Genomic DNA, 53,921 nt, shown 5'->3' on the forward strand with positions numbered 1-53,921 from the left:
GAGTAGCTGGCACAGTGTCGCCCCACTCCCGACCGAGTCACGAGTCAAACAAGTAGTCGCTGTGGCGGGCGAGCCGGGTGGCTACATCCCCATGTCGGCAGCCGGCTCTGGGACCGGAAGCGCGTTCGGAGACACACCGAGCAGTTCCGCCGCGTGGTCGAGCGCCATGTCGAAGCCGTAGTATCGCTCCAGTTCGTCGCCGTCCGCGGTCGGTCGGACCTTCAGCATCGCGTACCCCTCGATGTTCTGTGCGACCGCGGCGCTCCCGCCGTCGCTCTCGAATGTCAGCAGCCGTTCCTCGTCGGTCTCTCGATAGGTGGCCGTGATACCGTCCGCTGACGCCTCGACGGGGAGTTCGGAGTCGGTCATCGGCGGCTCTAGGGAGCGGGGGTATGCGAACCTGGCGGTCCGCTCGGAACCGCAAACGCGAAACCGGACGGCTGTGACGGGACACATATGGCGAAGTGGCTTCAGAGCGGCCGTCGGCGCGATATGTGCGTCCTGCTGGCCGCCGCCGAGGACGGGGAACTCTCCGGCCAGCGGCTGAAGACGCGGCTCGAACGCCGCTACGACACGCGAATCGAACCGAAGAGCTTCTACGGCGCGCTCGACGCGCTGGAATCGGCCGGGTTCGTTACCCACCGCGAGAACGGCATCGCTGACAAGTACTCACTGACCGACGCCGGTGAGCGGCGGCTTCGAGACCAGTTCGAATGGGTGCGCGAGGCGCTTGGTGAGGACGGTTGACGGCGCTGCTTGCCAGCCTCTGCTGGATTTCGTTGCGCCGCCGTTGATGGGGTACCCTTTTTGTGACCGCTCCCACAGAACACAGGTATGTCCCTGTCCCGCTCGCTCCTCCTGGCAGGCCTGGACGCCCTCCCGTTCGCGGCGCTCGCCAGCGTCGCAACGTACGTCTTCGCACGCACAGCTGTTCAGCCGTCGGAAATTGTCGGGATGCTCGCCGGGACCGTCGGCGTGGCGGTACTCCTCGCGCTCGGAACAATCAGTGCGAACCGCTACCGTGCGGACGGAAAGCCGTTTTACTTCACGCGTGCGGTGGTCGTCGAAGGACTCCTCTCGATTCCCTAATCGAGAAGCTCGCTGGCAATGGTATTGCGGAGGACCTCGCTGGTGCCCTCGTAAATCTCGTTGAGTTTCGCGTCGCGGTAGAACCGCTCGGCCGGGAAGTCCTTCGTGTAGCCGTAGCCGCCGTGGACCTGAATGCCCTCGTTCGCCACTTCACGGGACACCTCTGAGGCGTACAGTTTGGCCTGGGCGGCCTCTTTGACGAACGACTCGCCGGCCATCTTCTTGTCGGCCGCCTGATGCATCAGCAGGCGGGCGGCCTGCGTTTTCGTGTCCATGTCGGCGAGCTTGTGCTGGATGGCCTGGAAGTCGCTGATGGGCTGGTCGAACTGCTCGCGGTCCTGCGCGTACTGCAGCGCCTCGTCCAGTGCGGCCTGGGCGATGCCGACGCCGCGGGCAGCGATAGTGATGCGGCCGCCGTTGAGCGTCTTGAGCGCGTGGACGAACCCGCGGCCTTCCTCGCCGAGCATACGGTCGGCGGGGATGCGCATATCGTCGAACCGCAGTTCGGCGGTCGGACAGCCCTTGTCGCCGAGTTTGTGCTCGGTCCCTTCGACGATGAAGCCGTCGTCCTCCTCGGGGCGGACGATGAACGAGGAGATACCCTTGTTGCCGGCCTCGGGGTCGGTCTTCGCGAACAGGACGACAGTGTCGGCGACGGAGCCGTTGGAGATCCAGAGCTTCCCGCCGTTGACCAGATAGGCGTCGCCGCCGTCGACCGGTTCGGCAGTGGTATCCATCGCCGGCACGTCACTGCCCGCGCCTGCTTCGGAGAGGGCGAACGCGCCGATCTCCTCGCCTTCGGCCAGCGGCGTGAGGTAGGTCTCTTTCTGAGCCTCGTTGCCGAACTCGTAGATCATGTTGCAGGCCAGCGAGATGTGGGCGGCGACGATTGTGCCGAGCCCGCCGCTTCCCCGCGAAATCTCTTCGAGGGCCATCGCGTAGCTGTGGTAGTCCAGTTCGGCCCCGCCGTACTCCTCCGGAATCGGCATGCCCATCAGGCCCAGATCAGCCATCTCGTCGACGAGGTCCCACGGGAACTCGTCGGTTTCGTCGATCTCCGCCGCCCGCGGCTTGACCTCGTCGTCGACGAACTCCGAGACCATTTCCTGTATCTGGCGTTGTTCCTGTGTGGGGCTAAAGTCCATGACAGATTCTAACGCGGGTTGGGTCTTTACTGTTGGCCAACGCGCGGCCCGTTGCCGGGTATGGTACTCGGCTCGCTACTATCTGTGCTCGCCACCGCAGATCTATCAGTCGTAGTCGTAGAAGCCCCGCCCGGACTTTTTGCCGAGGTCGCCGGCCGCGACTTTGCGTTTGAGCAGGTATGCGGGCTTGTAGCGGTCGCCCAGTTCTTCATACAGCGTTTCGGAGGCGTCGAGGACCACGTCGAGGCCAATGTGGTCGGCCAGTTCGAGCGGCCCCATGGGGACGTTCGTTCCGAGAGTTAGCCCGCGGTCGATGTCGGCCTTATCCGCGACGCCCTCGTCGTACGCCCGGATGCCCTCGTTTATCCAGGGCATCAGCACCCGGTTCACGACGAACCCGGGCTTGTCGTCGGCCTCCCAGGTCTCCTTGCCGATGTCGTGTGCGAACTCGCGGCCCAGCGTCACCGTCTCGTCGCTCGTTTTCTCACCGACGACGAGTTCGACGCCTTTCATGATCGGTACAGGGTTCATGAAGTGCAGTCCGAGGACCTGTTCTGGCCGTTCGGTGACGCTAGCGATGGTCGTAATCGAGAGCGTGCTCGTGTTGCTGGCTAGCACCGTGTCCGGCCCGCAGACGGCGTCGAGCTCCTCGAACACGGACTGCTTGATGTCCATGTTTTCTGTTACGGCCTCGACGACGAGGTCGGCATCCGCGAGGTCCTCCATCTCTGTGGTTCCGGTGATGCGGGCTGTTGCCGCTTCTGCTTCCTGTTCTGTCACTGTGTCGCGCGCAACGAGCGTCTCGAAGCTCGACTGGATCTCCTCGAACCCGGCGGCAACCAGTTCGTCTGTTACATCGCGCATGACGACGTCGTAGCCGGCCGTCGCTGTGACCTGTGCGATACCGTTACCCATCGTTCCGGCTCCGACGACGCCGACGGTGTCGACTGTTTCGAGATGCATACCCGCGCCTTCGTCCGGCGGTCGTGTAAGTCTGCCGACGGTATCGGATCGGCATGGCGGCCCCAATCCGACCGAGTCAACCTGTCACAGGCTTAGCGGCAAGCACTGCCCCGCGGCTGAATATTCACTCGAAATGTAGTGAATGTCAGCAAAAAGATACTTATGGTGTGCCGGGGAACGTACTGGTGATGAGAGACCCTGCGGGCAGCAGGCTCGGAGAAAAATTCGACTGGTCACCGGATGGCCAGTCCCTGCCCCTAATCTGACAAATGAGTAAGTCACTCGACATTTCGACCACCGAAGCCGAGCAGACAGTCACGGCAGTCATCGAGACCATCGCCGCGACGACACCGGACGTCCGCCGCGCCATCGCCGACCACCGTGGCCAGAGCAACTCGGTCAACCCCACCGGCGACGACCAGCTCGCGGCTGATCTGCGCGCCGACGAACTGTTCGAGGAGCGGGTGCTTGACATCGACGGTGTCGCCTCCTACGCCAGCGAGGAACGCGCGGACGTGAAAACGACAGACGGTCGCCTCCACGTCGCCATGGACCCGCTCGACGGGTCGAGCAACCTCGAACCCAACAGCGGGATGGGGACGATTTTCGGCGTCTACAGCGAACAGCCGCCGACGGTCGGCACCAATCTACTCGCCGCCGGGTTCGTCATCTACGGCCCCATCACCTCGATGGTCGTCGCCCGGGACGGCAGCGTCCGCGAGTACATCCTCGAAGACGGCGACAAGCGGGTCGTCGACGACGACGTGACGGTTCCGGAGGACCCCACAGTGTTCGGGTTCGGCGGCGGGGTCGACTCCTGGACAGACGAGTTCGAATCCTACGCCGAGGACGTCCGTCACGAACTGAAACTCCGATACGGCGGAGCGATGGTCGCGGACATCAATCAGGTGCTCACATACGGCGGTATCTTCTCGTACCCCGCACTGGAGTCACGCCCCGAAGGAAAGCTCCGGGTCCAGTTCGAGGGACAGCCGATGGCCTACATCCTTGAGTCGGCCGGCGGTCGGTCCTCCGACGGCGACCAGTCGCTGCTCGAAATCGAGCCCGACAAGCTACACGAGCGGACGCCGCTGTATCTCGGGAACGACGACCTGATCGACCGGCTCGAAGCGACTATCGACTGACGGCTCGGATATTGTTTCAGTAACCGAGATATATCGCCAGCGCTTTGAGAACGCCGTACAGCCCGACAGCGACGCCCAGGAGCCCGCCAAGAACGGTGCCGACGATGCCGTCGGGCCACAGCGAGAGCGGGTTCGGAATCCCGATGGACGGCAACGCGGGAATCGGCAGGCCACCGCTGCCGCCTGTCACGTTCCCGATGCGTTGCCCGTCGACCATTAGCTCACCAGTCTTGTTTGCGGGTACCGAGCGAGCAAACTCCGTCGTTCGTGTCTCACCGGCAGGGACCGTGACCGTCCGCGTCGTCAGTATCGAGGTGTTGAGCGCGACGATCACGTTGTGGTCCCCGCTCGCAGTTCCCCGGTTTTCAAGCTCGACGGCGATGACGGTTCGCTCGCCGGGGCCGAGTTCCGATGGAACTGCCGTGGCGTTCGTGACCACGATATCCGGCTGTCCGGGTTCTTCTGTCTGTGTCTCGGTCGTCTCGGGTTCGGCCGTCGACGTTTCCGAGTCGGTTGTCGCCGCCTCCGCATCCATGTCTGTCGCTGCTGTCTGTTCGACTCCGACGACGAACGTCGAGAAGCCCGGAGAGTCAGCCCGGTAGACGATGTGTGACTCGCTCCGGCCGGCGATGTCGGTCGCTAACGGCGTCCACCCGTCGTCTTTCCGGAACAGCGTCACAGCATCGGGTTCCGCGTCGACCGCCGCCAGCGCGTCACGGTCAACAGTAAACGTGAACGTCGCGTCCTCGGCCGGAACGGAGCCGTGGTCGATATCGAACCGGCTGACGCCGGTGTGCCCGGTGGCAGTCGTAAACGCTGGCGTGGGCTGGCGGGAGCGGACGGTGAGTGTGGCGGATTCGTTACGCGGGAACGACGCGGCAAGCCGCTCCAGCGTTCCGTTCTCACTGGTGACGAGTGGCCCCTCCGAGGGCCGAATCTGCTGTGTCTGGCCGGATCCGTTCACCGAGACGTTCGCCACGGTCGCGTTCGGCTGCCGCACAGTCACGTTCCCGGCGGTTCCATTGCCCGTCACAGACACGACTCTGGTCACAATTTCCGTGTTCCCGAGCGGATCGGCGGCGGTCACTGTGACTTCGTGACTGCCGGGCGAGGCGAAGGCCACGGTGATGTTCTCGCCGGTCAGGATCGTATCGCTCCCCACCTGCCACCGGACCGACTCGACGCCCTGATCGTCTGTCGTCCCCGCCGCGGAGAAAGTCACCGACTCGCCGACCGTCGCGTTCTCCGGCCCGGCAACGGTGACGTTCGGTGCGGAATCGTCATAGAGGAACGTCCGCTGTCGGCCAAAGGAGTTCTCGTTACCGTTCTCGTCGGTCACCGACATCAGCAGCAGCGAGTACTCACCCTCCTCCGGGAACGTGTACTTTCGTGTGTACGTGATCGTGTTACCGGTGCGTTCGGTGAATCCCGAGATGTTGAGTGTGTCTAGCGATGGGCCGCCGACGGAGATTCGAAGCTGCTGTATCGGTTCGTGAATCCCAACAGAGATGCGGGCGGTGGAGCTATTGACGCGGCGTACCTCGAACGACTGGTACTTCGGCACGACGGCGTCCATCCCGGTGACGGTGACCGACTCGTGGGGAAGTTCGTTCCCCGCTTCGTCGGTGATACTGGCGGTGTCACGGAGGCTGACGGTGACGTTGTCTGTGTCGACTTTTCTCTCTAGCAGCAGGGAGACGCGCACCCCGGTCCTGTTTTCGCCGGAGGCGTTGATCGATGCGACCGAGACGTTCTCCACTCGACCCGCGGTTAGCTCGAAATCCGCTGCCTGAATCGTACTCGTGTCCACCGACCCACCGTCGTCGTACAGGGACACCTCGATAGTCGTCGCGTTGCCCCGCGTCGCATTGCCCCACTCCGGCGACTCGGTGTCTTCGGCCGCGACCGTGCCAGAAGCGACTGCAATGAGCAGCGGGAACAAAAGGAATACCGCGAGAAGCAGGAGCCACCGGCGACGACGCCTGGCCGACGGCGGCGTCTCTCGGGGGTGGCCGGTGGCACTCATGGTACATGAGTAGTCCGGCACCCGATATCAATGGTGCGCCACCATTACGAGAGGTGATAATCGCACGCGGGGTAACTACTGTGATCCCCGGGTCCGTTGGGTGTGGTATGAAAGTGCATATCGCGGCCGAGGCCACGCGCGACGAGGCGTCGGCCATCGCGGCCGCCGTCGCCGAACACACCGGCCGAACTGTGGAAGTGTACGTCGGCGACGATGAAACCCCGACGTTAGTCCGCGAGGTGACCGATGAAGATGGGGCCGAAGATACAGCCGTGGACGGCGATTCGGCGGACGCTGCACCGACGGAACGAGAGAAACGCCTCCGTGAAGAGATCGCCGACATCGAACGTGGCGGGCCGCAGAAGTACCGCGACCGCCTCACCGAGCAGGGGAAGCTGTTCGTCCGCGACCGACTCGAACTCTGGTTCGGCGACGATGGCCTGGACTTCGAGGACGGCCGGTTCGCGAACTTCGACTCGTGGCATCCCAGCAGTCCCGACGTGGACGACGAGGACGACCGGCTGCCGGCTGACGGACTCATCACCGGCGCGGGGACCTTCGAGGGCAGACAGGTACACGTCGCCGCCAACGACTTCACCGTCAAGGCGGGATCAATCGCTCGCCACGGCGTCGAGAAGTTCCTCCGACTGCAAGAGCGCGGGCTGAAGAGCGGACAGCCGTTACTGTATCTGGTCGATTCCTCGGGCGGCCGTATCGACCAGCAACGAGGCTTCTTCGCCAACCGCGAAGGGATCGGGAAGTTCTACTACAACCACTCGCTGCTATCTGGCGCGGTTCCACAGATATGCGTCCTATACGGCCCGTGTATCGCTGGCGCGGCCTACACACCGGTGTTCGCCGACTTCACCGTCATGGTCCGTGGCATGAGCGCACTGGCAATCGCATCCCCCCGAATGGTCGAGATGGTCACTGGCGAGGACATCGACCTCGAAACGCTCGGCGGGCCGGACCTGCACGCCCGTCACTCCGGCAGCGCGGATCTGGTCGCCGACGACGAGGACCACGCCCGCGAGCTCGTGGCGCAACTCATCACGTATCTGCCCGATAACGCTGACGAGAAACCGCCACGGACCGACGGGACCGCGCCGGCAGTTGACCCTGCGGGCCTCGACTCGGTCATCCCCGCAGAACCGAACAAAGGCTACGATATGCACCGAGTTATCGAACACATCGTCGACGCCGACTCCTTCTTCGAACTGCAGTCGGAGTACGGGGCCGAAATTCTGACTGGATTCGCCAGAGTCGACGGCCGGCCCGTCGGTATCGTCGCCAACCAGCCGAGCCAGCGGGCCGGCGCAATATTCCCTGATTCGGCCCGCAAAGCGGCCGGCTTCGTCTGGACCTGTGACGCCTACAACATCCCACTGCTGTACCTCTGTGACACGCCGGGGTTCATGGCAGGCTCCTCGGTCGAAAAGGAGGGCATACTGGAAGCCGGGAAGCGGATGATCTACGCTACCTCGCAGGCCACCGTTCCGAAACAGTGCGTCGTCGTCCGGAAGGCCTACGGCGCGGGCATCTACGCCATGTCAGGCCCCGCCTACGACCCCGAAGCGACCCTCGCGCTCCCGGGCAGCGAAATCGCGATCATGGGGCCAGAAGCCGCGATAAACGCGGTGTACGCGAACAAACTGGACGCAATCGACGACCCGGAAGAGCGGGCCGAGCGCGAGCAGGAGCTACGCGAGGCGTACCGCGAAGGCATCGACGTCCACCGGATGGCGAGCGAAGTCGTCATCGACGAGATCGTTCCGCCGGGTGACCTCCGAGACGAAACCGTTGCCCGGTTTGACCTATACGAGGACGTCGAAAAGGACCGACCAGAGAAGAAACACGGGACGATTCTCTGACTGTATTCGTGGCGGCCCATACACCCGTGTTTCTCGGGAGTAGACAGCCCCTACCCCTTCCGTTTCAGTAGTAAACACTGTGTATTTAATACACTGGGTGAAAACAGGATAACAGACCACGTGGGGGCGTGGTTGCGGAGGGTGACGTGTTCACAACGGACCGAACGGTCCCGATAGGGATCATCGACAGGTGGTGTAGCGCCCTGCTTGACGAACTAGCGGCCGTCGAGCGAGAGCTATGGCTGGTAGTCGCCGTGACGCTCATCGTCGACGTGTGGCTGACACACGTCGGCCTCCAGCACGGCCTCCACGAGGGAAACCCCGTGATGCGGGCCGCGATAGAGACGTTCGGGATCGCCGTTCTCGGAGCGACGAAAGTCGGCGTTCTCGGGCTTGCAGGGCTGACCCGCCAGCTGCTGAACGAGCAGCGCGGCGTCGTCGTGCCGCTCGGGCTAGCGCTCCCGTGGGTGGCGGCCGTCGTGATAAACGCGGTCCTCTTGATTAGCCTGTAGCCGTCTCGGGGTTTCCGTCCTCCGATTTCAGTCGTCTGCACGCTGGACAAAGGCCGTCCGCTCGAACGTACAGACGAGCGTGTCGCCCTTGCTGCAGCGTCGACCTGCATCGTAGCGATACCACGACTTCGTCGCCGGTCAGTCGCTTGTACAGGACCGCCGTTTCCGCACGGATCGTATCGCCATGGACGACCGTGCTCAATCGCCAGCAATCCATGTGGCCGACTAGTGCCGTTGTGGGTATCGCTCGTCTAGAGAATCCCATGGACGGCGGTACTCTTTTGCCCACAGTCTGAGACATTCCGCGTATGTCTCCAGAGGTAAACCCGTTTGAGAGTTTACAGGAGCAGATCGACGACGCGTCGGACTATCTCGAATATTCGACCGACGTGCTCGAACGGCTGAAACACCCCGAGCGAGTGCTGGAGACGAACCTCTCCGTGGAGATGGACGACGGCTCCGTCGAGGTGTTTCGAGCCTATCGCTCACAGTTCAACGGCGACCGAGGGCCGTACAAGGGCGGAATTCGCTATCACCCGCAGGTCACACGCGACGAGGTCAAGGCGCTGTCAGGCTGGATGGTGTACAAATGCGCCGCCGTTAACATCCCCTACGGCGGCGGGAAAGGCGGTATCGAGATCGACCCGCGCCAGTACTCGGCCGACGAGATAGAGCGGATAACGCGGTCGTTCGCGAAGGAACTCCGTCCGATCATCGGCGAGGACCGGGACATCCCCGCGCCTGACGTCAACACCGGACAGCGCGAGATGAACTGGATCAAAGACACCTACGAGACGCTGGAGAACACGACAGAACCCGGCGTCATCACCGGAAAAGCTCCGGAGTCGGGCGGCAGTGCGGGCCGCGTCGAAGCGACCGGTCGCTCCGTGATGCTCACCGCACGCGAGGCGTTCGACTATCTCGGCAAGGACATCGAGGGCGCAACCGTGGCCGTGCAGGGGTACGGGAACGCCGGTTCCGTCGCGGCGAAACTCATCGAGGACCTGGGCGCGAACATCGTCGCAGTGTCCGACTCCTCCGGTGCCGTCTACAACCCTGACGGGCTCGACGCCCGCGACGCGAAGGCGTTCAAAAGCGAGACCGGGTCACTAACCGACTACGAGGGCGCGACGGAAGAGCTGACGAACGAGGAGCTGTTGACGATGGACGTGGATCTGCTCGTTCCGGCGGCGCTCGAAAACGCCATCGACGGCGACCTCGCACGCGACGTACAGGCCGACATCGTCGTGGAGGCGGCAAACGGCCCGCTGACACCGAACGCGGACGACGTATTCACGGAGCGCGACGTGGCCGTGTTCCCTGATATCCTCGCCAACGCCGGCGGCGTCACGGTGTCGTACTTCGAATGGGTCCAGAACCGCCAGCGGTTCTACTGGTCCGAAGAGCGGGTCAACGACGAACTGGAGACCATCATTACGAACGCGTTTGACGACCTCGTCGAGACCTACGAGGAGACCGGCGCGCCGAACTTCCGGACGGCGATGTACGTCGTCGCCATCCAGCGCGTCGTCGCTGCCGCAGAGGAAGGCGGTATCTGGCCCTGACTCCGTCCCGGCATCGGTCGTGGCTATCGCGGGTGTTTTGCCAGCGCTTCCCCTACTGTGTGTATGGACATTTACGAGCGGCAGGTTCGCGTCGAAGCCCCGCTGTCAGAAGTCTGGAAGTTCCACGCGACGGGCGATGGGCTGGTCGCGCTGACTCCCGACTGGATGAACATCCGCATCGAGGCGGAGCGGGGACCGGATGGCGAGCCGAATCCCGAGGAACTGACCGCCGGGTCGGTTGTCGAATCCTCAATCAAGCCGTTCGGCGTGCCGCCGCGCCAGCGCTGGGTCTCGAATATCGTTGCGCGGGAGGAGGGCGAGGACGAAGCGATGTTCCGCGACGTGATGGAGGAAGGGCCGTTCCCCCACTGGGAACACACGCATACGTTCAAAGCGCTGAGCGACAGGGAGACGCTCGTCCACGACCACGTCGAGTTCGAACTGCCTGGCGGACCGCTGGGCCAGGCGCTCGGCCCCTTCGGCTGTCTCGGGATGGAGCCGATGTTTCGGTATCGCCATCAGCAGACGAAGGAACTGCTCGAAGGGTAACTCGGCCTGCCCGCGGGCGGCACGGCCCCGACTATGGTCTCCGGTGTTTCTTTATTCCCGTGTCGGATACTGCCACGGGATGAGTAGACGTGTCGTCGCGGTAACTACCGGTGTCGTGCTATCTCCGCGCTACAATGGAGCGAAATGGGCGTGACCGAGCCGCGAATCGACCCGCGAATCGCGCTGGCTGTCGCCGTGCTCGCAGTCAGTACGAGCGCGATTCTCGTCCGCTGGAGCGCGGCCGCGGCGTCGGTCGCGGCGTTCTACCGCGTTCTGCTGACGACCATACTGCTGGCCCCGCTGGCACTGGGCCGGCATCGGTCAGCCTTCGGGCGACTCTCCCGGCGAGACGTACTGGCGGCTGCGGCGACTGGCGTCGCGCTCGCGGTTCACTTCGCCGCGTGGTTCGAGAGCCTGGCGTGGACGAGCGTCGCGGCGTCAGTCACGCTGGTCCAGTGCCAGCCGCTGTTCGTTGCTGTCGGCGCGTGGGCGCTGCTGGACGAGCGCGTCACGCGCGGCACGACGGCGGGCATCCTCGTCGCTATCGGTGGCATCGTCGTGATGTCCGTCGGCGAACTGCTCGGCGGCGGAACCATCGGCCCGCGTCCGCTGTACGGCAACGCGCTGGCGCTGGTCGGCGGTGTCATGGCCGCCGGCTACGTGCTCGCCGGGCGCTCGCTCCGCCAGCGGTTCCCCCTTATCCCCTACGTGACCGTGGTCTACGGCGTCGCCGCGATATGCCTCCTCGGCTTCGTCGTCGCGTCAGGCCACCCCGTGACAGGCTACCCGCCACAGGAATGGGCGCTGTTTTTCGCGATGGCCGTCGGTCCCGGCGTGTTCGGCCACACCGTCCTCAACTGGGCACTGGCACACGTCGAATCCAGTATGGTTAGCGTCTCGCTGCTCGGCGAACCGGTCGGGAGCGCGCTGCTTGCGTTGCTGTTGCTCGCAGAGATACCCGGTCCATCGACCGTCGTCGGCGGGGCCGTCGTACTCGTCGGCATCGGCGTTGTTGCTAGAAGCCGAGCGCTCGGAGCGACGCCGGCGGACTGAGGCCGTTCCGGGCCGGCCTATGTGCGCTTTTCCACGGCCCCGCGGATTTCGGCGGCGGCGAAGTCGTGGTCCGGACGGATGTTGACGAAATCCAGGAACTCCTCCGCGGCCAACAGCTCCGCCGTCTCGTAGTGCATCGCCGCGGCCGAGACGGCGGCCGGCGCGCCGATGAGCGGCTCCAACGCGCCCAGCGCGCAGGCAAGGTCGTAGGCGCGAGCGTCGCTGATCGCTTCCTCGCGCACGCTCGTGGCGTCGATGAAGTACAGGTCGTCGTGGGCCACGAGCACGTTCTCACACCGGAAATCGCCGTGTGCCAGGCCGTCCTCGTGCATCCGGTGGAGGAAGTCAAACACGGTCGGGCTGTGACACTCGACGGTTTCGGGCGAGAGGTGGTCCAGCGGCTCGAAGTCGGGGATGTATTCCAGCACGAGTACCCCCATCCCGTCGTATTCGAAGGCCTCGATTGGCTCGGGAGCGTTGACGCCGATCTCCCGCATCCGCCGGGTCGCCGCCAGTTCGTGTTCTGCCATCTCGTAGGGCGTCCCGAAATGCTCGAAAAAACCCTCGGTCCCTGACGAGAACGCGCCGATGTTTCGGCCGGCGGTCAACAGTGTATGAACCAGCGAGTTCTGCCCCGTGATGACTTTCACGAACCACTGATCATTGACGACCAGCGGAGTCGAGAGCCAGTTGTCTGCCTCCAGAAACGCCACATGGGCCGCGGGCTCGTCGTACCGCTCCATTACCGCTCGCACCACGCCTTCGAGTTGCTCCCAGGGGACCGTCCCGCGGAGGAGTCGCCGGAACGCCATTCCACCTGAGAAAAGCCGTGGACGGGCAAATGGCTTGTGTCTGCCCCCGTGTGCTATTTAATAACACAGGACATAGATTCGGTATGGAGTTCGACGTTCCCGGCGAACACCGGATGATACGGGATTCGGTCCGCGAGTTCTGCGAGAACGAGATTCAGCCGATAGCCCAGGAGATAGAGGACGAGCACCGGTTTCCGGCGGAAATATTCGAGGAACTGGGCGAGCTTGATGTCATGGGTGTGCCGATCAGCGAGGAGTGGGGTGGTCTGGGCGGCGATACGTTGATGTACGCGCTCGTCGCCGAGGAACTCGGGCGCGTTTCCGGGAGCATCGGGCTCTCGTACGTGGCCCATACCTCGCTCGGAAGCAAGCCCATAGAGTTGTTTGGCACAGATGCACAGAAAGAGCGCTGGCTCACACCGCTCGCTTCCGGCGAACACCTCGGCGGCTGGGCGCTGACTGAACCGGGCAGCGGGAGCGACGCCAGCGACATGGACACGACGGCCGAGCGGGACGGCGACGAGTACGTCATCAACGGCACCAAGCAGTTCATCACGAACGCCTCCGTCGCCGGGTCGGTGCTAGTCAAAGCCGTCACCGATCCTGAGTCCGGCTACGACGGCATCTCGACGTTCATCGTCGGTCCCGATGACGACGGCTGGGTGGTGACGACCGAATGGGACAAAATGGGGCTGAACGCTTCACCGACCTGCGAACTCCAGTTCGACGACTGTCGGATTCCCGCGGACCGACTGCTCGGCGACGAAGGCGACGGCTGGGAGCAGACGCTGAAGACGCTCAACGGCGGCCGCATCTCTATTGCTGCGCTCTCGACGGGGCTCGCACAGGGGGCCTTCGAGGCCGCGAAGTCCTACGCCACCGAACGCGAGCAGTTCGACCGCCCCATCTCGAAGTTCGACGCCGTCCGGGACAAGATCGTCGAGATGGACCGCAAAATCGAGCGCGCCCGCCTGCTGACCCACAAGGCGGCGACGATGTACGACCAGGGAGAGGACGTGACGCGCATGTCGTCGCTGGCGAAACTCGACGCCAGCGAAATCTGCCGGGAGGTCGCCGAGGACGCCGTTCAGGTGCTTGGCGGCTACGGGTACACGACTGATTTCGCGCCACAGCGGTTCTACCGCGACGCGAAGCTCATGGAAATCGGCGAGGGGACGAGTGAGATACAGCGGATGGTGCTCGGCCGGGAACTGGGCCTGTAACCATCGTGAGGCGCTTACACGTCGGAGGGGGCCTCCGGGACAATCGTAACGGGCACGTTGGCGGCGTCGATGACAGCGACCGCCGCGTCGCCCTCCCGGATTCTGCCGGCCAGGCCCTTCGGCTCGTGGCCCATGACGATGTGCCGAACGTCCACGTCGGCTGCGAGTTCCAGTAGTTCGTTGCCGATCCGCGTGCCCGAACGCATCGCGGACCGACCGACGTGTTCGATAGCGACCGTCGCCACGATGGTGGCGTCGCGGAACCGGTCGCGCATCTCGTCCCGGAGTTGCATGGCCGTGCCGTCGGCGGTGTCCTCGTCGACGAGGTGGACGACGTACAGTTCCTCGTCGAGCCCGTCAGCGAGTCGAACTGCCGTATCGATGACCGCCGGAGAGACCGAATCGTTGGCGATAGCCACGAGAATGGTCATACAGGACACAGGGCCTTCGCGTCCTAATCACTTTCTGCCAGGCTAACAGGCCCGCTCACTCAGTCGCCTTCAGATTGTGGACCGCGTCGACGTACTCGACGACCTCGGCAGTGGGCTGGATGGCAGAGAGAATCGCGTCGGCGTCCTTGTACGCCATCGGCGCTTCGTCGCGGACACCTTTGATGACGGACTCCGAGTAGACGCCGTCCATCGCTGCGGCGAACTCGTCCATGTCGACCTCGCTGTGGGCCTGCCGGCGACTCATCACGCGACCCGCGCCGTGTGGCGCTGTCTGGTGGTACTCGTCGTTGCCCTTCCCCCGGGCGATAATCGACCCCTCGGCCATGTTGAACGGGACCAGCAGGCGCTGTCCATCGCGGGCCGGGGTCGCCCCCTTGCGGATGGTCAGGTCGCGGAAGTCGATGTAGTTGTGAATCGACTGGAAGCGGTCGACGGGGTCGATTCCCAGCGCGTCACAGACGGCGTCGCTCATCAGTTCGCGGTTCCAGCGGGCGTACTGCTGAGCGAACAGCATGTCGACGAGGTAGCCGTGGGCCTCGCGGCCTTCGAGCCAGTCTAAGTCCGTGTTGCGGTCCTCGTCGTCGCTGCTGTGGATGGCGTCCTGGACCTGTCCCAGTGCGTCGAAGGCGTTCTCGATTTCCTTGCCGTCGAGTTCGCGGCGGAGTCGGTCCTTCCGGATGTAGGACTCGCCCATGCCGCCGGTGACCCAGGCGTAGAGGTCACGAGATTCGACCGTATCGGGGTCGAACTTCAGATACTCGACGTACTCCTCTGGAATCTGCTCACGTATCTCTCCGATTGTTCGGCGGTCCGTCGCTGTCGACTGCCAGTATTCGGCGACGGATTTGCCGAGATAGCGGGAGCCGCTGTGGATGACCAGCCAGTAGTCGCCCGACTCGCGTGCCCGGCCGAACTCGACGAAATGGTTCCCGCCGCCCAGCGTCCCCGCGCTTTTGATTATGTACCCCATTCCCTGGCGCTGGTCTGCCAGCACGCGGTCACAGAGCGACTCGAAGTACTCCTCGTCGTAGCCGTCGAAGTCGAACTCGACTGGGTCGATGTGCTCGCCGAACCGCTCGGCGTAGGCCGCGTCGAACTGCTCGAAGACGCGGTTGGCCCGCTCGAACGGGAACTCCTCGACGAAGTGAACCGCGTCGTCGTAGTCGTGAACCGACCGCCCCATCGGGACCGCCTCGCGGACGCGCCGCTCGCGCTCGGTGTCTTCCAGCGGAAGCTCCGGCCCGAGGTTCGTCGCGGCCATCCCGCAGCCGACGTCGACGCCGACGATGTTCGGGACGACGCGCTCGCCCAGCGGCATCGTGAAGCCGATGGGTGCGCCGGCCCCCCAGTGCGTGTCCGGCATGATTCGAACCGGCTCGGTGAACGCGGGGTGGTCGATGAGCGTCTCGATTTGCTCCCGACACCCCGCCTCGACGAGCGACTCGTCGTCGACCATCACCCGCGCCGTGGTGTGTTCGCCCGTCAGTTCGAGTACCATTGGTACCGTAGCGTAGTCGCATGGAGGGTTTGAACCTCACGGTGGCCCGTGAGCGGTTGTCTTCCCGTCGGAGGAAATAAAAACCCGCAACCGAACAGGTGTCGAAACGCTAAACGGCTGATACATCCCTTCTCAGGGGCTGAGATAGGTTTTCACTCGGTGGGAACGCCCGCTCCCTTATATATCATAGCGGCGCGGAACTCTATATGTGAGGTGACACAGATGTCCTATCAAGCGGCGAACCCCCTGGCAGACGACTTCGAGCTCGAGCTCGGCGGGGCCTGGACCGCGTACTGGCTGGCGTTCCTGCGTGTCGTAACCGGCTGGTGGTTCTTCCACGCAGGCGTAACGAAGCTCATCGAGAACGGGCTGGCCTACACCTACGGGCCAACGTACCTCAAGCAGATGACTGGCACGGCACTCGGCCCGCTCCCCGTGCTGATGGGCGAATACCTTGGCTGGCTCATCCAGGCAATGGTCCCGCTGGGCGAGACGCTCATCGGGCTGGGACTGATGGTCGGCGCGCTAGTCAGGCTCGCCTCCGTCTTCGGGGTCTTCTTCATGGCCCTGTTCTGGATCGGCAACGCGGAGTTCGGCCACGGGCTGGTCAACAGCGACTTCATGGGCATGCTGCTGTTCATGACGATGATCGTGCTGGCTACCGGTCGCTACTACGGCCTCGACGCGATCATCGAGAAGACCAAACTGGTCAAACGACACCCGAAACTGAGGTACCTGCTCGGCTAAGGAGGTGACCACCAATGCAACAACACACCACCGTCATCGACAAAGCGGCGATGGCACTCAGCGGCGGACTGATGCTGCTGGGCGTCGTCGTCCTCGGCATCGTGGAGATACTGGCGGGTAAGCCCTACAGCGCGGCACCGCTGACGAACGACGCGGGCGAGATCATCGCCACCCCGATGGTCGACCCAACGCTTCGGACCGGGCTGGTCCTGGCCGGCCTCCTGGTCCTGGCCCTGTACGCGCTCTACAGGCTCGTCGCCCCAATGAAGAATCAGACGGCCACGGCACAGCAGGAAATCACGGCAGACTGAGCGGTTCTCGTTTTCGCTGTTTTGACTCGGTGTGTCGATACTGTTTACAGAAGTGATAGTGGGTGCCGCACCACCCCACCGATTCCCCACTAACAACGTATTTACTGTGGCTATATTAATCAAGTGGGGTAGTTTCTAATTCTGATAGAGCCCACCACAACGCTCATTTCTGTGGTAGTATTGATATCTATATGCCTTCGCTGGTGGTTCACTACGCCTTCGTTGGGTTACTCGCCGCAACGCTGCTGGGTGCTGCATTCGACAAGCGGTCGCTCCTCCTGTCGATACTCGTCGTCACGTTTCCCGACATAGACGCGTTCCTCGGGCTCTACTGGCAAGCCGGCCACCGGGCCGCGACGACGAACCTCGTCATTCCGGCGGTACTGGCGCTCCTTATCGCGATGGACCTGTACGTGCGCGACGAATCGTATATCGAGGGCCGCTGGGGGGCCTACGGTGTTCGAGTCAGTTGGTTCTGTGTCGTGGTGTACGCGGTGGGTCACGTACTGCTGGACTTGATTACGGGCGGTGCGAACCTCTTCTGGCCGCTGTACGACCAGTTCTATCAGCTCAGCGGTCATCTGGAGCTGTCGAGCCAGCGCGGCATCGTCCAGACGTTCGTCGAACTGCCCGAGCCGTCCTCTCAGGCTTCCGGTGGCACCGGCACGGGCGGGAGCGGCGGGTCGACCACGCAGTCGATGGGCAACTCCACCGAGGTACAGATGAGTACCGGCATCGACCCGAATCCGGGACAACCGGAACCAGAAAACGTCGACCGCGTGTTCCCCATCGCCCGGAGCGGCTGGGAACTGGTCGTCCTCGTCGTTGGGACGCTCGCCACCACCGCTCGCCTCGTCATCGGCCACGACCTCCCGGAGGAGTAACGGCCGGTCGGTCGGCACTGCGGGGCGTTCGCTTTCGAGTCCTTCATATACGCCGTGGCCAACCGGGAAACCATGGGCTTCGAGGTACGCCGACGACTCAGTGTCGCCGACACGGTGACGTTGTTCAACGCCGTCGTCGGGTTCGTCGCCGGAGCCATCGCCTTCACCGACCCGCATCTGGCCGCTCGGCTCATTCTGCTGGCTGTTATCGCCGACGCTATCGACGGGATCGTCGCCCGGAACGGCGACAGTTCGGCGGTCGGCCCGCTGCTCGACTCTGTGACTGACGTGGTCTCCTTCGGCGCGACACCGAGCCTCTTTCTGTACGTGCTGTTGACAGACGCCTACGGCGGCATCGAGTCCGCCCACCCGGCCGTGTTCATCGGCCTCGCCCTGCTCGCCTCCGCGTACGTCGTGTGCTCTATCGTCCGGACCGCGTTCTACTCGACGTACTTCGATTCTCCCGACGAGCGGCCGGGTATGCCGAACACGCTCGGGAGTATCATCATCGCGACGGCGTATCTGAGCGGCGTCACGAACCCGCTCGTGCTGAGCGTCGGCGCGCTCGGCCTCTCGCTTGCGATGATTGCGCCCTTCGACTACCCCAAGCCAGGGCCGAAACACGCCATCCCGATGGGTGTCGTGCAGGCCGTCGCCGTCGTCGCACCAGCGGCGTTCTTCCGGGCTGGGCCGCGGGCGATGCTCGCCATCGCGCTGCTGTTTTTCGCGCTCGGGCCGTGGGTCTACTCCGGAGAGTAACCCCTCTCCAGCCGCTCAGGCCCGCTCAGACCGTGTCATCGATGAACTCCTCTAGGACGTCGTTGAACGTCTCGGCCTGTTCGACCATCGCGAGGTGTGCAGCGGCGGGAATAAACGACACCGCTCCGTCTTGGACCTCGCGGGCCAGTGTCTCGTGATACGCACGCGGGGTCAGTTTGTCGTGTTCGCCACAGACGGCCAGCACGGGCACGTCAATCTCGCCCAGTCGCTCGCGCACGTCGAAACCGTGACACGTCATGAAGTCGCGGCGGGTCACCGCCTGCCCGACCGCCGCCATCTGCTCGTGGGAGCGCGACACGGCCTCGTAGTCGGTGTCGTGGAACAGGCGGTCCCGTTCGTGCAGGAACTCGACGGCGCGGTCCCAGTCGTCCGCGAGCCACTCCTGTAATCCTTCGAACACCGGGAGTTCGGGGCCGGTCCCCAGCAACACTATCGCCTCGGGCGTCCAGTCCCGCTCCAGGGCGACCCACTGGGCGACGGCCCCGCCCAGCGAGTTCCCGACCAGCACCTCCGCGTCTGTCTCCCGCCCCACAGCGACCACGTCGTCCGCGTAGGCGTCGAGTGTCGTGGTCCCGGCGCCGGTGTCGATATCGTCCGAATCTCCGTGCCCTGACAGGTCCAGTGCGACGGCGGGATGGGTCGGTCCGGATGGCGCGTACTGGCGACCCCACACGCGGTGTGTCGCCCCGCTGCCGTGGACATACAGCGCCGTCGGCCCCGATGCCGCAGGCTGTGTCTGTCTGTACGCCGTGCCTCGCCCGTTGTGACTGACCCGTTCCATGCGACACCGTTCGGAAGCGGTGTGGATAAAAGGTTGGCGCGCCCAAATAGAGTGTGAACCGCATTCAAGCAATTCGCTCTATATTTCCGCCGTACAGCGTATTTCTGCGATAGGTTTATATACTTGTCACGCTTACTTTGAGTTAGCATGACTTCAGAACAGCAGTTGTTCGACGAGACGCCCCTCCGCCGATTCGAGTACGACGACAGCGTCGTGCTCGCGGCGGACGTGGGACCTGCCGCCGATGCGAGTGTCGATGTGGTCGACGGGACCGTCATCGTCGTCGCAGACGGCCACCAGTACGAACAAGACCTCCCCGCCGACGACGCACAAGCGTTTATCAACCACGGGGTTCTCACTATCGAAGTGTCAGACGGCGAGGGAGATAACTGATGAGACTTACAGTTAAACCACTCAAACAGAAAGACGCTGGCCGTGGCCTCGCAGCAATCGACCGCGCTGCGATGGACGAACTCGAACTCGAGAACGGCGACTACATCGTTCTCGAGGGGAAACAGGACAGCCGCGCTGTCGCCCGGGTCTGGCCCGGCTACCCCGAGGACGAGGGGAACGGCATCGTCCGCATTGACGGGCAGCTTCGCCAGGAGGCCAACGTCGGTATCGACGACCCCGTCAACATCGAGAAGGCCGACGTCAACCCCGCGACCTCGGTCACCGTCGCGCTGCCCCAGAACCTTCGGGTCCGGGGCAACGTCGGTCCGATGATCCGCAACAACCTCAGCGGCCAGGCCGTCACGCAGGGCCAGACGGTTCCGGTGAGCTTCGGCCTCGGACCGCTCTCCTCGATGTCCGGCCAGAAGATCCCGCTGAAGATCGCCGAGACCGAGCCCTCCGGCACGGTCGTCGTGACCGACTCCACGGACATCCAGGTCAGCGAGATGCCCGCCGAGCAGGTCCACAGCGGCGAGGGCGCACCTGAAGCGAGCGACACTCCCGACGTGACCTACGAGGACATCGGCGGGCTCGACCGCGAACTCGAACAGGTCCGCGAGATGATCGAGCTGCCGATGCGCCACCCCGAACTGTTCCAGCAGCTCGGCATCGAGCCGCCGAAGGGCGTCCTCCTGCACGGCCCGCCCGGCACGGGCAAGACGCTGATGGCCAAGGCCGTCGCCAACGAGATCGACGCGTACTTCACCACTATCTCCGGGCCGGAGATCATGTCGAAGTACTACGGCGAGAGCGAGGAGCAACTCCGTGAGGTCTTCGAAGAGGCCGAGGAGAACGCCCCCGCTATCGTCTTCATCGACGAGATCGACTCCATCGCCCCGAAGCGTGGCGAGACCCAGGGCGACGTGGAGCGCCGCGTCGTCGCCCAGCTGCTCAGCCTGATGGACGGGCTCGAAGAGCGCGGACAGGTCATCGTCATCGGCGCGACCAACCGCGTCGACGATATCGACCCCGCCTTGCGCCGTGGCGGCCGCTTCGACCGCGAGATCGAAATCGGCGTCCCGGACAAGAAGGGCCGCAAGGAGATCCTGCAGGTCCACACCCGCGGGATGCCCCTCTCCGAGGAGATCAACATCGAGAACTACGCCGAGAACACCCACGGCTTCGTCGGCGCTGACCTCGCGACCCTCACGAAAGAGAGCGCGATGAACGCCCTCCGGCGCATCCGCCCCGAACTCGACCTCGAATCCGACGAGATCGACGCCGAGGTGCTCGAACGCCTGGAGATCAGCGACAAAGACTTCCGCGAGGCGATGAAGGGCATCGAGCCCTCCGCGCTCCGGGAAGTGTTCGTCGAAGTCCCGGACGTCACCTGGGACTCCGTCGGTGGACTCGAAGACACCAAGGAACGGCTCCGGGAGACCATCCAGTGGCCTCTGGAGTACGAAGACGTGTTCGAGTCGATGGACCTCGAAGCCGCGAAGGGCGTACTGATGTACGGCCCGCCCGGCACCGGGAAGACGCTCTTGGCGAAGGCCGTCGCCAACGAGGCCCAGTCCAACTTCATCTCCGTGAAGGGGCCGGAACTCCTGAACAAGTTCGTGGGTGAGTCCGAGAAGGGCGTCCGCGAAGTGTTCAGCAAGGCCCGCGAGAACGCCCCGACCGTGGTGTTCTTCGACGAGATCGACTCCATCGCCGGCGAACGTGGCGGCGGCACGACCGACTCCGGCGTCGGCGAACGCGTCGTCTCCCAGCTCCTGACGGAACTGGACGGGATCGAGGACATGGAGAACGTCGTGGTCGTCGCGACCACGAACCGGCCGGACCTCATCGACGACGCGCTCCTGCGCCCCGGCCGACTCGACAGGCACGTCCATGTGCCCGTCCCGGACGAGGAAGCGCGCCGCGCCATCTTCCAAGTCCACACCCGCGACAAGCCGCTGGCCGACGGCGTCGACCTCGACGACCTGGCCAGCCGCACGGACGGCTACGTCGGCGCGGACATCGAAGCGGTCGCCCGCGAGGCGTCGATGGCCGCGACCCGGGAGTTCATCAACAGCGTGGACCCCGAGGACATCGGCGACAGTGTCAGCAACGTCCGCGTGACGATGGACCACTTCGAGCACGCGCTCTCCGAAGTCGGCCCCAGCGTCACCGAGGAGACCCGCGAGCGCTACGACGAAATCGAGCAGCGCTTCGACCGGGCCGAACCCGGCGTCACTGACGAGAGCACGGCCAGTCGCACCTTCCAGTAGCGACGGTCGGCACTCGATAGCGACGGTCGACACACCGACGCTGATTGTTACGTCTTACAGGCGATTTTCTCGCTGCGTTATTCGTCGTCAGCCCTGTCCAGCGTGATCTCGCGACACTCGTAGGCTTCCTTCGTCGCACCGGCCCCGCCGACAGTGACCGGTCCGGCATCGGTCTCGATAGTGAGTGACCGTTCGGCCGGGTTCGTGCTCGATGCGGGATAGACGACGCTCTGCCGGACGTTTATCACCGGTCCCGATATCGTCGTCTCCGTCCGGTCCGCAGTCGAGATGACCCGAGCGCGAGCAGTGATCGCCGTCCCCGCGCGCAACGCCAGCGCCGCCATGAGTACCGCGAACTGGAACGCGGAGAACGTTCGCGGGAACGCACACACGCTAGCGATGTAGTGTTCCGTCCCCATCAGCCAATGAGTGCCGAGAAACATCGCGAATTCGTCGTGAGCGAGGTTTTCGTTGTCGAACTCGGTCGCCTGATATTCTGCTATCGAGTCGGTCAGCAGTCCGGAATGCCCAGTGAGTCCGCGCTGGATATCTGCGGTCACGAGCAGTGGGGTAATACCGCTCTCGATTGTCCTGACCGCCGTTGCGATATCCTCGTATGCGGGCGTCGGTGCCGTCGCATCGCCGTGGACCAGTAACAATACCAGTACATCCCGCTCGATAGCGGCGCTGAGTTGCGGGACAAACTCCGGGAGGGACGATTTCGGGACCGCAACCGTGAGGCTCTCCTCGGCACTGTCGATAAGAGATTGTATCGCATCGATGACTGCCGACTGGGTCCGATGGATTTCCAGCCCCGGTTGTGCCATCATCAAAGGATACGGTGCCGTGTGTATAAATCGTCCCCTGAAATGAGCAATAGCGTCGCTGAGATGGTAGAGGTGTCAACAATGGAGTATTTCGTGGTGTAACTTCTTTATGCGTGTGTCTCCTCGGAAGGGTGATGAAGTCACAGCCCACCGTCCTGTTTGTCCGTAGTCCGAGCCAGGACAGGGCCGCGATTTCGATGCTCCGGGACAGTGATCTCACCGTCCACGAATTCGACGGTGTTCGCGATCTGGAGTGTGCGCTCGGCGACTACGACACGGACTGTGTCGTCACGAACTGCGAAGTGGAGAACCCGGACGGGACACAGTATCTCGGTGGGTTGACCCTTATTGATCGACTGCAACGAAATCACCCCGAACTCCCGGTCGTCCTCTTTGCCGAGGTGACAAACGGCGACATCGCCCGCGAGGCCTACAGCCGCGACGTGTTCGGCTACGTTCCGAGCACAGTGAGCGACGCTCACCAGCGGCTTCTGGCGCGGGTCGACGCCGCCGTCGCTTCCAGCCCGGCCCGTCAACGGGCGAACAAGCGAAAACAGCTCAACGAGGCCGTCCGGCTGGTCAATCAAGCGCTCGTCCGCTCACAGTCGCGGGTGGATATCGAACGCGACGTCTCGGCGGTTCTGGCGGGCACAGCCAGATACAGCGAAGCCTGTACGGTGACCTGTCAGCACGACAGGCCGGTCGTTCGAGCGCTGGGTTCACAGCGGGACCGCGTCTCCATCACCGTGCCGGAGCCGTTGTGCCGCGCCGAGTCGGAGGACCGACTGGTCGTTGCGGATATCGACCCAGCAACGTTCGCAAATGACACAGACGCACTGGAAACGGACTGCGCCCGAGTTCTCGCTGTCCCACTGGTGTACGATGGGACATCGTACGGCGTCCTCGGAGTGTACGCCGACCGCGTCGATATCTTCGACACGGAAGAACAGGACACGTTCCGGGAAGTCGGCCACAACATCGCGCTGGCTATCGACGCGAGCCAGACGAAAGACGCGCTCCAGCAGCGGACGACGGAACTGGAACGACAAAAAGAGCGACTCCGAGAGCTCGCACAGATAATCTCACACGAGCTCCGGAACCCGCTTCAGGCGGCGATGGGACGAGTCGAACTGCTAGCCGCGGAACACGCCGCCGAGGAGTTCGACGCCATCCAGCGCAGCCACACCCGCATGTCGTTTCTCATCGACGACCTCATGGAAATCGCCCGTCAGGGTGGCCGACAGTACACCGTCGAGCCGGTAACACTCTCAGACGTGATGGCGAACGCCTGGACGACGGTCGACACCGACGGGTCGACCATCGAAATCGACTGTACCGAGACGATACTGGCCGATAGTGGCCGACTGTGTCAGCTCGCGGAGAACTTCTTCCGGTTCGCGACGGAGCAGGGCAATACCGAGAAGATAACGATCACGGACACGGTCGACGGGTTCGCCCTCGAACACGACGGCACCCCGTTGGAGACGGGAAACGAGAAACCGTTTGAACTCTACTACGCCTCCAGTGACGAAGGGGTCGGGCTCCACCTCGCCGTGATCCGGGAAATCGCACACGGTCACGGGTGGGAAACCGCCCTCTCCAACGACTCGACGGGACGGGTCCGACTGGACGTAACCGACGTCGAGCGGCCGGCAGCGAAAACCACGTAGCGACCCCGCCTCGCCGTACGTGACTCGAAACCGTATTTTGCGTCCAGTCCGGAGTTGTGGTATGGATCTTCAGGCTCGGTATCGCGTGCCAGCACTCACTGGCCTGTTGACGGTCGTGTCGCTCGCGCTCGTGTTCGGGGCCGTTCTCGGGGCGATTCCACAGTCCGCTCTCCCGGCTGCACCCGCGAGCGTACTCGGGGCGATCCCCCACGCCAACGCCGTGGTCAGCGCCCTCGCTATCGGAACAATCGTCGGCGGTATCCGAGCGATCCGCCGCGGCGATGTCGCCCGACACCGGAAGCTGATGCTCTCCTCGTTCGGCCTGTTCGCTCTGTTTCTCGTCCTGTACCTCTACCGGATAACGCTTGAAGGGCCGACGGACTTCACCGGCCCGGCAGTCGTCGAGACGTACTTCTATCTCCCCTTCCTCGCTATCCACATCCTGCTTGCCATCATCGCCATCCCGGCGGTGTACTACGTCCTGCTGCTGGCCTACACGTACCCCGTCTCGGAACTGCCGTCGACGAACCACCCGCGGGCCGGAAAGCTGGCCGCGGGGCTGTGGCTGATCTCCTTCTCGATGGGGATCGCCGTCTACGCGATGCTGTATCTGGTCTGGTAACGTCATAGTGATTATTGCGAGTCAGTACCACATCGACCGCACGACAGCGTGCGGTCGGAGCGGCAACCAGTCGCAATACTCACTATCAGTCGCTCTCCGTTCGGAGCAACCCAAACCACAACATGTCACGCCACGCGCCGTCGAGATACCACTCTTCGCGGTGTGTCCCTTCCTTCGTGAATCCAAGCCGTTCGACCACCGCGACGGAGCGGTCGTTCCCGCCCACAATCTTTGCCGACCACTTCCGGAGCGCCCGCTGGTCGAAGCCGTACCGGACCAGTCTGCCCGCCGCCTCAGTGGCGTACCCCTCGCCCCAGGCGTCCGGGTCAAGCCAGTAGCCCAGTTCGGCTGTGCCCCGCTCCGGGTCGTGGTCAGTCATGGCGACGAGCCCGACCGGTTCGGTTCGGTCCTCGACCCGTCCGGGACTCCCGGCCGGGTCGACACAGACCAGCAGATGAACCGAGTCCTCATTGGAAAGTGTCTCCTCATAGAACGTCTCCAGTTGGTCGGCGGTTGAGGGTTTCGCGTACGTCCCCAGCCCCCAGACCTGTTCGTGGTGGAACACCTGCCGTATCCAGTCGAGGTCGTCGCGGTCTGGTGACCGGAGGGCTGTCCGCTCGGTTTCGAGAAACGCGGGACCAGGCATGGCTGGACGCTCACCCGGAGGCAGTAAAAACGTGATGCCTTTGTGGCCGCTCACAGCCGCCTTAGTCGTCAGCTGGGCGCGACTGCGTGCCGATGTCCGGGCGGGCCACGTCGCGGTCCGTCGCCTCGCCATCAATGTCGTAGGGGTATTCGCCGGTGACACAGCCGAGACAGAGGTCAGACCGGCTCTTGTCCAGCGTTTCCGCGATGGCGTCGATAGAGAGATACGACAGCGAGTCCGCCTCGATTTCCTCACGGATTTCCTCGACGGACTGGTTCCCGGCGATGAGTTCATCGCGGGAGGCCATGTCGATGCCCATGTAGCACGGGGCGACGATGGGCGGCGCGCCGATGCGGACGTGGACCTCCTCGGCACCGGCGTCTTTCAGCAACTGAATCAGTTGCGTCGAGGTGGTCCCGCGGACGATAGAGTCGTCGATGATGGTGACACTTTTCCCCTCGATGGTCGATTTGATGGGGTTGAGTTTCAACCGGACGGCCCGTTCGCGCTCGTCCTGAGTCGGCATGATGAACGTCCGGCCGACGTACCGGTTTTTCATCAGCCCCTCGGCGAACTCGATGTCCGAGCCGTCGTCCTGTGCGGCCTCGGCGTAGCCGGAGGCGAATGCACGCCCGGAGTCAGGCACCGGCAACACCACGTCTGATTCGACGCCGGACTCCTCCCAGAGTTTCCGGCCCAGTTCGCGCCGGACCTCGTAGACGAGGTTCTCGTCGATGGTCGAGTCCGGTCGCGCGAAGTAGACGTGCTCGAAGAAGCAGTGGGCCGTGTTCTCGGGCTCGACGAGCTGGTAGGTGTCGTAGCCGGTGCCGTCGGCGTGCAAGACGACGAGTTCGCCGGGCTTGACGTCCCGGATGAGTTCGCCGTCGAGCGTATCGATGGCGGCTGATTCGGAGGCGAGGACGTAGCCGTCCTCGAGTTCGCCGATACACAGCGGCCGGTTCCCCTGCGGGTCGCGCACGCCGAGCACCGTCTCGTCGTGCATAATCGTCAGCGAGTACGACCCGTGGATACGGTTCATCGTTCGCTTGACAGCCCGAACCAGGTCCTCCTCTAAGAGATTACGCGCGAGGTCGTGGGCGATGACCTCGGTGTCGCCGTCTGAAGTGAAGGCGTGGCCGAGGTCGGCCAGTTCGTCGCCGATCTCGTCGGCGTTGACGAGGTTCCCGTTGTGGGACAGCCCCAGCGACCCCGACTTGAACGAGACGGAGAACGGCTGGGCACAGCAGGCGTTGACGCTCCCGGCGGTCGGGTATCGGACGTGGCCGATACCGTTCGCGCCGTTGAGCGATTCCAGGTCACCGGGGTCGAAGGCGTCACCGACGAGGCCCATCTCGACGTGGCTGTACTGCTGGAACCCGTCGTGGGTGACGATACCGGCTGATTCCTGACCGCGGTGCTGGAGCGCGTACAAGGAGTAGTAAAGCGGTCGGGCGGCGTCACGGTCCTCCAAAGAGATGCCAACAACGCCGCACTTCTCGTGCATTTGTGTTGAGTGTGTTATTCGCCCGCTTTCGACTGCCACTCGTAGTCACGCCGCTTGGCCGACTTGCCGAAACCGCACGACGAGCAGACCTTCTTTTTCGTGTGATACGACTTTTCGCCACACCGTCGACACTTCGTGTGCGTCGTGGTGTTTTTCTTGCCCTGACTCGGAGTTCCTGCGCCAGTCATGGAGTAATTGAGACGACGTTATCGCCGCGTATAATCGTTGTGTCTTCATCCTCGACGACGAGGTTCATGTGTTGATCGTAGCCGGTGAGTTCTCCTTCAAAGAGTTCGCCACCTTTCAGCTGTACGGTGACTGTCTCACCGAGGGACGCTTCGAGTACATCCAGCGGTCGTCCACTCATGTACGGTTTGGATAGTGACGGGCGCTTAAACGTACCGTTTGTATGGTGGCACGCGCGAGGCTGGTCCGCTTCCCTACACGTCGACGCTAAAGGGCGCTCGGTCGGCCGCTCGGACGGCGAAGCCGGCCAGCAGGTCCGCTAGCGCGTCGAGGTCGTCGGGATCGATGACCTCGACCGGCGTGTGCATGTAGCGGTTCGGAAGTCCGACGTTGACCGACGGAATCCCACCCCGAGAAGTGTAGAAGGCGTCCGCGTCGGTTCCGGTCCTGCTGCCCGTCGCCTGCAACTGAATGTCGATGTCCTCCTCTTTGCCGGTCTCTCGGAGAGCGTCGACGGCGACCGGATGGTTCGCGCTCCCGCGAGCGACGACCGGCCCCTCACCGAGTTCGACGCCGGTGTCGGCTTTGCCCGGCGAACCCGGCGAGTCCGTCGCGTGGGTCACGTCAACGGCGATAGCGACATCCGGCGCGAGATCGAACCCGACCATCTTCGCCCCCTGGACGCCGACCTCCTCCTGCACCGTGGAGACGGCGTACACCGTCGCGTCCGCCCCGGCCTCCGCCGCGCGCCGAAGCCCCTCAGCGGCCGCCCAGATGCCGATACGGTTGTCCATTCCTCGGGCCGCGAGGCGGCCGTTCTCCAGTTCGCTCAGCGTCTGGACGAACGTCACCGGGTCGCCGCGGTCGACGAGTGATTCCACCTCGTCACCGTCCTCGGCCCCCACGTCGACGTGCTGTTCGGCGATCTCCGGCACGGAGTCGTCGTCCGAATCCCGGAGGTGAATCGCGGTCTGGCCCACGACGCCCGATACCGGCCCGTCGGCCGTGTGAATGGTGACGTGTTGCCCGCGCGAGACGGTCTTGTCCGAGCCGCCGATGCGGCCCAGTTTGACGAAGCCGTCGTCGGTGAGGTCCCGGACGATGAAGCCGATTTCGTCGCCGTGGCCCGCGAGCGCGACGGTCGTGTCGCCACCTTCGACCTTCGCGACGGCGTTGCCGTAGTCGTCCGTTCGGACCTCGTCGGCGAACTCGCTGACGTAGTCGAGCCACACCCGCTGGCTGTCGGCCTCGTACCCCGACGGGCCGGGCGTCGTCAGAAGCGATTCCAGGAACTCGCGTCGTCGTGTGTCCATACGCGGGATAATCGCCCCGTGGTCATGAAAACAGCGGACGGCACGCGGTCTGGGACCGTCCCACCGTGGCTCTGGTACCGCCACGGCTAAGAGTCACGGCGTCGAACTGTCAGTATGGCCGAATTCACTCTCCTCGAACTGCATCTGGACGGCGCTGAGTTCACTGCGAACGCCCCGTTCAGTGCTCCCGACGATGATGACGAGTCGGACAGCAAATCACGGTGGTCCCGGTCCCGGACGAGCGAGACGACCAACGAAACGGACGCTGAGGCTGACGGTGGCCGTAACGTCGGTCGCCTCGCGCTCGCGGTACTCGGTGCCGTCGGGCTCGTCGCGGTCGTCCTGCGTCTGTACCTCGGCGGGTCAGACGGGGACGACCGCGACGAAGCCCTGTAAGGGACAGCGTCCAACTCCACAGCAAGGCCACGAACCGAACGCCGGTGGTCGTTTTCACAGGGAGAAGGCCTATTTTCTCCGGCCACATTTCAGACGTATGGGAATATACCACAGCGTTCAGGCTGTCGCCGGTGCGACCGGTGACGGCCCCATCGACTGGAGTGCCGTCGCCGACGCCGCGAAGGGCGCGACGGACACGGGCGACCTCACCGTCGAGACGCCCGAACGCGACGGCTACGCCACCGACGTTCGGGACGCCAGAGATCGCGTCCGGGAGGTCGGCGAACTCGCCTTCGACCTGCCCGAAACCGTCGAGATCCAGAACCGCCACCACTGGATTGACGCCAACGTCGCCACGTTCAGCCGCGTGATGGAGCCGATTGAACAGCAGGCCGAGTACATCCCCGGCATCGCCCGCGTCGTCAACACCGGATCGATGGCCGTTGCGCTCTCGTTTCTGGGGAACAACGTCCTGGGTCAGTACGACCCCGTCCTGCTCGCGGACAACGACGCCCACGCGCTGTACTTCGTGCGCCCCAACATCCATCGGGTCGCCGACCAGTTGAACGTCGAGCGGGACCGCTTCCGCCGCTGGATCGCGTTCCACGAGGTCACCCACGCGGCGGAGTTCGGCGCGGCCCCGTGGCTGTCCGACCACCTCGAAACGGCGATGGAGGACGCCATCGACAACCTCACCGACGGCAACATCGACCGGACGACGCTGGGCGAACTCGACACCACGATGACCGCCGTCGAGGGGTACGCGGAACTGCTGATGGACCGCGCCTTCGACGACGAGTACGACGACCTGCGCCGGAAAGTCGACGAGCGCCGGCAGGGGCGTGGCCCCATCGCGTCGCTCATGCGCCGGCTGCTCGGCCTCGGGATGAAGCGCCAGCAGTACGAACGCGGGAAGGCGTTCTTCGACACGGTCGCCGACGCCCGCGGCGTCGCTGCGGCCGGGCGCGTCTGGGACTCGCCGGACACCCTCCCCACCGAAGACGAGATAGAGACGCCGACGCTGTGGATCGACCGCGTCGACCCCTGAAAGCGCTACAGCACACTGCGTGGCCGCACGGACCGCTTATTTCTCCGGTTCTTCCACAGGCGCTTCGATCTTCGCGACGTCGAGGAGGATTTCGCTGTTCGATTCGTCGACGGCGACAACCGTCCCGGCGACGACGAGCTTCGAGATTGGCGTCGGCCCGAGAATGACGGCCTGTCCCTCGCTGAAGTCCTGCACCGAGCTCTGGAGGTGGAACCGGGCACGGCACTTCTCCGGGTCGTGGACGTTCGTGAAGTTGATTTCCTCGACGGTGACGTCGACGCGCTCGTAGTCGTGGGCAACGACGACGCTCTCGGCCTCGTCTATCTGTTGGCGGTCGATTGCGTCGAAGGCCTCGGACGTCGGCTTGTACCCGCCCGTCGGGCCGGGAATGCCTTCGACGAGTCCCAGCGAGGTCAGACTCTGCATCTGGTTCCGTACCGTTCCGGGGTTCCGGTCGATCTCCTCCGCGATTGTCTCGCCGGTAACTGCCTCACCGGTCTGTTGATACCTGTTTACCAGCGTCGTAAGCATTGTTCGCTGGCTGTTGTTCAGATCGATGCTAACCATACCGGTGTGTATCGGGAGCGGCTACTTATCCCATTGGGTTCACTCATTTGAACGCCGGTCGAACTCACAGACGGACCTACTCCATGTATCCCAGTTGTTTCAGCCGGTCTTCGACGGCGTCGCCGTCGTCGCTTCCGAGGGCGTCCTCGATACTGAGTGGGGCACGCTCGCCGACAGCGGGGTCCTGGGGGAACACCGGGAGGACCTCGCCGCGCATGTCCGTCGGCACCGCACAGCCGTGGGCGGCCAGCACCGTCGGCGCGATGTCGAGAATGCTGATTCTGTCGAGTTCGCCCTGCGGCTCGAAGTCCGGCCCGCTGGCGGCGAAGATGCCGTAGGGCGTGTTCTCGGCCGCCCAGCGGTCGGGGCCGCTCTGGACGGTCCCGCCGCCGATGCCGTCGTTGACGTGGACGCCCGGGCGCTGGTCGACGACGACCTCCGGGCCGGCGTCGACGTAGGGGCCGTTGTACACGTCCTCGCCTCTGTAGACGTCCGTGAACAGCGGGCCGTGCTCGTCTTCTACCTCGCGGAGGTCGGCCATGAGCGACTCACGGACCGATTCTACGTCGAACCGGGGGTTGATGTACACCGGCCCCTGCCCGCTGGCGACGACCTTCGTCTGTTCCAGGTCGATGGCTTCGAGCTTTCGGTCCCGTTTGACGCCGTCGCGTTGCGGGACGAGTTGCTGGATGGACTCGGGGACGACGCGGGCAAGTGTGTCGACCAGTCCAGCCCGCTTTGCGACCGCGAGCAGGTTCTCGCGGTCGAGCCCAATTTGCGTGAGAAGCGCGTCGACGCTTGTGTCCCGAACTTGGTAGCCGTTCTCGGCCAGCCACTCGTTGATGTAGAACTCCGTCTGGGTCGCGTCACAGCCGTGGTCGGACATCAGGACGAGGTTCAGGTCCTCGCGGTCGTCGAGTCGGCCGACCCACTCGTCGACTATCTTCCACGCACGCAAGCTCGGCTCGTCGTCCCAGAAGAAGTGATGCAGGACGTTGAGATAGAACAGCGTGACGTGGACGAAATCGAGGTCCCGCTCGTCCATGAGCGTCGTCGCCACCTCGAAGCGCTTCTCTAGCAGGTCCAGAATGGCCTCGACTTCCGCGCCGCGCTCGTCGTTCGAGGACAGCAGCGGGTCCGGGTGGACGCTGTAATCGAACCGTGATTCGAGTTCGTCGGCCAGTTCCGGCGGCGAGGTGTAGCCGGAGCTGATCGACCGGTATTCGCCCTCGACGGCGTCCGGACCCCCGGCGACGACGAGGTCGTCGATGTCCCGCGGCGGGTACATCGTCGGCATGTTGACGACACCGGCCGACTGCCCCTCGTCGTTGAGGTAGTCCCACAGCTCGGCGGTGTCGTAGTCGCCGCCGTTCATCACGTTGATCTCGCCCGCGGCGAGGTCGACGTTCTCGAACCAGAAGACGCCGAACCCGCCCGGGTCTTTGCCCGAGGAGTAGCACTTCCAGTTCGGGAACGTCACCGGCGGCAGACAGCTCTGCGTCCCCGCCCAGGTGCCGGTGTCCCGCAGCGCGGCCAGATTCGGGAGCTCGCCGGCCTCGATCCACGGGTCGAGCAGTTCCCAGCTCGCTCCGTCGAGTCCGACGACGAGGGTCTTCGTCATGGTGAGACGGAGACAGGCGAGTCACTAGTCCCTTTCGCACCCCGTCCAAGGGGTTGGGAACCGACCGGTCGGCTGAAACGGACAACGCGTCACTTTTGAGCGCGCCGCCGGAAGGGCCGGTATGAGCAACCGGTCGGACATCGCACCGGACACCGTCTCGGTCGAGTTGACCGAGGACGGCGTCGTCGTGGAGTACCTCGACGGCCGCCAGGCGTTCTATCACGGCGTCCCAACGGCGGTCGAAGGGAGTATCCAGACTGCGCCGGGAAAAGACACACACGTCCTGATTACCGACGAGACGGAGACGTCGGGCATCCTCGTGTACGTCAACGACCTCCGGACCCACGACGATATTCTCGAAGAGACAGGCGTCGGACGGGTCATCCTCGACGACGGCGAGGAGGACGAACTGTTCCCGGGTGTTACGGTCCGAGACAATCAGATGCGGACGGAAGTAGACGTGGACTACGACGTAACGAACGGCCGCGTGTTCGTCTTCGAGGAGGACGAACTCGGCGAGCGGAGCTTCGAGATCGTCGAGGCGTGATGCCTGTGGTGCGGGTGGCGTGACTGCGAGGGCGAGGGCCGCTACTGGATGTAGGACGGGTCTTCGTCGTCACAGTTCTCCTCGTGCTGGCGCGCGTCGCTCTGGTCGTCGAACATCAGGCCACAGGTCTCGCACTTGTACCAAGTGACCTCGTCTCGCTCGGTTTGGACAACCATACCTGAAATTCCGACGGCCGACCGTATATTATTTTCCCGCAACACAACGGGAACCCTCAAGGGAGTCGGATTGCAAGAAGGCGGCATGAGCGGGTCCACTGACGCCGGTGTCGAACTCACCGTCGAGGGTGCGAACAAGCGCGACGCCGGGCGCGGTATCGCACGACTACCGGAGTCCGCACGGACCGAACTCGGGGTGTTGAGCGGGTCGCCCGTCATCATCGAAGGCGACGACAGAACCGTCGTGAAGGTCTGGCCCGCGGACGACGACGGCTCCTTCGTCCGCATCGATTCAGACACCAGAGCGAACGCCGGGGTCAACATCGGCGACACGGTTACAGTGACCAGCGGGTCGGTCTCCGAGGCCACTGAGATCGCCGTCCAGTCGGTCGAACCGATACCGGGCAGCGAGGACTACGAGAGCCTGGTCAGGAAGCGGCTGGTCGACCAGATAATCCAGGCCGACGAGCGGACCCACATCGAAGGGCTGGGCACGTTCCTCGTTCGCAAGACCTCTCCCTCGGGGCCGGTTCGCGTCACCGGCACGACGGCAGTGACTGTGCTGCCGGGCCTCGACGGTGGCAGCGATGCGGGCCAGTCGTCGTCCGGTGAGGCAACAACGGCGAACACACCGACCGCCGAGACGGAATCGGGGGTGAGCTACGAGGACATCGGCGGCCTCGACGAGGAACTGGATCGTATCCGTGAAATGATAGAGATGCCCCTCTCGGAGCCCGAGGAGTTCCGCCGTCTGGGTATCGACCCGCCCAGCGGCGTCCTCCTGCACGGCCCGCCCGGGACGGGGAAGACCCTCATCGCGCGAGCGGTGGCAAACGAGGTCGACGCCTACTTCGACACTATCTCCGGCCCCGAAATCGTCTCCAAGTACAAGGGCGAGAGCGAGGAGCGGCTCCGGGAGGCCTTCGAAAAAGCCGAAGCGAACGCGCCGGCTATCCTCTTCGTCGACGAAATCGACTCCATCGCCGGCTCCCGCGACGAGGACGCCGACATGGAGAACCGGGTCGTCGCCCAGTTGCTCACACTGATGGACGGCCTCGAAGACCGGGGCCGGGTCGTCGTCATCGGGGCGACGAACCGCGTCGACGCCATCGACCCGGCGCTGCGCCGGGGCGGACGCTTCGACCGCGAAATCGAGATCGGTGTGCCCGGCGAGCACGGTCGCCGCGAGATTATGGACGTCCACACGCGGGATATGCCGCTGCACGACGACGTGGACCTCGACCGCATCGCCGCACAGACCCACGGCTTCGTCGGGGCGGACCTCGCGTCGCTGACCACCGAGGCCGCAATGGCCGCGCTCCGGGCCGACCGCGACGACGGCGACGTCCACCAGGACGACTTCGAGACCGCGCTCGCCACCGTCGACCCCAGCGCGATGCGGGAGTACGTCGCCGAGTCGCCGACGGCGACCTTCGACGACGTGGGCGGGCTGTCCGAGGTCAAGCAGACGCTGACGGAGGCCATCGAGTGGCCGCTGTCGTACACTGAGCTGTTCACCGCGACCAACACCGACCCGCCGAGCGGCATCCTGCTGTACGGCCCGCCGGGGACAGGCAAGACGCTGCTGGCTCGGGCCGTCGCTGGCGAGAGCGACGTGAACTTCATCCACGTCGCCGGCCCCGAAATCATGGACCGCTACGTCGGCGAGAGCGAGGAGGCGGTCCGGGAACTGTTCGAGCGCGCCCGCCAGACCGCGCCGAGCATCATCTTCCTCGACGAGATCGACGCCATCGCCAGCCACCGCGGTCAGGGCAACGAAGTCACCGAGCGCGTCGTCTCCCAGCTACTCGCTGAACTCGACGGCATCACCGAGAACCCCAATCTGGTCGTACTGGCTGCGACTAACCGCCGGGACATGATCGACGATGCGCTCCTGCGACCGGGTCGCCTCGAACAGCACGTCGAGGTCCCGAACCCCGACCGTGAAGCCCGCGAGGAGATTCTCGCCGTCCACACCGACGGAAAGCCGCTCGCTGATGACACCGATATGAGGGACCTCGCCGAGGAGACCGACGGCTTCTCGGGTGCAGAACTGGAGGCCGTCGTCCGCGAAGCGTCGATGCTGGCCATCCGTGAGGTGGCGTCCGCCTACGGGCCGGAAGAGGCCACCGAGAACGCCGACGAAGTGGAGATCACGCCAGAACACTTCGGTGAAGCGCTGGAGCGGGAACGGACGCGGTAGCTCGCAGGATATCTTCGTCGCAGTAGCTGCTGAGTGGACGTTTTAGATCGATAGTATCCGAAAGACGAGGAGAGGCGAAAGGATCGACTCCGGGAGAGGAGTGAAAAGGCTGTCCGGACAGCCTTGGCGGACGAGCGACGCCGAGTGGCCGAGCAGCGAGACGGGCGTTAGCGCCGGCATCGACGTGAAAAGCGCCTTGCCGGCAGCTACTCGTAGCGAGTGCACACGCAAAAAAGGCCCGGTGTTCGGTTCCGGCTACGCGTCCCTGTCTGGCGACTCCATGTCCGATTCCTCAGTGGATTCCTGCTGTGGGGCGTCGCTTTCGCCTCCACCGGCACTGTCTTCTGTGGCGGGTTCCGACGCGCCACGTCGGCCCAGCAGCGGGACCGACCGACCGCGAAGGAGCCGTCGACCACCGACGACTGGGACGGCGAGGACGACGATCCACGGCGCGAGACTCGCAGCGGTCACGAGCAGCCCACGAGTGAACACGTACACGTCGGTCACTGACGAGAGGAACGCAGCGACAAGCGACCGCTCGTGGTACGGCACTTGCTGGGCCGACGGCTCGGGCGCTGGCTCGTGAATCTCGACGCGCAGCGTCGAGTAGGCGACCCGCTGTTCGAGCGAGCGCTTCTGTGCTTCGAGGCGTTCGATGTCGCTCTGGACCGACGAGAGTTCCTCTTCGATGCGGAGCAGTTCCGCCGTGCTGTTTGCCTGCTCGTAGAAGGTCCGCAGTCGGTCGCGGCGCTCCCGGAGGTTGGTTAGCCGCGCTTCGAGGTCGACCAGTTTGTCGGTCACGTCTTTCGTGGTCGTTTCCTCGGAGCGCACCGTCCCCTGCTCGCTCACCATCGACTGCGTCGGTTCGTACTCCTCGCTTGGCACTCTGACCACGATGTACCCGGTGTACCACGCCTCGCCGTCGCTGCGGTGGAGTTCGCGGTTGGAGTCGCTCACGTACCCGCCGGACGTGCGCGCCCGAGCAGCGATTGCGTCGGCTGTCGTGGAGTAGTTCTCCACTTCGACCACCATCCGACCGTTGCGGATGATGGCCCGGTCAGCCGCCGCGTCGCCGGCCTGAATATTCCCGCTATCCGCGGCGTTCGCCTCGGAGTCCGCTTCGACGGGTTGGCTCGACCCGCCGTCGCCGCTGGACATCTGTGCGCCGTCACCGCCGCCCTGTGCCTCGCCCGCATCGCCGCTCCCACCCATACCGGTACAACCGGCAAGGAGGAGGAGACCGACGACAGCGAGGACCCTGATTCGCGAAGCCATACGGGTCGTACTCGTCCTGAGAGCGGCATAACGACGGCGAACGCTCAAAAACCGCTTTTTGTAAAACAGCGACTGCAGTTACGGCCAGTCCGTCCGGCGGTCAGCGAGCGCCGGGAACTCCTCGCGGACCTGGTCGACGCGAGCAGGGTCGAGGGTGGCAGTCACCAGCGCCGGGTGGTCGTCGGCGCTGGCGAGCGTCGTTCCCCACGGGTCGTACACCGTCGACCGACCCAGCAGTTCCGCGTCCTCGAACTGGCCGACACCGTTCGCTGCGGCGACGTACAGCTGGTTTTCGACGGCGCGGGCGCGGCCGAATAGCTTCCAGTGCTCGACGCGGGGATAGGGCCACGCGCTCGGGACGAGCGTCAGCGTCACCCCCTCGTCGACGAGATGGCGATACAGCTCCGGGAACCGGAGGTCGTAGCAGGTGGTAATGCCGACGGTGAACCCCTCGAAGTCGACGGTCGGAATCCTCCGGCCGGCTTCGAGCAGTTGGGACTCCGCCGAGTCGTAGCCGAACAGGTGATGTTTGCGGTACACCGCCTGTCGTTCCCCGTCGCGGTCGAAGAACACGGCGGTGTTCGCCATCCCCTCCGGAGCCGGCGTGTCGAAGCCGCTGTCGGCGCTGGCTTCGAGGTCCTCGACGATACTTCCGGCGAGCACCGCCACGTCGTTGTCCGCGGCGACGCCGCGGATTCGGGTGAGTGTCTCGCCCTCCAGCCCCTCTGCTTCGCGGGCGTAGCGGTCGAACGCGAAGTAGCCGACGTTGAACAGTTCCGGGAGCACGACGAGGTCCGCGCCGTCCGCGGCCGCGTCCTTGATGGCGGTGGTTGCGCGGCCGACGTTCTCTGCCACCGCGTCCGACGACACGTCTATCTGGGCAAGCGTGAGTCTCATGCTTCGACTTCGAGGTCGTCCCGCAGCGCCTGTTCGAGGTTCTGCATCTCGTCGTCGAGGTTCCGCTTGAAGAACCGCTCGACGCCCGGGAGCTTGCCGTCGACGATGAACCGGTTGGTCAGTTTCGTGCCGCCGTCGGCCGTCTCTTCGAGTTCGTGTTCGCCCTGGACGGTCATCACTTTCGAGCGACCGATGAAGCGGGCGTACTCCGGGCGGCGCTGTTCGACGTCCTCGGTTTTCACCGTCATCGTCTGGCTGACCACTGGAATCGGGAGTTCTATCGACCAGTTCGCGTGTGTGTCGTCGATGACTTCCCAGTCTGTGACGACGCTGATCGGCCGGGCCCGTTTATCCGGGTCGGTGATGAATTCCCAGACACGCTCCGGTGTGGCCGGCACAGTCATCGTTCGCTCGGCCCGGACAGTCATGGAAGGTACTCGGGACTACTGGCCGATGAATCCACCGATTGTCACAGTGCGTAAAACCCGGCAGCGGCTATCCCGTCGGTGTGACGCGCCACGTCGTCGACCGCGCTCGGCCCCACTTCTCGATCTCGACTTCGTCGGCCTCCTCAGCTAAGCGTGGCAGCCGCGCTCCCACTTGCTTCGACGAGAGGCCGAGCTGCTCAGCGATGTTCTTCGCGCGGAAGTAGCTCTCTCCACGCGAGACGCTGTCCCGGAGATATTCGAGAATGCGTCGGTCTTCCTCGCTGTAATCGGCCATACTAGAGAATGGGTCTCAGCGTTTTTAACGGTTCCCTTCACAGTCTCTCCGCTGATACCGGGCGTCAGGCGTCGTAGGCGTGAATCGCCACGATAGCCACAGCCGCGGCCAGCATTGCGAGCCCGAACGCGCCGCCGGACGTCACGAGCAGATTGCCGGTCTCAAGCTCCTGTGCGTGCAGAATCGCGTAGTTGTAGCTGTTGGTTGCTGTGACTACCGCCGCGCCGACCGAGACGAGTCCGAACAGCAGGGCCAGGCCCGTCCCCATGTCGCTTTTGGACGCCTTGGAACTCATGTACGACGCTTTCGGTGTTGCCCACTTAGTTCATTCGGGCTGGGGCCACAGGACATATACCGGCCCGTCGAAGATGGGTGTACAACTATGGGATGGTTGAAAATAGTTGGTGTACTGGTCGTCGCGGTCGCCGCTGTCGCAGGGGGCAGCGTCGCGCTCGGCGTTCTGGGCACACCCAGCGTCGCGTCCGTGGACAACCACTTCGCGGACGTCTCGAACCAGACGACCGCTGTGGCGACGAACCTGACCGTGACCAACCCCAACCCAGTCGGTGTCCAGCTGGGCGGTGTCGGACTCAATTACACCATCTCGATGAACGGCGTGGAGATGGCACAGGGCGACAGGCAGGGCATCGGCCTCGGGACCGGCAACTCGACGCTCGCGTTCAGCACCGAGATGCAAAACGACCGTATCCCGCCGTGGTGGGTCACCCACATCGACAACGGCGAGACGACGACGGTCGGTATCGACGCTACCGTCACCTCCTCAACGCTCGGGGGCCGGTCAGTGTCGTTCAGCCAGGAGCGGACCATCGAGACGGACCTCCTCAGCCAGTTCAACTCCACCGAGACGCGCCCCGTCGAGGCGGACCAGCCGCTTGTCTCGGACCCCGTCATCTACATCAACGAGACCCGCGGCGCGTGGGACCAGGAGAACCTCACCCAGTCCGAGACGCCGCTGAACCTCGCGTTCGACGTGTACAACCCCAAGCCGTACCCCTACACGATCACCAAAGTCGGTTACACCATCCGGATGAACGACGTGACCGTCGGCGAGGGCGAGACTGACCGTGGCTACGTCCTCAGCCCCGGCCAGGAGACGACACTCGAAGCGAACACCGCTATCCAGAACGGGAACCTCGACCGCTGGTGGGTGACCCACCTCCAGCGAAACCAGCGGACGGACCTCTACATCGATTTCTACCTCGTGCTGGAGGGCGGCGGGGAGCAGTTCCGGGTCGATCTGGACGCTATCGATTACCAACAGGAGATCCAGACGGATATCTTCGGCAACAAAGCACAGTACCCGACCGGCAACGGAACGAGCGCTGAGCCCGACAACGGGTCGGCCGACGAGTCACCGGACGGCGACGAGGAAACTGAAACCCCGACGCCGACACCGACGGAGACCGAGACGGATGACGGGCTACTGGGTGGCGACGAGTCTGAGACGGAAACCGCAACGCCAACCGAGACGGAGACAGAATCGGAAACCGCGACGCCGACGGAGACAGCGACTGAGACCGAAACCGACGACGGCGGCCTGCTCGGGTAGCCAGCGCTGCCAGTTTACTATCCCTCAGTTCTCGACACAGAGCGTCCCCGTGTCATCGACTGATACCGTATAGCCACAGTACTGGAACAGCATCGGTAACTCCTCTGACGGGGCATCCAGCACCGCGTCCAGTCGCTCACCGTCAACGACCATCTCAAGGCTCCCAAGTTGTGTAGGGTGGCAGTCCTCAAGTGCCGCGATGGTCTCTTTGACGGCGATATGAATGGGTGTCGATGGGTCGACAGGCCGCTTCATACTGGACCGTTCACGATGTCCGATGAAAGGTGCAGGTGTTTTTCACAGCAACCGATCGTGGTAGTGAAACTGCCAAATTACGTGGTAGAGTCGGAAAACAGGACTGTCGCTGCGAACCGCAACTGCGGGCAGCGGGAGCCGCCTCACTCGATTGTCGTGTGCTCGGACTCCTCGTTGAGCGCGAGGTTCGTTGCGATCTCTGCGCTCCGGACCGCGAACTCGGCCGTCTGCTGGAGGCTGACGAGCACTTCGCGCACTTCCAGTAGCGCCTCGTTGTCCATCTCCGGCAGGTCGTCGAGGATTTCGTGTTCCTTGTCGCCGATGTCCTTGTACAGCTCTCGGACCTGAATCGCGGTGTCGTAGTTGCGGTCGACAGCTGCCTGGACCGCAAGTTCGGTGATGTCGTTGACCTGGTCGGTGAACTCGCGGATGCGGCGCATCGTGGAGCTGTCGACGTTGAGCGAGTGATCGTCGGTCTCTAGCGCGATCTCGGCGATGTCCTCGGCGTTGTCCGCCGTCAGTTCGAGGTTCTTCGCAATCGAACGGTAGCCGATGAGCGGGAAGCCGTCGTTGAGGCCGATAGCCCGCGCGAGGTTGGGGTTCTGGTAGGCCGTGAAGATGAGCCGTAGCAGCAGGACGAATATCTTGTTGGCCTGTCGCTCGCGGTTGAGCGCCCGCTGAGCGAGGTCGGGGTTGCCGTGGGCGAGGGATTTCACCGCCTCGTTTCGCATCGTCGAGCCGGTGGATTCCAGCCGTTCGAGGAGGTTGTTGAGCGTGAAGTCCTCCGGGTCGACGGAGCAGCGAATCGCGATTCTGTCCGGCGTCTCCTCGATGACGCCGAGGCCCATCAGTTGGGTTTCGGCGTTGTAGACGGCGTTAATGTGAGAGGATTCCAGCGTCTCGCCTTCCGGGGCTTCGACGTGGATGACGCGCCGTCCGAGCACGTACTGGGCGACGATGGCCCGCTCGACAGACGCGGCATCGAGGTTCTCTGCGTGGATGATAGCCTCTGATTCCTCGGTCTGGACGGACTCGGGCATGACTGTCAGCGTGCCTTTGCCGCCCATCCGTAGCGACACCTCGTCGCCCTTTTCGACGTCGTGCGCACTGGCCCACTCCGCCGGCAACGTCATCGCGAGCGTCGACGGCCCCAATCGCTGGACTTTCCGAGTTTCCATATGTCCTTTGTGGGGCGTGAGATACCTTAATCTTGACTATACATGATAAAATACCGGAGCCGATATATCATGGCTTACGTCTCTCGGCTGGGGAGGCCCATACAGATTAGACGACTTCGACGAGTCGGCGCTCGTGACGGCCGATGCGGACCCGCAGCCAGCCGCGCAGTTCCTCGTCGAGGTCCGAGTCACCGGTGTCGACCCGGAGCGTCCCGATACCGTCCAGTTTCCGCCGCGAGGCGACGACTTCGAGGTCACACTGCCTGATGACCGCCGGTGACAGTTGCTGATTCCCCCGGCCGAACACGAACCCCTGCCCACCGATGGGCGAAACCACGATGACGTTTCGGTCGCCGAGGGCGTCGAGAATGTCTGACTCGGCGGCGTCACGGGCAAGCACCTCTCCGTCGCGCCACACGTCCACGCCGAGCGTCGTCCCGTCGAACCCGAGCTGTTCCTTGATAGCGCCGACAGTGCTCCCTGGCCCGAGGACGTACGTGACGCCCCCCTCGACGGCGTCGGCGACGCTCTCGGCGAGTGACTCGACGCTGCCGCCGCCCAACTGTTTGGCCGACTGGCGCTGGTCGGCGACGGGGACCGTGGCGACGGCCCGGAGTTCCGTGACGACCTCCCCGCCTCTGAAAGCGTCCTCGTCGATGTCGTTGACCTCCGCGCGCTCCGTCTCGGAGAACCGAGCCACGATGCGTCCGGCCGCACGCGGTGACACGCCGAACACGGAGGAGTACACCTTGACGCCGGCCGGGACGCCAAGGATCGGAATGTCCGCGTCCAGGTCGTCAAGCGTCGTTGCTACGTCGACGGCCGTGCCGTCGCCCCCGACGAACAGGATCGCGTCCACGTCCGCCTCGACGAACGCCCGGACCGCATGTCGGGTGTCCTCGCTCGTCGTCTCGTCAGCGCTCGCCGGAGCGCCGACGACCGTCGGATCGAACCCTGCCTCACGAGCGATACCCTCTCCCATCGGGTCGCCGTACGTGAGCAGTTCCACGTCCGTCTCCACCTCGGCGAGTGATTCCAGCGCAGTCCGTGCGCGATCCGGTGCGCGTTGCTCCGCGCCGCGGCGGCGCGCCTCCGCGACTTTCCCGTCAGTGCCCTTGAGGCCGACGCGGCCGCCCATCCCGGCGATGGGGTTGACCACGACACCGATTCGTCGCATTCGCTTCCTCTTGGCGACCCCGCGGCAAAAGGGGCCCGGGAGCGTGCCTTTCAAGCCACCCCACGAAGAACGCACAGCTATGTCAGTCCTACTCCAGAGCGGCGTTCAGACAGGGATCATCAACGCGTCCGGCGCGGTCATCACGCTCGGTGGCCTGCTCCTGACGTTTCTCTGGCTGAACCACCTCTACCGGTAGTCACTCCGCCGTCGGTGACTCGACGCGTTCGCCGAACCACGCGGCCGCGTCCTCGACTAGCTCCTCCTCTGTCCCCTCGAACCGGACGGTTACGTGGTCGCCGGGATAGCTTCCGACCTTGACCGGGAACTGCTCCTGTACCTCCGCCAGTCGATCCAGCAGCGCGCTCTCGGGCTCATCGGCGTCGACGGTGCGAACGTACCGCTGCTCGCCGGCGAACTCGCCCGCAATCTCCTCGAACATCCGCTTCATCTCGGCCGGCACGCCCGGTAAGACGTAACAGCTCTCGACGACACAGCCGGGCGCGACGCCCTCGTGGTTTGGCAGGACACGGGACCCCTCCGGCACCTCGCCGGTTCCGTCGGTAAGGTCGTCGCGCGTGTAGCCGCCGTGTTCCTCCAGCCACGCGATGGCGTCCTCGCTCTCGACGACGTCCCGGCCGAACGCCGCGGCGACGGCTTCGATGGTTTTGTCGTCGTGCGTCGGTCCAAGGCCGCCGGTGACGATGACGGCGTCGAACTCCGCGTGGTACTCGTTGACCACGCGGGCGATATCCGATATCTCGTCGGGGACGACCGTCGTCCGGCCGACAGTGACGCCACGCTGCGCGAGCTGTTGTCCCAGCCACGCGGCGTTCGTGTTGACCGTCTCGCCACTGAGCAGTTCGTCTCCGACGGTGACTACCGCGACGCGCATACCGGCCGGTTGGACTGGGAGACACAAATACTGTCGGTCACAGACAGCGGTCACTGTGTATTCGTTGAATCGCAGAGAAATGCTCCGTCAGGGATTTGAACCCTAGTCATCACCGTGAGAGGGTGATATGATTGGCCGGACTACACCAACGGAGCGTACACAAGTTCGTAGCGAGGAGATACGTATAATCATTGCGTTTCGGCCCCGCCCTGTGTTGGTTTCTCACTCGTCGTCGAACGGTGACCCCGCGGCATCGGGCTCCTGGCCGGCGAGGCTGATGATGTTCTCGCGGCCGACTCTGAGCTTCGAGATGTCGCCGTCGTCTTCCATATCTGAGAGGAGCATGCTCACCTTCGATTTCGACCAGTCGGTGCTGTCGACGATGTCGACCTGCTTCATTCGGCCGCCGTTTTCCTCCAGCAGTTTGCAGACGCGGTCGCTGTCGGTGAGCAGTTCCTCGTCGGGGACCGCCGGTTCGTCGGGCGTATCGGTGTCCGCTGTTGCATCGCCCGGCGGAGCCGACGACGGCTGCTCCGTGTCCGCAGCGGCTGACGGTGACGCAGCGGGCGGTTCGTCGTCGTCGGTTCCCAGGACCTGTCCCAGTGCGCCGGACCGCCACGCGGCCACACCGCCAGCAACGACAATGAGACCGACGATGGCGGCCGGGAGCATCCACGACGGCCCACCGGCGGCCTCGGAAGGTGTATCACCGCCAGCCGTGGTGCGCTGCTCAGTACCGGCGCTCTGGCCGGTTTCGCGCGGTTGCAGTTCCACGTAGGGCCGGCGGTCGTTGAACGACTGCTCGCCGTTCCACGTAACGCTCTCGCTGTTTTCGAGCGAGTCCGGGGTACTCTGTGAGTCAGGTTCCGGCTTGACATTGACGAATGCCAGTTCGGGGCCGCGCTCGAAGACGAACGACTGGCTCGACCCGATGTAGAACCCGCCGTCGAACACGTCGCTGACCACGACGGAGTCGCCCTCGACGACAGCGAAGTTATGCCAGCGGAACGACATCCGAACCGTGCCGGTGTTCTGGAGCGGGTCGACCGATGCCGACCGCTTGTAGTCGGTCGCACTCATGTTCCGGCCAGTCACGTTCGTCCCGTACTGTGTCAGCAGCGTCGACTGCTCGACGAAATTCTGGTACAGCGGCTGCTCCGTCTGCTCGAACGCCTCGGCGAACTCCTCGAACTGCTGTTGGTCGGTGTCGTTTTCGAGCGGGGTCCTGTGGACGATTGCCCACTCGGCTGACCCGTTCTGATACAGCGTGACCTGGAACGTCGTCCGGTCGAACCTGTCGGGCGTCTGGACGCCGACGCTCTCGTCGGCCGGCTGTGACATCGCCAGCGGCGCGGCACCGCTCCCCAGCAGGAGAACCAGCACGAGACTGGCGACGACCAGGCGTACCATCTGTCGTATATCATCGATGGACCGCATAAAAGCGCTGTGAATAGCACCGTTCTCAGCCAGTATCCGGCCGGTGTCCGGTGATTTCTCGAGACGGGTACGACTCGAAGCAGTGGTGACCGAAACCGGTGTCGCGCGCCGTGCGGGCGCTCGAATTCGTGATCCGCACTGGGTTCGAAGTGGCTCTATTCGCCAGTTTGTACCGTGGTATCACTAGTCTCTCGCTCGACACGCGACCATGGGAGGGGGCGATTCCTGTTTTGACAGCGGTGTCCTGGCTTCTACACGGTTATTTCGCACGAATTTCCGGTGGGTTATTTAGACAGGAGGGTCCAACGAAGGGTAACCTATGGGAATTGCTGAGTTCGCAAGAGACGGCCGCGTGGTGATGGGTGACCGGCCGGGGGCAGCGGTGGTGGCCGCCGTAAGTGGCTTCCTCTTGCTGGATTTAGTTGCAAAGCTCGCTGGGACAACCGTGTTCTTCCTCGGGACCAGGTTACTGGGGGGGTCCCTCACCGTGGGCTCGTTGCTCTCGATGGTGGTGGACGGACTGCTCGTCGGACTGGCGGTCGGCCTCGCCGGAATCGGCCTGTCGATGACGTACAGCATCCTCGACTTCGCCAACTTCGCACACGGGGACACAGTGACGGTGGGGGCGTTCCTGGGGTGGGTCGCCGCGTACATCACCGCCGGTCTCGGGACCGGTGCCCCGATCGCAGAACTGTTCATGCTCAACTCTGGACGGCAGTTGAGCACCGTTTCGACGTTCGCTCCGGTGCTTCTCGGTCTCGTCGTCGCCGGGGTCGGGTCAATCGGTATCGTGTTACTCATCGACCGACTCACCTATCGCCCCATGCGCGATACGGACAACATCTCCTTGCTGATCGCGTCAATCGGTGTCGCACTCGCATTGCGATACCTCATCGCGTTCGTCTTTGGAACACAGACCAGCGGGGTCGCAAGCGGCGGGCTCCGAGTGACGGTGTTCTCGATGATCTCGGTCACCGACAACGAAATCACCCTCCTGGTGGTGTCGCTCCTATTGATGCTTGGCGTCCACCTGCTGCTACAGCGGACGAAGCTCGGCAAAGCGATGCGGGCGATGGCCGACAACGAGGACCTCGCACGCGTGACCGGGATTCCGACCGAGCGCGTGATCCGGCTCACCTGGATTCTCGGTGGCGGTCTGGCGGGCATCGGTGGCTACCTGCTCGTGCTGGAAAGCGGCACGATATCGTTCAACTTCGGCTGGATTCTGCTCCTGCTCATCTTCGCCGCTGTCATCGTCGGCGGTATCGGCTCGATATACGGGGCGATGGCCGGTGGGATCCTCATCGGGCTGGTCGATAGCCTGGCCCTGATCTGGCTGCCGTCCGGGCTGACGCGGGCCTCCGCGTTCCTGGTGCTCATCGTCGTCCTGTTGTTGCGCCCGTCCGGCATCTTCGGGGGGGTGTCGACAGCATGAGTACTGTTGACACTGTTCGAGACCGTCTGGACGCGCTCCCGGACGTGGGGCTGGTTGTCGGCTTCATCGCCAGTATCTGGGCCGTTATGCTCGTGCTGGCAATCGCTGTCGGCGGGGCGAACTGGGCGAACCTCGCCGCCGGCTTCATCGGCAGCGTGACCGTACTCATCGGCGGCTACGCAATCCTCGCGCTGGCACTGAATCTCCAGTGGGGGTACACTGGCCTGTTCAACATCGGCATTGCGGGGTTCATGGCCGTCGGCGCGTACACCACGGCGATTCTCACTGCGCCAACTGACCCGGCCGCCGGGGCGGTCCCTGGGCTCGGCCTCCCGCTGTGGGTCGGCCTCATCGGCGGTATGGTTATGGCCGCTATCGTCGGCGGTCTTGCGGCGCTCCCGGCGCTCAGACTGAAAGCGGACTACCTCGCTATCGTGACAGTCGCGTTCTCGGAGATAATCCGACTTGTCGTCAACTGGAGCGGCCTCGCCGAGTTCTCACTGTTCGGGGTGCCGGTCGGCACCGGCGGCGCGACCGGCATCTCGTTCAAGTCCGCGAACGACGTGGCGGCGACGCTCATCAACGGCGTCGGGCAGCCGATCGTAACCGCCGCGGAGGGCGTCGGCGTCTCCGGGCCGAACCTGGCGAATCTCACGTACGGAATACTCCTCCTGCTAGTCGTGGCCGGGAGCTACTGGGTGCTCGCCCGCATCACGAACTCGCCGTTCGGTCGCGTGCTGAAGGCGATCCGCGAGGACGAGACCGTGACCCAGTCTCTCGGCAAGGATACCCGCCAGTTCAAAATCAAGACGTTCATGATCGGCTGCGCGCTGATGGGGCTGGCCGGTGTCCTGTTCCGCGGACAGGCGGGCTACGTCAGCCCACAGCAGTTCAGACCGACGATCACGTTCTACGTGTTCGCGGCCCTCATCATCGGCGGCTCCGGGTCCAACACCGGCAGTATCGTCGGGGCGGCGACGTTCTCCGGACTGCTGTTCTATCTGCCGGCGCGGCTGGGGGAGAACGTCTCGCTGGGCGGCACTCGCGCACCCGGCAACATCGTCGACGCGGTCGCCGGGTTCGCGTCACTTGACCCGCTCCCCCTCCTTGCATACACCATTAGCAACGTCAGCACGCTCCGGTTCGTGCTCATCGGCGTCGTCCTGATATACATCATCCAGAACCAGCCAGATGGGCTGCTCGGCCACCGGAACGAACCCGCAACGAGCGTGAGTCTGGACAGACCGCAGTCCGGGTCCGGAGGTGAGGCCGATGAGTGAGCCCGACGTCGCAGAGCAACGGGAAACGGCCGTCACGAGCGACGCTATTGACTCTCCCCTGCTCGTAGTCGACGGCCTCCGCAAGGAGTTCGGCGGCGTCGTCGCGGTCGACGGGGCGACGTTCTCCGTGGCAGAGGGGTCGCTCACCGGCCTCATCGGCCCGAACGGGGCCGGCAAGTCGACGACGTTCAACTGTATCACCGGCATTCACGAGCCAACTGGTGGCCGGGTCACCTTCGACGGCCAGAACATTACCGGGCTCCCGCCGTACACACTCGCAAACCAGGGACTGGTCCGGACGTTCCAGATCGCCCGTGAACTGTCCGAGATGACGGTCCTGGAGAACGTGATGCTCGCACCGGGTGGACAAGTCGGAGAATCCGTCGTTCGCTCGGTGACGCCGGGACTGCGCGGGGACGTAATCAAGGACGAGGCGGCCGTCCGGGACCGCGCGTGGGAGACGCTGGAGTTCTTCGAGATCGACCACCTCGCCCACGAGAACGCCGGCAATCTCTCCGGTGGTCAGCGGAAACTGCTGGAGATGGCGCGGGTCCTGATGACCGACCCCGAGATGATTCTGCTGGACGAGCCGCTGGCCGGCGTCAACCCGACGCTGGAGGAGAAACTACTGGAGCGGATTCACGAACTCCGCCGGGAGCAGGGGCTGACCTTCCTGCTCGTCGAACACGACATGGACGTCATCATGAACAACTGCGAACACATCATCGTCATGCACCAGGGGAGCGTCCTCGCCGAAGGGGACGCCGAGACTATCACGTCGGACGAGCGGGTACTGGAGGCGTATCTGGGAGGTGACGTATGAGCCAGCGCGCGACGGAGTCCGAGGCTGTCACGCTCCCTGACCCAGCCGAGCGACTCCTCGCCATCCGGAACCTCGATGCAGGCTACGGCGACCTGCAGGTCCTCAGCGACGTCCACATGGACGTTGCGGACGGCGAGTACGTCGTCATTGTCGGCCCGAACGGAGCCGGCAAGTCGACGGTGATGAAATCTGTCTTCGGCCTGACGACGTACATGGGCGGGGACGTCATCTTCGACGGGACCGACATCAGCCGGCGCAATCCCGACGAAATCATTTACGAGGGGATCAGCTACGTCCCCCAGACCGGCAACGTGTTCGGCTCGCTGAGCGTGCGCGAGAACCTCGAAATGGGCGCGTACATCCTCGATGAAGTCCCAGAAGACCGCATCGAGGACGTGTACGAGCGGTTCCCCATCCTCCGGGAGCGGTCCGACCAGTCGGCTGGGACGCTGTCGGGCGGCCAACAGCAGATGCTCGCCATGGGGCGGGCGCTGATGCTCGACCCTGACCTGCTGTTGCTCGACGAGCCTTCCGCCGGGCTGGCCCCGGACCTCGTCGACGATATGTTCGACCGTATCGACCGCATTAACGACGACGGGACGGCGATTCTGATGGTCGAGCAAAACGCCAAGGAAGCGCTCCGGCGGTGTGACCGGGGCTACGTCCTCGTCCAGGGCCAGAACCGCTACGAGGACGAGGGGACGGTTCTTCTCAACGACGAGCAGGTGCGACAGGACTTCCTCGGCGGATAAAACAGGACAGCGGTTGCGGCCCCGTTACTGGTTCATCGCGCTGTTGATTTCGGACGTGTAGGAGGACTGCTGTTGCTCGAAGCCGACCTGGTTGACGATGGTCCCGCCTTCTGCTTCGAACGCGCCGGCGAACGCCTCCTGCAGTGCCTGGCCGTAGCTGTTGTTCACGTACAGCGTCGATGCGGTCTCGGCACCGAGTTCGTCCACGCCGACTTGTGCCAGGACCTGTCCCTGCAGCGCGTCGCTGGGCGGGGTGCGGAACATGTAGTCGTTGTCTTCGAGGTCGGTAATCGTCGGCGACGTGGACGCTGGCGAACAGCCGACGACACCACTGTCGACGAGCACATTTCTGGCGACCTGTATCGACGTTTCGGAGCTGGCCGCTCCGGTAATCGACGGATATCCATCGCTGACGAGGGAGTTGGCCGCGTCGATGCCCGCCTGTGCCTGGGTCTGGGTGTCACCGACCTGGTAATCGAACTCGAAGTCGACCTCGCCTTCGAGTTGCAGGGCCGGGAGGATCGCCCCGTCGCGGATCGGCCTGCCGAGCGGCCCGAGATCGCCGGTCTCGGGCATCAGCACACCGAACCGGACCGTTCGTCCGGGGTCGCTCCCGGAGCCGTTCGGTTCCGGCTGCGGGATGTCGTCGCCCGCGTCGAAGTCGACGGTGTTGAGCGTATCGACGCCCCCACCGTCCTGAAAGCCGAAGACCTGATACTGCGCCGAGGCCATGTCCCCGTTTTCGTCGAAGTCGACCGCGCTCGAAGCCCCCTCGTACTGAATGTTCTCGCCCGCGGCGGCCGCTTCGACGGCCGCTGGCAGTTCGGAGGGGCCGTACGTGTCGCCGCCCGGATTGGCGACGACACGCATATGATCTCGGACGGCCTGTCCGTCGTTTTCCCCGGCCAGCAGGTTGGCGAGAATCTGGACCGCTGTCGCATCGTAGGCCTGTGATGTGAACACGCCGGCCTCGTCGTAGTCGAACTCGGAGGTGAACTGCTCCGTGAACGTATCGACTCCGGGACCGGCCGCCGACGGGGCCGTGCCGCGGACGTTCGACATATCGTCGCCGACGTTACTCGGTAGCTCGCCGTCCTGCAGTCCGTCGGTGACGAGGATGTCAGCAGCGTCGTCGCCGTAGTCGGCGTAGAAGTCCTTGAACAGTTGCACACCGCTCTGTGGATAGCCGACGACCATCAGCACGTCCGGCGATTCCGGGCCGCTGTCGCCACCCGAGTCGGTCCCGGTACCGGTCATCCCACCATCACCGCCGTCGCCGCCGCCACCGTCAGTCTGTTCGGTTGAACAGCCTGCCAACCCACCAAGCAGACCCACGGTGCCTATCGCCCCAGTGCGCTTCATGAACGCTCGCCGATTGGTATCGCGACTCATACCACTTACCACTGATTCACATCTTATAAAACTATATCCTCCCGTAACCTTGCTGTTCCGTAGTCTGCTCCAGTCACGCCGATATTTTTTGTCGGCGGCGTTAGATATTAACGCCGGAGAAACCGCTATCGGCACAGACGTCACTCGGACTCTCAACACATCCGCGAAAAAACGTCGAGTGTCGCCCCTTATTCGACGCGGCCGACGACCTTGTCGTACTCTTCAGCGGCCTTGTCCCAGTCGACAACCTCGAAGAAGGCGTCGATGAAGTCGCCGCGAGCGGGGCCGTAGTCGTAGTAGTAGGAGTGCTCCCAGACGTCGAGCGCGAGGATTGGATGGGAGCCCCAGAGCGCGCCCTGGTCGTGTTTGTCGACCGGCACGTTGCGCAGTTGCTTGGCAACGGGGTCGTACACGAGCAGCGCCCAGCCGCCGGCGGCTGATGCGGCGGCTTCGAACTCGCCCTTCCAGCCTTCGTAGGACCCGAAGTCCTCCTCGATGCGGTCGAGGAGTTCGCCTTCCGGCTCGCCGCCGCCGTTGGGATCCATGTTCTCCCAGAACAGCGTGTGGAGATAGTGTCCACAGCCGTTGTGGGTGACGTTGCCCATCGCGGCCGCGCTCGAACCGAAGTCACCGGATTCGCGGTTCTCGGCGAGTGTCTCCTCGGCCGATTCGAGGCCGTTTACGTACCCCTGGTGATGGGTGTCGTGGTGCCAGGTGAGCACCTGCTCGGAGATGTGTGGCTCCAGCGCGTCGTAGTCGTACGGGAGCGGTGGCAGTTCGGGATTGGAATGTTCGGGCATATGAAAACGCCTCCATCAATACGTGTCGCGCGGCTGCCTGTTAAACGTTTAGGAGGCATTTGGTATCACTCTACAAGGACAGCGGGACGGGACCGTAACTGTCCGTTGTTGCACTGCCACATCTCGGCTCCGGCGCTGGTGTAAGTGTTCAGAAGAGTCCAGCACAGCAGAATGTTCCCATCCTAGTCGTCACCCCTGGCCCGCTCGAACATCGCCAGCGCCTGCTCGCGACGGTCGCTGTGCTTGACAACCGGGTCCGGATACTCCGGCGCGGCATTGCGCCGCTGCGTGAGCGAGCAGTCGTTCCAGTCGTGGATAACTTCTGGCGCGGCATCCCGCAGTTCCGGGACGTACTCCTTGATGTACTCGGCGTCCGGGTCGTAGTCTTCGCCCTGCGTCATCGGATTGAAGATGCGGAAGTAGGGCTGAGCGTCGGTCCCAGTAGAGGCCGCCCACTGCCAGCCGCCGTTGTCGTTGGCCGTGTCGTGGTCGACCAGTTTCTCCCGGAACCACTCGTAGCCGTGTCGCCAGTCGACGAGCAGGTCCTTCGTGAGGAAGGAGGCGACGATCATCCGGACGCGGTTGTGCATGTACGCCTCCTCGCGGAGCTGTCTCATTCCGGCGTCGACGATGGGATAGCCCGTCTCACCGTCCTTCCAGGCCTGCAACAGCTCCTCGTCGTTTTCCCACTCGATAGGGTTCTCGTAGGACTTGTAGTTCGAGCTGACGACGTGCGGATGGGCAAACAGCACCTGTGTGTAGAACTCCCGCCAGGCTAGCTGGGACTGGAACTCCCGGACGGACTCGCGGCGGTCACCGCCAGTCCCCTCTTTGGCGTCCTCGGTGCGGTCGTACACTTCGCGGATGCCGATGGTCCCGAACTTCAGATGAGCCGAGAGCCGCGAGGTGCACTCGTCGGCCGGGAAGTCCCGGCGCTCCTCGTACTCGTAGACGTTCTCTACGAGGAAATCATCGAGCAGGGCGCGTGCTTCGTCGGTCCCCGCTGCGGGCACGTCCGCCTCTGGCTCATCGAAGCCGAGGTCGGCCAGCGTCGGGAGCGCGTCGCCGTCGACATCAGCCAGTTCGTCGGCTGACGGGGGTTCGTAGGGAGTCGCTTTCTCTCGGTCGTGCCACTTCCGGCCGAAGTAGGTGAAGACGCTGTAGGGGTCGCCGTCGTTCGTCGTTATCTCGCCCGGTTCGTGCAACACAGCGTTCTGGACCGCTTCGCGAGCAACGTCCGCGTCGTCGAGCGCTTGCCGGACCACTGCGTCGCGCTCCCGAGCGAGCGCGGAGTAGTCTTTGCCCCAGGTGACCGTGTCGACGCCGTATTCGACCGCCAGGTCCGGGATGACGGCGGTCGGATCCCCGCGGGCGACGACGAGGTCACTGCCGCGGTCGCGGTACCACTCGCGCAAGCTGTCGAGAGCGTCCAGCATGAACGCGACCCGGGGCGGGCCGGCGTGGTCGAGAACGGCCCTGTCGAAGACGAACACCGGGACAACGGGGTCGGACGGGGTCGCCGCGGCGAGGCCGGCGTTGTCCGTCGCCCGGAGGTCACGGCGATGCCAGTGCAGGCGCATACCTAGTACACGGACTAGCCCGGGCAAAAGGTACTGCCCAACGATGTTGGTCTGGCAGGCGCTGACGGACACCACTGTTATCTTTCCGCCGGTCGAGAGCCACCACATGGAAGATGCGACAGTGACGCTGTCTGTCGACGACGGGATTGCCACAGTGACGCTGAACCAGCCGGAGTCGCGAAACGCTCTGTCGGCGGAGTTGGCCGAAGCACTCACTGCCCAGTTCGAATCGGTGGCCGACAGCGACGCCCGGTGTGTCGTGCTGGAGGGCGCGGGCCCGGCGTTCTGTGCCGGCGGGGACATCAATGCAATGCTACAGGGAGTGAAGCACGACCGACCGCCGGCCACACAGGTCGAGCTGGTGGTCTCGTCACTCCACGAAGCGATCCGGACCGTCCACAGCTGTCCCCTCCCGGTCGTCGCGAAAATCGACGGCCCCGCCTTCGGTGCCGGTGCGGGACTCGCGCTGGCCTGTGATATACAGGTTGCGAGCACTGCCGGCCAGATCGGCTTCGGCTTCCGCCAGGTCGGACTGGCGAGTGACTCCGGCGTCTCCTATTTCCTTCCGCGAATCGTCGGCCCGAACAAGGCCAAGGAACTGCTGTTCACCGGCGAACTGCTGGACGCCGAGGCGGCCGGGGAACTCGGGCTGTTCACCCGGGTGTTCGACGCGGAGACGTTCGAATCGGAGTTTTCGGAACTCGTCGCCGACATCGCCGCTGGACCGACGGTCGCGCTCGGCCACGCCAAGCGGCTGGTCAACCGGAGTCTGGACAGTTCGCTGGAACAGGCACTCGAAAACGAAGCCACCGCACAGGGCGTCGCTTTCACGACCGACGACCACGAGGAGGGCGCAACCGCGTTCGTCGAGAAACGTGACCCGGAGTTCACGGGTCAGTAAACTGATTACTGTGACCAGCGTCAGGACTGGTCCACCCAGCCACCACCGGAGAGACAGATGCCAGCTACGATCCATCTCACACCGGACCGAGCATCGACCGGAAACACGACTACCCGCTCTTTCTCCCACAAGTGGAGGGCGACTGTAGCATGACCG

General features: G+C 64.1%; 58 protein-coding genes and 1 tRNA gene (1 of these 59 running past the window's edge). 28 read left to right on the forward strand and 31 right to left on the reverse strand.

What is annotated here, in order from left to right:
• Positions 1 to 81: 81 nt before the first annotated feature.
• Positions 82 to 369, reverse strand: coding sequence for a DUF7111 family protein (locus tag ACNO8S_RS06635; protein WP_129755114.1), 288 nt, complete (start codon positions 367 to 369; stop codon positions 82 to 84).
• Between the two features lie 87 nt (positions 370 to 456).
• Between ACNO8S_RS06635 and ACNO8S_RS06640 the strand changes: the two genes are divergently transcribed.
• Both ACNO8S_RS06640 and ACNO8S_RS06645 read left to right on the forward strand, forming a co-directional pair.
• Positions 457 to 747, forward strand: coding sequence for a PadR family transcriptional regulator (locus ACNO8S_RS06640; RefSeq protein WP_146417272.1), 291 nt, complete (start codon positions 457 to 459; stop codon positions 745 to 747).
• An 87-nt stretch (positions 748 to 834) separates the two neighbouring features.
• On the forward strand, positions 835 to 1,089 hold the full coding sequence (locus tag ACNO8S_RS06645) for a hypothetical protein (protein ID WP_064288008.1): 255 nt from the start codon (positions 835 to 837) through the stop codon (positions 1,087 to 1,089).
• Here ACNO8S_RS06645 and ACNO8S_RS06650 read toward each other — a convergent pair.
• Both ACNO8S_RS06650 and ACNO8S_RS06655 read right to left on the reverse strand, forming a co-directional pair.
• Positions 1,086 to 2,234, reverse strand: coding sequence for an acyl-CoA dehydrogenase (locus tag ACNO8S_RS06650; RefSeq protein WP_050038008.1), 1,149 nt, complete (start codon positions 2,232 to 2,234; stop codon positions 1,086 to 1,088). The two genes, ACNO8S_RS06645 and ACNO8S_RS06650, sit on opposite strands and share 4 nt — an antisense overlap.
• Positions 2,235 to 2,339: 105 nt before the next feature.
• Positions 2,340 to 3,197, reverse strand: a complete 858-nt coding sequence (locus ACNO8S_RS06655) for a 3-hydroxyacyl-CoA dehydrogenase family protein (protein WP_146417271.1) — start codon at positions 3,195 to 3,197, stop codon at positions 2,340 to 2,342.
• Between the two features lie 269 nt (positions 3,198 to 3,466).
• On the opposite strand from ACNO8S_RS06655, the gene ACNO8S_RS06660 reads away from it, so the two are divergent.
• Entirely contained in the window at positions 3,467 to 4,342 is an 876-nt protein-coding gene (locus ACNO8S_RS06660) for a class 1 fructose-bisphosphatase (RefSeq protein ID WP_151103345.1), read from the forward strand.
• A gap of 16 nt (positions 4,343 to 4,358) precedes the next feature.
• Here the strand turns inward: ACNO8S_RS06660 and ACNO8S_RS06665 are convergent, their stop codons facing one another.
• On the reverse strand, positions 4,359 to 6,368 hold the full coding sequence (locus ACNO8S_RS06665; protein ID WP_420182688.1) for a PKD domain-containing protein: 2,010 nt from the start codon (positions 6,366 to 6,368) through the stop codon (positions 4,359 to 4,361).
• 107 nt (positions 6,369 to 6,475) lie between these two features.
• Between ACNO8S_RS06665 and ACNO8S_RS06670 the strand changes: the two genes are divergently transcribed.
• The 5 genes from ACNO8S_RS06670 (at position 6,476) to ACNO8S_RS06690 (ending at position 11,918) form a co-directional block, all read left to right on the forward strand.
• Entirely contained in the window at positions 6,476 to 8,239 is a 1,764-nt protein-coding gene (locus tag ACNO8S_RS06670; protein ID WP_151146376.1) for an acyl-CoA carboxylase subunit beta, read from the forward strand.
• 128 nt (positions 8,240 to 8,367) lie between these two features.
• Entirely contained in the window at positions 8,368 to 8,751 is a 384-nt protein-coding gene (locus ACNO8S_RS06675; protein ID WP_050007112.1) for a DUF5658 family protein, read from the forward strand.
• A 308-nt stretch (positions 8,752 to 9,059) separates the two neighbouring features.
• The gene (locus ACNO8S_RS06680; RefSeq protein WP_420182689.1) at positions 9,060 to 10,316 is read left to right on the forward strand and encodes a Glu/Leu/Phe/Val family dehydrogenase; all 1,257 of its coding nucleotides are present in this window, start codon (positions 9,060 to 9,062) and stop codon (positions 10,314 to 10,316) included.
• A gap of 63 nt (positions 10,317 to 10,379) precedes the next feature.
• Complete coding sequence (locus tag ACNO8S_RS06685) at positions 10,380 to 10,865, forward strand: SRPBCC family protein (protein WP_420182690.1); 486 nt, start codon at positions 10,380 to 10,382, stop codon at positions 10,863 to 10,865.
• A 144-nt stretch (positions 10,866 to 11,009) separates the two neighbouring features.
• On the forward strand, positions 11,010 to 11,918 hold the full coding sequence (locus ACNO8S_RS06690; RefSeq protein WP_420182691.1) for a DMT family transporter: 909 nt from the start codon (positions 11,010 to 11,012) through the stop codon (positions 11,916 to 11,918).
• A 17-nt stretch (positions 11,919 to 11,935) separates the two neighbouring features.
• Here ACNO8S_RS06690 and ACNO8S_RS06695 read toward each other — a convergent pair whose 3' ends face one another.
• Positions 11,936 to 12,730, reverse strand: a complete 795-nt coding sequence (locus tag ACNO8S_RS06695) for an RIO1 family regulatory kinase/ATPase (protein WP_420182692.1) — start codon at positions 12,728 to 12,730, stop codon at positions 11,936 to 11,938.
• A gap of 83 nt (positions 12,731 to 12,813) precedes the next feature.
• On the opposite strand from ACNO8S_RS06695, the gene ACNO8S_RS06700 reads away from it, so the two are divergent.
• A complete protein-coding gene (locus ACNO8S_RS06700; protein WP_420182693.1) occupies positions 12,814 to 13,953 on the forward strand; it encodes an acyl-CoA dehydrogenase family protein in 1,140 nt (379 codons plus the stop codon).
• A gap of 14 nt (positions 13,954 to 13,967) precedes the next feature.
• On the opposite strand, the gene ACNO8S_RS06705 is transcribed toward ACNO8S_RS06700, so the two are convergent.
• On the reverse strand, positions 13,968 to 14,384 hold the full coding sequence (locus ACNO8S_RS06705) for a universal stress protein (protein WP_420182694.1): 417 nt from the start codon (positions 14,382 to 14,384) through the stop codon (positions 13,968 to 13,970).
• Positions 14,385 to 14,439: 55 nt separating this feature from the next.
• Entirely contained in the window at positions 14,440 to 15,903 is a 1,464-nt protein-coding gene (locus ACNO8S_RS06710; protein WP_420182695.1) for an RtcB family protein, read from the reverse strand.
• Between the two features lie 222 nt (positions 15,904 to 16,125).
• Between ACNO8S_RS06710 and ACNO8S_RS06715 the strand changes: the two genes are divergently transcribed.
• The 4 genes from ACNO8S_RS06715 (at position 16,126) to ACNO8S_RS06730 (ending at position 18,604) form a co-directional block, all read left to right on the forward strand.
• The gene (locus ACNO8S_RS06715) at positions 16,126 to 16,650 is read left to right on the forward strand and encodes a DoxX family protein (protein WP_336330484.1); all 525 of its coding nucleotides are present in this window, start codon (positions 16,126 to 16,128) and stop codon (positions 16,648 to 16,650) included.
• Between the two features lie 14 nt (positions 16,651 to 16,664).
• A complete protein-coding gene (locus ACNO8S_RS06720; RefSeq protein WP_146417265.1) occupies positions 16,665 to 16,961 on the forward strand; it encodes a hypothetical protein in 297 nt (98 codons plus the stop codon).
• 191 nt (positions 16,962 to 17,152) lie between these two features.
• Positions 17,153 to 17,845: a metal-dependent hydrolase gene (locus tag ACNO8S_RS06725; protein WP_008309306.1), complete on the forward strand. Its 693-nt coding sequence runs from the start codon at positions 17,153 to 17,155 to the stop codon at positions 17,843 to 17,845.
• Between the two features lie 72 nt (positions 17,846 to 17,917).
• The gene (locus ACNO8S_RS06730; protein WP_050038016.1) at positions 17,918 to 18,604 is read left to right on the forward strand and encodes a protein sorting system archaetidylserine synthase; all 687 of its coding nucleotides are present in this window, start codon (positions 17,918 to 17,920) and stop codon (positions 18,602 to 18,604) included.
• A 25-nt stretch (positions 18,605 to 18,629) separates the two neighbouring features.
• Here the strand turns inward: ACNO8S_RS06730 and ACNO8S_RS06735 are convergent, their stop codons facing one another.
• Positions 18,630 to 19,406, reverse strand: coding sequence for an alpha/beta fold hydrolase (locus ACNO8S_RS06735; protein ID WP_420182696.1), 777 nt, complete (start codon positions 19,404 to 19,406; stop codon positions 18,630 to 18,632).
• Positions 19,407 to 19,553: 147 nt separating this feature from the next.
• Here ACNO8S_RS06735 and ACNO8S_RS06740 point away from each other — a divergent pair, with 147 nt between their 5' ends.
• Both ACNO8S_RS06740 and ACNO8S_RS06745 read left to right on the forward strand, forming a co-directional pair.
• Positions 19,554 to 19,799, forward strand: coding sequence for a DUF7127 family protein (locus ACNO8S_RS06740; protein ID WP_420182697.1), 246 nt, complete (start codon positions 19,554 to 19,556; stop codon positions 19,797 to 19,799).
• Entirely contained in the window at positions 19,799 to 22,072 is a 2,274-nt protein-coding gene (locus ACNO8S_RS06745; RefSeq protein WP_420182698.1) for a CDC48 family AAA ATPase, read from the forward strand. The genes ACNO8S_RS06740 and ACNO8S_RS06745 overlap by 1 nt, the downstream gene beginning before the upstream one ends.
• A gap of 77 nt (positions 22,073 to 22,149) precedes the next feature.
• Here ACNO8S_RS06745 and ACNO8S_RS06750 read toward each other — a convergent pair whose 3' ends face one another.
• Positions 22,150 to 22,902: a TrmB family transcriptional regulator sugar-binding domain-containing protein gene (locus ACNO8S_RS06750; RefSeq protein WP_050038019.1), complete on the reverse strand. Its 753-nt coding sequence runs from the start codon at positions 22,900 to 22,902 to the stop codon at positions 22,150 to 22,152.
• Positions 22,903 to 23,033: 131 nt separating this feature from the next.
• Here ACNO8S_RS06750 and ACNO8S_RS06755 point away from each other — a divergent pair, with 131 nt between their 5' ends.
• Both ACNO8S_RS06755 and ACNO8S_RS06760 read left to right on the forward strand, forming a co-directional pair.
• The gene (locus ACNO8S_RS06755) at positions 23,034 to 24,569 is read left to right on the forward strand and encodes a sensor histidine kinase (protein WP_050007108.1); all 1,536 of its coding nucleotides are present in this window, start codon (positions 23,034 to 23,036) and stop codon (positions 24,567 to 24,569) included.
• Between the two features lie 61 nt (positions 24,570 to 24,630).
• On the forward strand, positions 24,631 to 25,191 hold the full coding sequence (locus ACNO8S_RS06760) for a DUF420 domain-containing protein (RefSeq protein ID WP_014040288.1): 561 nt from the start codon (positions 24,631 to 24,633) through the stop codon (positions 25,189 to 25,191).
• Between the two features lie 85 nt (positions 25,192 to 25,276).
• On the opposite strand, the gene ACNO8S_RS06765 is transcribed toward ACNO8S_RS06760, so the two are convergent.
• From ACNO8S_RS06765 to ACNO8S_RS06785, 5 genes are all read right to left on the reverse strand, one after another.
• Positions 25,277 to 25,837: a GNAT family N-acetyltransferase gene (locus ACNO8S_RS06765; RefSeq protein ID WP_050038021.1), complete on the reverse strand. Its 561-nt coding sequence runs from the start codon at positions 25,835 to 25,837 to the stop codon at positions 25,277 to 25,279.
• Between the two features lie 61 nt (positions 25,838 to 25,898).
• Positions 25,899 to 27,341: an amidophosphoribosyltransferase gene (gene purF / locus ACNO8S_RS06770; protein WP_050007107.1), complete on the reverse strand. Its 1,443-nt coding sequence runs from the start codon at positions 27,339 to 27,341 to the stop codon at positions 25,899 to 25,901.
• A 14-nt stretch (positions 27,342 to 27,355) separates the two neighbouring features.
• Positions 27,356 to 27,529 carry a 50S ribosomal protein L37e gene (locus ACNO8S_RS06775; RefSeq protein ID WP_004517916.1) on the reverse strand — a complete coding sequence of 58 codons (174 nt, stop codon included), beginning with the start codon at positions 27,527 to 27,529 and terminating at the stop codon, positions 27,356 to 27,358.
• A complete protein-coding gene (locus tag ACNO8S_RS06780; RefSeq protein ID WP_004517917.1) occupies positions 27,526 to 27,708 on the reverse strand; it encodes an LSM domain-containing protein in 183 nt (60 codons plus the stop codon). Before ACNO8S_RS06780 ends, ACNO8S_RS06775 begins: the two co-directional genes overlap by 4 nt.
• 73 nt (positions 27,709 to 27,781) lie before the next feature.
• Positions 27,782 to 28,840, reverse strand: a complete 1,059-nt coding sequence (locus tag ACNO8S_RS06785; protein ID WP_420182699.1) for a M20/M25/M40 family metallo-hydrolase — start codon at positions 28,838 to 28,840, stop codon at positions 27,782 to 27,784.
• 114 nt (positions 28,841 to 28,954) lie between these two features.
• Here ACNO8S_RS06785 and ACNO8S_RS06790 point away from each other — a divergent pair, with 114 nt between their 5' ends.
• Positions 28,955 to 29,236 carry a hypothetical protein gene (locus ACNO8S_RS06790; protein ID WP_050007106.1) on the forward strand — a complete coding sequence of 94 codons (282 nt, stop codon included), beginning with the start codon at positions 28,955 to 28,957 and terminating at the stop codon, positions 29,234 to 29,236.
• Between the two features lie 97 nt (positions 29,237 to 29,333).
• The gene (locus ACNO8S_RS06795) at positions 29,334 to 30,284 is read left to right on the forward strand and encodes a zinc-dependent metalloprotease (RefSeq protein WP_014040293.1); all 951 of its coding nucleotides are present in this window, start codon (positions 29,334 to 29,336) and stop codon (positions 30,282 to 30,284) included.
• Positions 30,285 to 30,320: 36 nt separating this feature from the next.
• Here the strand turns inward: ACNO8S_RS06795 and ACNO8S_RS06800 are convergent, their stop codons facing one another.
• Both ACNO8S_RS06800 and ACNO8S_RS06805 read right to left on the reverse strand, forming a co-directional pair.
• A complete protein-coding gene (locus ACNO8S_RS06800) occupies positions 30,321 to 30,851 on the reverse strand; it encodes an Rrf2 family transcriptional regulator (RefSeq protein ID WP_023843253.1) in 531 nt (176 codons plus the stop codon).
• A gap of 76 nt (positions 30,852 to 30,927) precedes the next feature.
• Complete coding sequence (locus ACNO8S_RS06805) at positions 30,928 to 32,472, reverse strand: alkaline phosphatase family protein (protein ID WP_050038024.1); 1,545 nt, start codon at positions 32,470 to 32,472, stop codon at positions 30,928 to 30,930.
• Positions 32,473 to 32,593: 121 nt separating this feature from the next.
• Here ACNO8S_RS06805 and ACNO8S_RS06810 point away from each other — a divergent pair, with 121 nt between their 5' ends.
• Positions 32,594 to 33,019 carry a DUF5796 family protein gene (locus ACNO8S_RS06810; protein WP_050038025.1) on the forward strand — a complete coding sequence of 142 codons (426 nt, stop codon included), beginning with the start codon at positions 32,594 to 32,596 and terminating at the stop codon, positions 33,017 to 33,019.
• Positions 33,020 to 33,060: 41 nt separating this feature from the next.
• On the opposite strand, the gene ACNO8S_RS06815 is transcribed toward ACNO8S_RS06810, so the two are convergent.
• Positions 33,061 to 33,195, reverse strand: coding sequence for a DUF7128 family protein (locus ACNO8S_RS06815; RefSeq protein WP_004517924.1), 135 nt, complete (start codon positions 33,193 to 33,195; stop codon positions 33,061 to 33,063).
• Positions 33,196 to 33,280: 85 nt separating this feature from the next.
• On the opposite strand from ACNO8S_RS06815, the gene ACNO8S_RS06820 reads away from it, so the two are divergent.
• On the forward strand, positions 33,281 to 35,398 hold the full coding sequence (locus ACNO8S_RS06820; protein ID WP_064288019.1) for a CDC48 family AAA ATPase: 2,118 nt from the start codon (positions 33,281 to 33,283) through the stop codon (positions 35,396 to 35,398).
• A gap of 255 nt (positions 35,399 to 35,653) precedes the next feature.
• Here ACNO8S_RS06820 and ACNO8S_RS06825 read toward each other — a convergent pair whose 3' ends face one another.
• The 5 genes from ACNO8S_RS06825 to ACNO8S_RS06845 all read right to left on the reverse strand — a co-directional run bounded on the left by ACNO8S_RS06825 (position 35,654) and on the right by ACNO8S_RS06845 (position 38,561).
• The gene (locus tag ACNO8S_RS06825; protein WP_151146358.1) at positions 35,654 to 36,673 is read right to left on the reverse strand and encodes a DUF4349 domain-containing protein; all 1,020 of its coding nucleotides are present in this window, start codon (positions 36,671 to 36,673) and stop codon (positions 35,654 to 35,656) included.
• A gap of 78 nt (positions 36,674 to 36,751) precedes the next feature.
• Positions 36,752 to 37,570 (reverse strand): carbon-nitrogen family hydrolase, encoded by an 819-nt coding sequence (locus tag ACNO8S_RS06830; RefSeq protein ID WP_050038028.1) that lies wholly within the window; start codon positions 37,568 to 37,570, stop codon positions 36,752 to 36,754.
• On the reverse strand, positions 37,567 to 37,998 hold the full coding sequence (locus ACNO8S_RS06835; RefSeq protein WP_008309269.1) for an SRPBCC family protein: 432 nt from the start codon (positions 37,996 to 37,998) through the stop codon (positions 37,567 to 37,569). The genes ACNO8S_RS06830 and ACNO8S_RS06835 overlap by 4 nt, the downstream gene beginning before the upstream one ends.
• 67 nt (positions 37,999 to 38,065) lie before the next feature.
• Complete coding sequence (locus ACNO8S_RS06840) at positions 38,066 to 38,293, reverse strand: DUF7123 family protein (protein ID WP_004592831.1); 228 nt, start codon at positions 38,291 to 38,293, stop codon at positions 38,066 to 38,068.
• A gap of 64 nt (positions 38,294 to 38,357) precedes the next feature.
• Complete coding sequence (locus ACNO8S_RS06845) at positions 38,358 to 38,561, reverse strand: hypothetical protein (protein ID WP_004961543.1); 204 nt, start codon at positions 38,559 to 38,561, stop codon at positions 38,358 to 38,360.
• 114 nt (positions 38,562 to 38,675) lie between these two features.
• Here ACNO8S_RS06845 and ACNO8S_RS06850 point away from each other — a divergent pair, with 114 nt between their 5' ends.
• The gene (locus ACNO8S_RS06850) at positions 38,676 to 39,863 is read left to right on the forward strand and encodes an LEA type 2 family protein (RefSeq protein ID WP_050038029.1); all 1,188 of its coding nucleotides are present in this window, start codon (positions 38,676 to 38,678) and stop codon (positions 39,861 to 39,863) included.
• Between the two features lie 24 nt (positions 39,864 to 39,887).
• Here the strand turns inward: ACNO8S_RS06850 and ACNO8S_RS06855 are convergent, their stop codons facing one another.
• The 6 genes from ACNO8S_RS06855 to ACNO8S_RS06880 all read right to left on the reverse strand — a co-directional run bounded on the left by ACNO8S_RS06855 (position 39,888) and on the right by ACNO8S_RS06880 (position 44,802).
• The gene (locus ACNO8S_RS06855) at positions 39,888 to 40,118 is read right to left on the reverse strand and encodes a HalOD1 output domain-containing protein (protein ID WP_050038030.1); all 231 of its coding nucleotides are present in this window, start codon (positions 40,116 to 40,118) and stop codon (positions 39,888 to 39,890) included.
• Between the two features lie 143 nt (positions 40,119 to 40,261).
• Positions 40,262 to 41,296, reverse strand: coding sequence for a phosphate uptake regulator PhoU (locus ACNO8S_RS06860; protein ID WP_004592822.1), 1,035 nt, complete (start codon positions 41,294 to 41,296; stop codon positions 40,262 to 40,264).
• A gap of 106 nt (positions 41,297 to 41,402) precedes the next feature.
• Positions 41,403 to 42,473 (reverse strand): ATP-NAD kinase family protein, encoded by a 1,071-nt coding sequence (locus tag ACNO8S_RS06865; RefSeq protein WP_420182700.1) that lies wholly within the window; start codon positions 42,471 to 42,473, stop codon positions 41,403 to 41,405.
• Positions 42,474 to 42,669: 196 nt separating this feature from the next.
• Positions 42,670 to 43,365, reverse strand: a complete 696-nt coding sequence (locus ACNO8S_RS06870; RefSeq protein ID WP_420182701.1) for a competence/damage-inducible protein A — start codon at positions 43,363 to 43,365, stop codon at positions 42,670 to 42,672.
• Positions 43,366 to 43,445: 80 nt separating this feature from the next.
• Positions 43,446 to 43,520: transfer RNA gene (locus ACNO8S_RS06875), tRNA-Glu, on the reverse strand.
• Positions 43,521 to 43,587: 67 nt separating this feature from the next.
• Positions 43,588 to 44,802: a helix-turn-helix transcriptional regulator gene (locus ACNO8S_RS06880; protein WP_420182702.1), complete on the reverse strand. Its 1,215-nt coding sequence runs from the start codon at positions 44,800 to 44,802 to the stop codon at positions 43,588 to 43,590.
• A gap of 319 nt (positions 44,803 to 45,121) precedes the next feature.
• Between ACNO8S_RS06880 and ACNO8S_RS06885 the strand changes: the two genes are divergently transcribed.
• Genes ACNO8S_RS06885 through ACNO8S_RS06900 form a run of 4 tightly spaced genes read left to right on the forward strand, consistent with a single transcriptional unit; the run spans position 45,122 to position 49,092 of the window.
• A complete protein-coding gene (locus ACNO8S_RS06885; RefSeq protein ID WP_146417253.1) occupies positions 45,122 to 46,237 on the forward strand; it encodes a branched-chain amino acid ABC transporter permease in 1,116 nt (371 codons plus the stop codon).
• A complete protein-coding gene (locus tag ACNO8S_RS06890) occupies positions 46,234 to 47,517 on the forward strand; it encodes a branched-chain amino acid ABC transporter permease (protein ID WP_014040304.1) in 1,284 nt (427 codons plus the stop codon). Before ACNO8S_RS06885 ends, ACNO8S_RS06890 begins: the two co-directional genes overlap by 4 nt.
• Positions 47,510 to 48,340: an ABC transporter ATP-binding protein gene (locus tag ACNO8S_RS06895; RefSeq protein ID WP_014040305.1), complete on the forward strand. Its 831-nt coding sequence runs from the start codon at positions 47,510 to 47,512 to the stop codon at positions 48,338 to 48,340. The genes ACNO8S_RS06890 and ACNO8S_RS06895 overlap by 8 nt, the downstream gene beginning before the upstream one ends.
• A complete protein-coding gene (locus ACNO8S_RS06900) occupies positions 48,337 to 49,092 on the forward strand; it encodes an ABC transporter ATP-binding protein (protein WP_014040306.1) in 756 nt (251 codons plus the stop codon). The genes ACNO8S_RS06895 and ACNO8S_RS06900 overlap by 4 nt, the downstream gene beginning before the upstream one ends.
• Before the next feature lie 24 nt (positions 49,093 to 49,116).
• On the opposite strand, the gene ACNO8S_RS06905 is transcribed toward ACNO8S_RS06900, so the two are convergent.
• The 3 genes from ACNO8S_RS06905 to ACNO8S_RS06915 all read right to left on the reverse strand — a co-directional run bounded on the left by ACNO8S_RS06905 (position 49,117) and on the right by ACNO8S_RS06915 (position 52,864).
• Positions 49,117 to 50,484 carry an ABC transporter substrate-binding protein gene (locus tag ACNO8S_RS06905; protein WP_064288028.1) on the reverse strand — a complete coding sequence of 456 codons (1,368 nt, stop codon included), beginning with the start codon at positions 50,482 to 50,484 and terminating at the stop codon, positions 49,117 to 49,119.
• Between the two features lie 188 nt (positions 50,485 to 50,672).
• Positions 50,673 to 51,284: a superoxide dismutase gene (gene sod / locus ACNO8S_RS06910; protein WP_008309249.1), complete on the reverse strand. Its 612-nt coding sequence runs from the start codon at positions 51,282 to 51,284 to the stop codon at positions 50,673 to 50,675.
• A 182-nt stretch (positions 51,285 to 51,466) separates the two neighbouring features.
• Positions 51,467 to 52,864 (reverse strand): cryptochrome/photolyase family protein, encoded by a 1,398-nt coding sequence (locus tag ACNO8S_RS06915; RefSeq protein WP_420182703.1) that lies wholly within the window; start codon positions 52,862 to 52,864, stop codon positions 51,467 to 51,469.
• Positions 52,865 to 52,907: 43 nt separating this feature from the next.
• Between ACNO8S_RS06915 and ACNO8S_RS06920 the strand changes: the two genes are divergently transcribed.
• Both ACNO8S_RS06920 and ACNO8S_RS06925 read left to right on the forward strand, forming a co-directional pair.
• The gene (locus ACNO8S_RS06920) at positions 52,908 to 53,765 is read left to right on the forward strand and encodes an enoyl-CoA hydratase/isomerase family protein (protein ID WP_420182704.1); all 858 of its coding nucleotides are present in this window, start codon (positions 52,908 to 52,910) and stop codon (positions 53,763 to 53,765) included.
• A 149-nt stretch (positions 53,766 to 53,914) separates the two neighbouring features.
• Positions 53,915 to 53,921, forward strand: the 5' portion of a protein-coding gene (locus tag ACNO8S_RS06925) for an Lrp/AsnC family transcriptional regulator (RefSeq protein ID WP_151103367.1). The gene runs 512 nt beyond the window's last position; only the first 7 of its 519 coding nucleotides appear in the window; it begins with the start codon at positions 53,915 to 53,917; its stop codon lies beyond the right edge, outside the window.

Origin of the sequence: Haloarcula sp. KBTZ06, from assembly GCF_048595605.1 — an archaeon.
GTDB lineage: Archaea > Halobacteriota > Halobacteria > Halobacteriales > Haloarculaceae > Haloarcula > Haloarcula hispanica.

Bases quoted from the DNA above. Each gene is read 5' to 3' on its own strand.
- ACNO8S_RS06635 (WP_129755114.1), bottom strand. From the start codon at position 369: ATGACCGACTCCGAACTCCCCGTCGAGGCGTCAGCGGACGGTATCACG.
- ACNO8S_RS06640 (WP_146417272.1), top strand. From the start codon at position 457: ATGGCGAAGTGGCTTCAGAGCGGCCGTCGGCGCGATATGTGCGTCCTG.
- ACNO8S_RS06645 (WP_064288008.1), top strand. From the start codon at position 835: ATGTCCCTGTCCCGCTCGCTCCTCCTGGCAGGCCTGGACGCCCTCCCG.
- ACNO8S_RS06650 (WP_050038008.1), bottom strand. From the start codon at position 2,234: ATGGACTTTAGCCCCACACAGGAACAACGCCAGATACAGGAAATGGTC.
- ACNO8S_RS06655 (WP_146417271.1), bottom strand. From the start codon at position 3,197: ATGCATCTCGAAACAGTCGACACCGTCGGCGTCGTCGGAGCCGGAACG.
- ACNO8S_RS06660 (WP_151103345.1), top strand. From the start codon at position 3,467: ATGAGTAAGTCACTCGACATTTCGACCACCGAAGCCGAGCAGACAGTC.
- ACNO8S_RS06665 (WP_420182688.1), bottom strand. From the start codon at position 6,368: ATGAGTGCCACCGGCCACCCCCGAGAGACGCCGCCGTCGGCCAGGCGT.
- ACNO8S_RS06670 (WP_151146376.1), top strand. From the start codon at position 6,476: ATGAAAGTGCATATCGCGGCCGAGGCCACGCGCGACGAGGCGTCGGCC.
- ACNO8S_RS06680 (WP_420182689.1), top strand. From the start codon at position 9,060: ATGTCTCCAGAGGTAAACCCGTTTGAGAGTTTACAGGAGCAGATCGAC.
- ACNO8S_RS06685 (WP_420182690.1), top strand. From the start codon at position 10,380: ATGGACATTTACGAGCGGCAGGTTCGCGTCGAAGCCCCGCTGTCAGAA.
- ACNO8S_RS06690 (WP_420182691.1), top strand. From the start codon at position 11,010: ATGGGCGTGACCGAGCCGCGAATCGACCCGCGAATCGCGCTGGCTGTC.
- ACNO8S_RS06695 (WP_420182692.1), bottom strand. From the start codon at position 12,730: ATGGCGTTCCGGCGACTCCTCCGCGGGACGGTCCCCTGGGAGCAACTC.
- ACNO8S_RS06700 (WP_420182693.1), top strand. From the start codon at position 12,814: ATGGAGTTCGACGTTCCCGGCGAACACCGGATGATACGGGATTCGGTC.
- ACNO8S_RS06705 (WP_420182694.1), bottom strand. From the start codon at position 14,384: ATGACCATTCTCGTGGCTATCGCCAACGATTCGGTCTCTCCGGCGGTC.
- ACNO8S_RS06710 (WP_420182695.1), bottom strand. From the start codon at position 15,903: ATGGTACTCGAACTGACGGGCGAACACACCACGGCGCGGGTGATGGTC.
- ACNO8S_RS06715 (WP_336330484.1), top strand. From the start codon at position 16,126: ATGTCCTATCAAGCGGCGAACCCCCTGGCAGACGACTTCGAGCTCGAG.
- ACNO8S_RS06720 (WP_146417265.1), top strand. From the start codon at position 16,665: ATGCAACAACACACCACCGTCATCGACAAAGCGGCGATGGCACTCAGC.
- ACNO8S_RS06725 (WP_008309306.1), top strand. From the start codon at position 17,153: ATGCCTTCGCTGGTGGTTCACTACGCCTTCGTTGGGTTACTCGCCGCA.
- ACNO8S_RS06730 (WP_050038016.1), top strand. From the start codon at position 17,918: ATGGGCTTCGAGGTACGCCGACGACTCAGTGTCGCCGACACGGTGACG.
- ACNO8S_RS06735 (WP_420182696.1), bottom strand. From the start codon at position 19,406: ATGGAACGGGTCAGTCACAACGGGCGAGGCACGGCGTACAGACAGACA.
- ACNO8S_RS06740 (WP_420182697.1), top strand. From the start codon at position 19,554: ATGACTTCAGAACAGCAGTTGTTCGACGAGACGCCCCTCCGCCGATTC.
- ACNO8S_RS06745 (WP_420182698.1), top strand. From the start codon at position 19,799: ATGAGACTTACAGTTAAACCACTCAAACAGAAAGACGCTGGCCGTGGC.
- ACNO8S_RS06750 (WP_050038019.1), bottom strand. From the start codon at position 22,902: ATGATGGCACAACCGGGGCTGGAAATCCATCGGACCCAGTCGGCAGTC.
- ACNO8S_RS06755 (WP_050007108.1), top strand. From the start codon at position 23,034: ATGAAGTCACAGCCCACCGTCCTGTTTGTCCGTAGTCCGAGCCAGGAC.
- ACNO8S_RS06760 (WP_014040288.1), top strand. From the start codon at position 24,631: ATGGATCTTCAGGCTCGGTATCGCGTGCCAGCACTCACTGGCCTGTTG.
- ACNO8S_RS06765 (WP_050038021.1), bottom strand. From the start codon at position 25,837: ATGCCTGGTCCCGCGTTTCTCGAAACCGAGCGGACAGCCCTCCGGTCA.
- purF (WP_050007107.1), bottom strand. From the start codon at position 27,341: ATGCACGAGAAGTGCGGCGTTGTTGGCATCTCTTTGGAGGACCGTGAC.
- ACNO8S_RS06775 (WP_004517916.1), bottom strand. From the start codon at position 27,529: ATGACTGGCGCAGGAACTCCGAGTCAGGGCAAGAAAAACACCACGACG.
- ACNO8S_RS06780 (WP_004517917.1), bottom strand. From the start codon at position 27,708: ATGAGTGGACGACCGCTGGATGTACTCGAAGCGTCCCTCGGTGAGACA.
- ACNO8S_RS06785 (WP_420182699.1), bottom strand. From the start codon at position 28,840: ATGGACACACGACGACGCGAGTTCCTGGAATCGCTTCTGACGACGCCC.
- ACNO8S_RS06790 (WP_050007106.1), top strand. From the start codon at position 28,955: ATGGCCGAATTCACTCTCCTCGAACTGCATCTGGACGGCGCTGAGTTC.
- ACNO8S_RS06795 (WP_014040293.1), top strand. From the start codon at position 29,334: ATGGGAATATACCACAGCGTTCAGGCTGTCGCCGGTGCGACCGGTGAC.
- ACNO8S_RS06800 (WP_023843253.1), bottom strand. From the start codon at position 30,851: ATGGTTAGCATCGATCTGAACAACAGCCAGCGAACAATGCTTACGACG.
- ACNO8S_RS06805 (WP_050038024.1), bottom strand. From the start codon at position 32,472: ATGACGAAGACCCTCGTCGTCGGACTCGACGGAGCGAGCTGGGAACTG.
- ACNO8S_RS06810 (WP_050038025.1), top strand. From the start codon at position 32,594: ATGAGCAACCGGTCGGACATCGCACCGGACACCGTCTCGGTCGAGTTG.
- ACNO8S_RS06815 (WP_004517924.1), bottom strand. From the start codon at position 33,195: ATGGTTGTCCAAACCGAGCGAGACGAGGTCACTTGGTACAAGTGCGAG.
- ACNO8S_RS06820 (WP_064288019.1), top strand. From the start codon at position 33,281: ATGAGCGGGTCCACTGACGCCGGTGTCGAACTCACCGTCGAGGGTGCG.
- ACNO8S_RS06825 (WP_151146358.1), bottom strand. From the start codon at position 36,673: ATGGCTTCGCGAATCAGGGTCCTCGCTGTCGTCGGTCTCCTCCTCCTT.
- ACNO8S_RS06830 (WP_050038028.1), bottom strand. From the start codon at position 37,570: ATGAGACTCACGCTTGCCCAGATAGACGTGTCGTCGGACGCGGTGGCA.
- ACNO8S_RS06835 (WP_008309269.1), bottom strand. From the start codon at position 37,998: ATGACTGTCCGGGCCGAGCGAACGATGACTGTGCCGGCCACACCGGAG.
- ACNO8S_RS06840 (WP_004592831.1), bottom strand. From the start codon at position 38,293: ATGGCCGATTACAGCGAGGAAGACCGACGCATTCTCGAATATCTCCGG.
- ACNO8S_RS06845 (WP_004961543.1), bottom strand. From the start codon at position 38,561: ATGGGGACGGGCCTGGCCCTGCTGTTCGGACTCGTCTCGGTCGGCGCG.
- ACNO8S_RS06850 (WP_050038029.1), top strand. From the start codon at position 38,676: ATGGGATGGTTGAAAATAGTTGGTGTACTGGTCGTCGCGGTCGCCGCT.
- ACNO8S_RS06855 (WP_050038030.1), bottom strand. From the start codon at position 40,118: ATGAAGCGGCCTGTCGACCCATCGACACCCATTCATATCGCCGTCAAA.
- ACNO8S_RS06860 (WP_004592822.1), bottom strand. From the start codon at position 41,296: ATGGAAACTCGGAAAGTCCAGCGATTGGGGCCGTCGACGCTCGCGATG.
- ACNO8S_RS06865 (WP_420182700.1), bottom strand. From the start codon at position 42,473: ATGCGACGAATCGGTGTCGTGGTCAACCCCATCGCCGGGATGGGCGGC.
- ACNO8S_RS06870 (WP_420182701.1), bottom strand. From the start codon at position 43,365: ATGCGCGTCGCGGTAGTCACCGTCGGAGACGAACTGCTCAGTGGCGAG.
- ACNO8S_RS06880 (WP_420182702.1), bottom strand. From the start codon at position 44,802: ATGCGGTCCATCGATGATATACGACAGATGGTACGCCTGGTCGTCGCC.
- ACNO8S_RS06885 (WP_146417253.1), top strand. From the start codon at position 45,122: ATGGGAATTGCTGAGTTCGCAAGAGACGGCCGCGTGGTGATGGGTGAC.
- ACNO8S_RS06890 (WP_014040304.1), top strand. From the start codon at position 46,234: ATGAGTACTGTTGACACTGTTCGAGACCGTCTGGACGCGCTCCCGGAC.
- ACNO8S_RS06895 (WP_014040305.1), top strand. From the start codon at position 47,510: ATGAGTGAGCCCGACGTCGCAGAGCAACGGGAAACGGCCGTCACGAGC.
- ACNO8S_RS06900 (WP_014040306.1), top strand. From the start codon at position 48,337: ATGAGCCAGCGCGCGACGGAGTCCGAGGCTGTCACGCTCCCTGACCCA.
- ACNO8S_RS06905 (WP_064288028.1), bottom strand. From the start codon at position 50,484: ATGAGTCGCGATACCAATCGGCGAGCGTTCATGAAGCGCACTGGGGCG.
- sod (WP_008309249.1), bottom strand. From the start codon at position 51,284: ATGCCCGAACATTCCAATCCCGAACTGCCACCGCTCCCGTACGACTAC.
- ACNO8S_RS06915 (WP_420182703.1), bottom strand. From the start codon at position 52,864: ATGCGCCTGCACTGGCATCGCCGTGACCTCCGGGCGACGGACAACGCC.
- ACNO8S_RS06920 (WP_420182704.1), top strand. From the start codon at position 52,908: ATGTTGGTCTGGCAGGCGCTGACGGACACCACTGTTATCTTTCCGCCG.